General features: G+C 69.3%; 54 protein-coding genes, 2 tRNA genes, 1 other RNA gene and 1 pseudogene (1 of these 58 running past the window's edge). 40 read left to right on the forward strand and 18 right to left on the reverse strand.

Translation table 11 applies throughout. The annotated features are described in order from the left end of the window. The coding region (locus K338_RS0111370; RefSeq protein WP_027286747.1) for a transposase at positions 1-289 on the reverse strand (289 nt) is incomplete at its 3' end. Positions 290-744: 455 nt separating this feature from the next. On the opposite strand from K338_RS0111370, the gene K338_RS22135 reads away from it, so the two are divergent. The 6 genes from K338_RS22135 (at position 745) to K338_RS0111405 (ending at position 6,922) form a co-directional block, all read left to right on the forward strand. Beyond that, positions 745-1,821, forward strand: coding sequence for a LacI family DNA-binding transcriptional regulator (locus K338_RS22135; protein WP_084481098.1), 1,077 nt, complete (start codon positions 745-747; stop codon positions 1,819-1,821). Beyond that, positions 1,818-2,768, forward strand: coding sequence for a ribokinase (locus K338_RS22140; RefSeq protein ID WP_022918302.1), 951 nt, complete (start codon positions 1,818-1,820; stop codon positions 2,766-2,768). The genes K338_RS22135 and K338_RS22140 overlap by 4 nt, the downstream gene beginning before the upstream one ends. Positions 2,769-2,849: 81 nt before the next feature. Further along, positions 2,850-4,160: an ABC transporter substrate-binding protein gene (locus tag K338_RS0111390; RefSeq protein WP_084481056.1), complete on the forward strand. Its 1,311-nt coding sequence runs from the start codon at positions 2,850-2,852 to the stop codon at positions 4,158-4,160. Then, positions 4,157-5,065, forward strand: coding sequence for a carbohydrate ABC transporter permease (locus tag K338_RS0111395; RefSeq protein WP_022918304.1), 909 nt, complete (start codon positions 4,157-4,159; stop codon positions 5,063-5,065). Before K338_RS0111390 ends, K338_RS0111395 begins: the two co-directional genes overlap by 4 nt. 2 nt (positions 5,066-5,067) lie before the next feature. After that, complete coding sequence (locus K338_RS0111400) at positions 5,068-5,922, forward strand: carbohydrate ABC transporter permease (RefSeq protein WP_022918305.1); 855 nt, start codon at positions 5,068-5,070, stop codon at positions 5,920-5,922. 4 nt (positions 5,923-5,926) lie between these two features. Further along, positions 5,927-6,922 (forward strand): nucleoside hydrolase, encoded by a 996-nt coding sequence (locus K338_RS0111405; protein WP_022918306.1) that lies wholly within the window; start codon positions 5,927-5,929, stop codon positions 6,920-6,922. 167 nt (positions 6,923-7,089) lie between these two features. Here the strand turns inward: K338_RS0111405 and upp are convergent, their stop codons facing one another. Next, positions 7,090-7,728 (reverse strand): uracil phosphoribosyltransferase, encoded by a 639-nt coding sequence (gene upp / locus K338_RS0111410; RefSeq protein ID WP_027286749.1) that lies wholly within the window; start codon positions 7,726-7,728, stop codon positions 7,090-7,092. A gap of 142 nt (positions 7,729-7,870) precedes the next feature. Between upp and tadA the strand changes: the two genes are divergently transcribed. After that, complete coding sequence (tadA, locus tag K338_RS22145; protein WP_277050606.1) at positions 7,871-8,365, forward strand: tRNA adenosine(34) deaminase TadA; 495 nt, start codon at positions 7,871-7,873, stop codon at positions 8,363-8,365. On the opposite strand, the gene K338_RS22150 is transcribed toward tadA, so the two are convergent. After that, positions 8,357-9,193, reverse strand: a complete 837-nt coding sequence (locus K338_RS22150) for an NAD-dependent protein deacetylase (RefSeq protein ID WP_022918309.1) — start codon at positions 9,191-9,193, stop codon at positions 8,357-8,359. The genes tadA and K338_RS22150 overlap by 9 nt on opposite strands. 119 nt (positions 9,194-9,312) lie before the next feature. On the opposite strand from K338_RS22150, the gene K338_RS0111425 reads away from it, so the two are divergent. Then, positions 9,313-9,401: transfer RNA gene (locus K338_RS0111425), tRNA-Ser, on the forward strand. A 117-nt stretch (positions 9,402-9,518) separates the two neighbouring features. Here K338_RS0111425 and K338_RS22155 read toward each other — a convergent pair. Next, positions 9,519-10,505: an ATP-grasp fold amidoligase family protein gene (locus tag K338_RS22155; RefSeq protein ID WP_051154783.1), complete on the reverse strand. Its 987-nt coding sequence runs from the start codon at positions 10,503-10,505 to the stop codon at positions 9,519-9,521. A gap of 190 nt (positions 10,506-10,695) precedes the next feature. Here K338_RS22155 and K338_RS25835 point away from each other — a divergent pair, with 190 nt between their 5' ends. Further along, positions 10,696-10,860, forward strand: coding sequence for a hypothetical protein (locus tag K338_RS25835; protein ID WP_022918311.1), 165 nt, complete (start codon positions 10,696-10,698; stop codon positions 10,858-10,860). Here K338_RS25835 and K338_RS24505 read toward each other — a convergent pair. Then, the gene (locus tag K338_RS24505) at positions 10,829-11,779 is read right to left on the reverse strand and encodes a spermidine synthase (protein WP_022918312.1); all 951 of its coding nucleotides are present in this window, start codon (positions 11,777-11,779) and stop codon (positions 10,829-10,831) included. The genes K338_RS25835 and K338_RS24505 overlap by 32 nt on opposite strands. Before the next feature lie 96 nt (positions 11,780-11,875). Here K338_RS24505 and K338_RS22165 point away from each other — a divergent pair, with 96 nt between their 5' ends. From K338_RS22165 to K338_RS22175, 11 genes are all read left to right on the forward strand, one after another. After that, positions 11,876-13,546 carry an RDD family protein gene (locus tag K338_RS22165; RefSeq protein ID WP_022918313.1) on the forward strand — a complete coding sequence of 557 codons (1,671 nt, stop codon included), beginning with the start codon at positions 11,876-11,878 and terminating at the stop codon, positions 13,544-13,546. A gap of 48 nt (positions 13,547-13,594) precedes the next feature. Then, on the forward strand, positions 13,595-18,172 hold the full coding sequence (locus tag K338_RS22170; protein WP_022918314.1) for a type VII secretion EssC family protein: 4,578 nt from the start codon (positions 13,595-13,597) through the stop codon (positions 18,170-18,172). Between the two features lie 92 nt (positions 18,173-18,264). Then, complete coding sequence (locus K338_RS0111455; protein WP_022918315.1) at positions 18,265-18,549, forward strand: WXG100 family type VII secretion target; 285 nt, start codon at positions 18,265-18,267, stop codon at positions 18,547-18,549. 123 nt (positions 18,550-18,672) lie between these two features. After that, a complete protein-coding gene (locus tag K338_RS0111460; RefSeq protein WP_022918316.1) occupies positions 18,673-18,978 on the forward strand; it encodes a hypothetical protein in 306 nt (101 codons plus the stop codon). A gap of 43 nt (positions 18,979-19,021) precedes the next feature. Beyond that, positions 19,022-20,227 (forward strand): hypothetical protein, encoded by a 1,206-nt coding sequence (locus K338_RS0111465; protein ID WP_022918317.1) that lies wholly within the window; start codon positions 19,022-19,024, stop codon positions 20,225-20,227. 136 nt (positions 20,228-20,363) lie between these two features. After that, positions 20,364-20,900 carry a hypothetical protein gene (locus K338_RS0111470; RefSeq protein WP_022918318.1) on the forward strand — a complete coding sequence of 179 codons (537 nt, stop codon included), beginning with the start codon at positions 20,364-20,366 and terminating at the stop codon, positions 20,898-20,900. Continuing rightward, positions 20,897-21,514 carry a hypothetical protein gene (locus K338_RS0111475; RefSeq protein WP_022918319.1) on the forward strand — a complete coding sequence of 206 codons (618 nt, stop codon included), beginning with the start codon at positions 20,897-20,899 and terminating at the stop codon, positions 21,512-21,514. The genes K338_RS0111470 and K338_RS0111475 overlap by 4 nt, the downstream gene beginning before the upstream one ends. Before the next feature lie 181 nt (positions 21,515-21,695). Continuing rightward, positions 21,696-22,235, forward strand: coding sequence for a hypothetical protein (locus K338_RS0111480; RefSeq protein ID WP_157612370.1), 540 nt, complete (start codon positions 21,696-21,698; stop codon positions 22,233-22,235). A 287-nt stretch (positions 22,236-22,522) separates the two neighbouring features. Continuing rightward, positions 22,523-23,068 carry a hypothetical protein gene (locus tag K338_RS0111485; protein WP_157612371.1) on the forward strand — a complete coding sequence of 182 codons (546 nt, stop codon included), beginning with the start codon at positions 22,523-22,525 and terminating at the stop codon, positions 23,066-23,068. Positions 23,069-23,443: 375 nt separating this feature from the next. Next, positions 23,444-25,240, forward strand: coding sequence for a periplasmic substrate-binding domain-containing protein (locus tag K338_RS0111495; RefSeq protein ID WP_022918323.1), 1,797 nt, complete (start codon positions 23,444-23,446; stop codon positions 25,238-25,240). A gap of 187 nt (positions 25,241-25,427) precedes the next feature. Next, the gene (locus K338_RS22175; protein ID WP_084481060.1) at positions 25,428-26,180 is read left to right on the forward strand and encodes a TetR/AcrR family transcriptional regulator; all 753 of its coding nucleotides are present in this window, start codon (positions 25,428-25,430) and stop codon (positions 26,178-26,180) included. A gap of 86 nt (positions 26,181-26,266) precedes the next feature. On the opposite strand, the gene K338_RS0111505 is transcribed toward K338_RS22175, so the two are convergent. From K338_RS0111505 to K338_RS0111530, 6 genes are all read right to left on the reverse strand, one after another. Continuing rightward, complete coding sequence (locus tag K338_RS0111505; RefSeq protein WP_022918325.1) at positions 26,267-27,001, reverse strand: glutamine amidotransferase; 735 nt, start codon at positions 26,999-27,001, stop codon at positions 26,267-26,269. Between the two features lie 10 nt (positions 27,002-27,011). Further along, the gene (locus K338_RS22180) at positions 27,012-27,338 is read right to left on the reverse strand and encodes a DUF4190 domain-containing protein (RefSeq protein WP_022918326.1); all 327 of its coding nucleotides are present in this window, start codon (positions 27,336-27,338) and stop codon (positions 27,012-27,014) included. 1 nt (position 27,339) lies between these two features. After that, positions 27,340-27,951 (reverse strand): LytR C-terminal domain-containing protein, encoded by a 612-nt coding sequence (locus K338_RS0111515; RefSeq protein WP_022918327.1) that lies wholly within the window; start codon positions 27,949-27,951, stop codon positions 27,340-27,342. A gap of 34 nt (positions 27,952-27,985) precedes the next feature. Beyond that, on the reverse strand, positions 27,986-28,279 hold the full coding sequence (locus K338_RS0111520; protein WP_022918328.1) for a type II toxin-antitoxin system VapB family antitoxin: 294 nt from the start codon (positions 28,277-28,279) through the stop codon (positions 27,986-27,988). A gap of 36 nt (positions 28,280-28,315) precedes the next feature. Next, a complete protein-coding gene (locus K338_RS0111525) occupies positions 28,316-28,909 on the reverse strand; it encodes a DapH/DapD/GlmU-related protein (protein WP_022918329.1) in 594 nt (197 codons plus the stop codon). 64 nt (positions 28,910-28,973) lie between these two features. After that, positions 28,974-29,996, reverse strand: coding sequence for a zinc-dependent alcohol dehydrogenase family protein (locus K338_RS0111530; RefSeq protein WP_022918330.1), 1,023 nt, complete (start codon positions 29,994-29,996; stop codon positions 28,974-28,976). A 238-nt stretch (positions 29,997-30,234) separates the two neighbouring features. On the opposite strand from K338_RS0111530, the gene K338_RS0111535 reads away from it, so the two are divergent. Continuing rightward, positions 30,235-31,158 (forward strand): helix-turn-helix transcriptional regulator, encoded by a 924-nt coding sequence (locus K338_RS0111535; RefSeq protein ID WP_022918331.1) that lies wholly within the window; start codon positions 30,235-30,237, stop codon positions 31,156-31,158. Positions 31,159-31,282: 124 nt separating this feature from the next. Here the strand turns inward: K338_RS0111535 and K338_RS0111540 are convergent. Both K338_RS0111540 and K338_RS22185 read right to left on the reverse strand, forming a co-directional pair. Further along, positions 31,283-31,370, reverse strand: a tRNA-Ser gene (locus tag K338_RS0111540). 106 nt (positions 31,371-31,476) lie between these two features. After that, entirely contained in the window at positions 31,477-32,682 is a 1,206-nt protein-coding gene (locus tag K338_RS22185) for a cation:proton antiporter (protein ID WP_022918332.1), read from the reverse strand. 206 nt (positions 32,683-32,888) lie between these two features. Here K338_RS22185 and ffs point away from each other — a divergent pair. The 12 genes and pseudogenes from ffs to K338_RS24510 all read left to right on the forward strand — a co-directional run bounded on the left by ffs (position 32,889) and on the right by K338_RS24510 (position 43,353). Further along, an RNA gene (gene ffs / locus K338_RS25150) (signal recognition particle sRNA small type) lies at positions 32,889-32,985 on the forward strand. Between the two features lie 131 nt (positions 32,986-33,116). Continuing rightward, the gene (locus K338_RS22190) at positions 33,117-35,735 is read left to right on the forward strand and encodes a DNA polymerase III subunit gamma and tau (protein WP_040653760.1); all 2,619 of its coding nucleotides are present in this window, start codon (positions 33,117-33,119) and stop codon (positions 35,733-35,735) included. Then, entirely contained in the window at positions 35,732-36,337 is a 606-nt protein-coding gene (gene recR / locus K338_RS0111555) for a recombination mediator RecR (RefSeq protein ID WP_022918334.1), read from the forward strand. Before K338_RS22190 ends, recR begins: the two co-directional genes overlap by 4 nt. Next, positions 36,330-36,908 carry a DUF5063 domain-containing protein gene (locus K338_RS0111560; RefSeq protein ID WP_022918335.1) on the forward strand — a complete coding sequence of 193 codons (579 nt, stop codon included), beginning with the start codon at positions 36,330-36,332 and terminating at the stop codon, positions 36,906-36,908. The genes recR and K338_RS0111560 overlap by 8 nt, the downstream gene beginning before the upstream one ends. Positions 36,909-37,067: 159 nt before the next feature. Next, complete coding sequence (locus K338_RS0111565; protein ID WP_027286751.1) at positions 37,068-37,859, forward strand: TSUP family transporter; 792 nt, start codon at positions 37,068-37,070, stop codon at positions 37,857-37,859. Positions 37,860-38,040: 181 nt separating this feature from the next. Then, positions 38,041-38,232: pseudogene (locus K338_RS26610) on the forward strand (type IV toxin-antitoxin system AbiEi family antitoxin domain-containing protein); the annotation flags it as partial. Between the two features lie 72 nt (positions 38,233-38,304). Next, complete coding sequence (locus tag K338_RS0111570) at positions 38,305-38,919, forward strand: hypothetical protein (RefSeq protein ID WP_245542953.1); 615 nt, start codon at positions 38,305-38,307, stop codon at positions 38,917-38,919. Positions 38,920-38,928: 9 nt separating this feature from the next. After that, complete coding sequence (locus tag K338_RS25565; protein WP_022918338.1) at positions 38,929-39,084, forward strand: hypothetical protein; 156 nt, start codon at positions 38,929-38,931, stop codon at positions 39,082-39,084. A gap of 238 nt (positions 39,085-39,322) precedes the next feature. Beyond that, the gene (locus tag K338_RS0111580) at positions 39,323-40,591 is read left to right on the forward strand and encodes an aspartate kinase (RefSeq protein WP_022918339.1); all 1,269 of its coding nucleotides are present in this window, start codon (positions 39,323-39,325) and stop codon (positions 40,589-40,591) included. A 1-nt stretch (position 40,592) separates the two neighbouring features. Next, entirely contained in the window at positions 40,593-41,630 is a 1,038-nt protein-coding gene (locus K338_RS0111585; RefSeq protein ID WP_022918340.1) for an aspartate-semialdehyde dehydrogenase, read from the forward strand. A 1-nt stretch (position 41,631) separates the two neighbouring features. Beyond that, on the forward strand, positions 41,632-42,267 hold the full coding sequence (locus tag K338_RS22195; protein ID WP_022918341.1) for an IMPACT family protein: 636 nt from the start codon (positions 41,632-41,634) through the stop codon (positions 42,265-42,267). Between the two features lie 129 nt (positions 42,268-42,396). Further along, positions 42,397-43,353 (forward strand): type IV toxin-antitoxin system AbiEi family antitoxin domain-containing protein, encoded by a 957-nt coding sequence (locus tag K338_RS24510; protein WP_022918342.1) that lies wholly within the window; start codon positions 42,397-42,399, stop codon positions 43,351-43,353. A 78-nt stretch (positions 43,354-43,431) separates the two neighbouring features. Here K338_RS24510 and K338_RS0111600 read toward each other — a convergent pair whose 3' ends face one another. Both K338_RS0111600 and K338_RS22205 read right to left on the reverse strand, forming a co-directional pair. Beyond that, a complete protein-coding gene (locus K338_RS0111600; protein WP_022918343.1) occupies positions 43,432-45,234 on the reverse strand; it encodes a prolyl oligopeptidase family serine peptidase in 1,803 nt (600 codons plus the stop codon). Beyond that, the gene (locus tag K338_RS22205) at positions 45,231-45,944 is read right to left on the reverse strand and encodes a copper resistance CopC family protein (protein WP_022918344.1); all 714 of its coding nucleotides are present in this window, start codon (positions 45,942-45,944) and stop codon (positions 45,231-45,233) included. Before K338_RS22205 ends, K338_RS0111600 begins: the two co-directional genes overlap by 4 nt. A gap of 225 nt (positions 45,945-46,169) precedes the next feature. Between K338_RS22205 and K338_RS0111610 the strand changes: the two genes are divergently transcribed. The 7 genes from K338_RS0111610 to K338_RS0111640 all read left to right on the forward strand — a co-directional run bounded on the left by K338_RS0111610 (position 46,170) and on the right by K338_RS0111640 (position 53,384). Continuing rightward, positions 46,170-47,135 (forward strand): hypothetical protein, encoded by a 966-nt coding sequence (locus tag K338_RS0111610; RefSeq protein WP_022918345.1) that lies wholly within the window; start codon positions 46,170-46,172, stop codon positions 47,133-47,135. A gap of 110 nt (positions 47,136-47,245) precedes the next feature. Next, positions 47,246-48,763, forward strand: a complete 1,518-nt coding sequence (locus tag K338_RS0111615; protein WP_022918346.1) for an MmgE/PrpD family protein — start codon at positions 47,246-47,248, stop codon at positions 48,761-48,763. 46 nt (positions 48,764-48,809) lie between these two features. Continuing rightward, the gene (prpB, locus tag K338_RS0111620; RefSeq protein ID WP_022918347.1) at positions 48,810-49,724 is read left to right on the forward strand and encodes a methylisocitrate lyase; all 915 of its coding nucleotides are present in this window, start codon (positions 48,810-48,812) and stop codon (positions 49,722-49,724) included. 41 nt (positions 49,725-49,765) lie between these two features. Then, the gene (locus K338_RS0111625; RefSeq protein WP_022918348.1) at positions 49,766-50,899 is read left to right on the forward strand and encodes a bifunctional 2-methylcitrate synthase/citrate synthase; all 1,134 of its coding nucleotides are present in this window, start codon (positions 49,766-49,768) and stop codon (positions 50,897-50,899) included. Between the two features lie 295 nt (positions 50,900-51,194). Beyond that, positions 51,195-52,274 (forward strand): 3-deoxy-7-phosphoheptulonate synthase, encoded by a 1,080-nt coding sequence (locus K338_RS0111630; protein ID WP_022918349.1) that lies wholly within the window; start codon positions 51,195-51,197, stop codon positions 52,272-52,274. 163 nt (positions 52,275-52,437) lie between these two features. Beyond that, the gene (locus K338_RS25155) at positions 52,438-52,881 is read left to right on the forward strand and encodes a DUF4342 domain-containing protein (protein ID WP_022918350.1); all 444 of its coding nucleotides are present in this window, start codon (positions 52,438-52,440) and stop codon (positions 52,879-52,881) included. Positions 52,882-52,904: 23 nt separating this feature from the next. Then, positions 52,905-53,384 (forward strand): NUDIX hydrolase, encoded by a 480-nt coding sequence (locus tag K338_RS0111640; protein ID WP_022918351.1) that lies wholly within the window; start codon positions 52,905-52,907, stop codon positions 53,382-53,384. A 28-nt stretch (positions 53,385-53,412) separates the two neighbouring features. On the opposite strand, the gene K338_RS22215 is transcribed toward K338_RS0111640, so the two are convergent. The 3 genes from K338_RS22215 to K338_RS0111655 form a co-directional block, all read right to left on the reverse strand. Continuing rightward, positions 53,413-54,438 (reverse strand): LacI family DNA-binding transcriptional regulator, encoded by a 1,026-nt coding sequence (locus tag K338_RS22215; protein ID WP_022918352.1) that lies wholly within the window; start codon positions 54,436-54,438, stop codon positions 53,413-53,415. A gap of 70 nt (positions 54,439-54,508) precedes the next feature. Further along, a complete protein-coding gene (add, locus tag K338_RS0111650) occupies positions 54,509-55,513 on the reverse strand; it encodes an adenosine deaminase (protein ID WP_022918353.1) in 1,005 nt (334 codons plus the stop codon). 24 nt (positions 55,514-55,537) lie between these two features. Beyond that, on the reverse strand, positions 55,538-57,035 hold the 3' portion of the coding sequence (locus tag K338_RS0111655) for an adenine deaminase C-terminal domain-containing protein (RefSeq protein ID WP_022918354.1). Its footprint extends 266 nt past the window's final position; the window shows 1,498 of its 1,764 coding nt (coding positions 267-1,764); its start codon lies off the right edge, out of view; it ends in the stop codon at positions 55,538-55,540.

The following is a 57,035-nucleotide window of genomic DNA, read 5'->3' on the forward strand; positions in this document are numbered from 1 at the left end:
CGCCAGCATCAGCCTGAGCCATCAGTACCGCGTGGATCTCGTCCCACACTCCCAGCCGTGCGTAGAGGTAGTGGCGCTTCCACACCGTCTGCCAGGGTCCGAACCGCTCCCGGGGCAGATCCCGCCACGGAATACCGGTCCGAGCACGATAGATGATGCCCTCCACGATCATCCTGTTGTTCTCGAACGGATGCCCCTTACGACCCTCGTTCGAGGGCAGCAACGGCTCAATCCGCTCCCACTGCTCATCCGAAAGAGCCCGATCCCGGGACGCTGCAGTAGTAGCCATCCCTCAACCCTCAAGGCAAAACCCCCTCACATATGGGAGACACGCCCTAGCCGTGACCCGCTGTAGAACGGCCGCCTGGTGAGTCCCGGGCCGACGCTGGATCGACGTCTGTCGTGGATAGGGGCCAGCATCAGCGCCGGATCGAAGACCGCCCCAACCAGCTGCCGCAGCTCCATGTCGGCGCCGGAGAAAAGGCTCACCTCACGTCCTTACTCCGTGCTCCGGCGGGATGCGGTCGATTCCACCGTGCCCCGGCTCCCAGCGCAGGACAACAGGGGCCAAAGTGGACTCAGTTGACACCTTCCACGCCGCCGACAGTTGCGCGGCGATCAACCGGAGTTGAATCTGGGAACGCAAACCTCAGCGCCAGCGATTCTCTGGGCTCCCTTGTCTACCGACGGTTGATGTGACAAGGTCTCTCGAGATTTGATCAACTGGAGTTGATGGAGCCGAAGATGGTGAATCGCAACGACGTCGCTCGACTTGCCGGAGTTTCCCCGGCGGTCGTGAGCTACGTCATGAACGACGGGCCGAGGGGCGTAGCCCCTGCGACCAGGGAGCGCGTATTGCGTGCCATCGAGAAGCTCGGGTACCGGCCCAACCCGCTGGCGAACTCGTTGCGGACGAACCGGACGATGACGATCGGCCTGGTCGTGCCGGACAACACGAACATCTACTTCGCCGAGCTCGCTCGGGCGATCGAGGAGGCTGCCTTCCCTCTCGGGTACACGATGCTGCTGGGCAACGCCGCCGACAGCACGGAGCGCGAGAACGCCTACGTCCAGGCCTTCCTCGATCACCGGGTCGCTGGCGTGCTGCTCATACCGTCGCGGGACTCCACGGCGGCGGCCGCCAAGTTCGCGCACACGAACACGCCATGGGTCCTGATGGATCGTCTCACCGAGCTGGAGAACGTCCCCGCCCAGGTGCTGTCCGACAACCGCCAGGGTGGGCGTCTCGCGACCGAGCACCTCATCTGGCACGGACGTCGACGGATCGCCTGCATCTCCGGTCCGGTCGAGGTGGGGTACACGAGGGAGCGCGTGCGGGGGTGGCGCGACGCGCTCGCCGCGTCCCCGCTGGATCCCGACGCTGCACCATTGCGCGAAGTTGCCTTCGACCGCTTCGCAGGGTACCGGGCGGCGCGCGACATCCTGAGCAGGAACCCCGGGACGGACGCGATCTTCGTTGCGAGCGACGAGCAGGCGCTCGGCGTGATGCGCGCGATCGAGGAGCAGGGTCTCTCCTGCCCGGCGGACATCGCCATCATCTCCTTCGACGGCATCGCTGCCTCGCTGCTCACGGTGCCGAGCCTCGCCACGATCAAGCAGCCGGTGGGGCTGCTGGCGGAGCACGCGATAGAACAGCTCCTCGCCCAGGGCGACGCGACGCCGACGGACGGACGGCGCATCGTGCTGCCCGTGGAGTTGAGCACCGGCGGCAGCTGCGGGTGCCCCGACGTCGACTACGCCGCGCACAACCCCGGACGGCACGACGGGCCGCAGGACGAGGCGGAGAAGAGCGAACGATGACGAAGCACCGGATCGCCGTGGTCGGAAGCGTGAACCTCGACCTGGTCGTTGGGGTCGATCGGCTCCCGCAACCGGGGGAGACGGTCCTCGGGGGCGACGTCTCCTACCGCTCGGGGGGCAAGGGCGCCAACCAGGCCGTCGCCGCCGCTCGGTACGGTGCTGAAGTGGAGCTGCACGCCTGCATAGGCAGCGATGGATTCGGGGGCAGGCTGATCGATGAACTGGCGGGAGAGGGGCTCGACCTCGCTCGGGTGAAGCGTGTCGAGGCGCATCCCAGCGGGGTCGCGCTGATCGTCGTTGACGACGCGGGAAGCAACACGATCACCGTCGCCGCGGGGGCGAACGCCGCGCTGACGGGCGAGAGCTTCGGCGTCTCGAGCAGCGTCGAGAGTGCTCCAGATGCGTTACTACTGCAGCTGGAGATCCCGATGGCAGCCGCCACGAAGGCTGCGCGCCGCGCGGCCGGTCTCGGCATCCCGGTGACCCTCAACGCCTCGCCCCTGCTGACTGTGATTGGCGATGAGCTGCGCGAGCTCATCGCCCGCACCGATGTCCTGGTCGTCAACGAGAGCGAGGCCGCGACGCTGCACGCCGTCGGCGACGACTGGGAGCAGCGCGCGCGGAGCCTGCTTGAGGCGGGTCCGCGTGTGGTCGTCGTCACTCTCGGCGCGGACGGGGCCGTGGCAGTGAGCCGCGAGGAGACCGTGATCCAGGCGGGATTCCCCGTTGACCCGGTGGACACTACGGGGGCGGGCGACACCTTCTGCGGCGTACTGACCACCGAGCTCGTCTCCGGCACCGGCCTCACCGGGGCGATGCGCCGGGCGTGCGCTGCCGGAGCGGTCGCGACACTACGCATCGGCGCGAGGGAGGGGATGCCGACCGCCTCGGAGGTGGAACGGTTCCTGGCAGAGCGCGCAGTGCCCGAACAGAACGACCAGGACTGACCCGTCTCCGACAAGGACAGCCTGCCCGGAGTCGATCGTGCAGGCACGGACGGTCCGGCAGACCGAGGAAAGGAGTGAGAGATGAGAGGACCACGAACGCTCTCAGCGGCGATCGTTCTGGTCGCCGGAGTCGCCGTGACCGGATGTCAGGCGTCGGGTAGCGAGGAGGTGACGCTCACCTTCCTCAACCCGCACGCCGGCGCCTACGAGCCGGTTGCCGAGGCATTCGAGCAGGCGCACCCCGGGGTGAGCATCGAGCTGCAGAGCGTGCCCTTCGAGCAGATGGTCGAGCAGACGCAGGCACGGCTGAGCTCGGGCGACACGAGCATCGACATCGTCTCCGTCGATCCGCCACGACTAGCGAACATGGTGCAGCAGGGATTTCTCACCGAGGAGACCGACCACCTCCCGGAGATGGAGGCGAACGTCTCGCAGGCCGCGATCTCCTCAGTGACCGTCGACGACAGACAGTGGGCCTACCCGCTCTGGACGAGCGACAACTTCCTCTTCTACAACCGCACCCTCCTGGAGGAGGCGGGGCTTCCCGTTCCCGGGCCGACCTCGGCGGACCGGCTCACGTGGGAGGAGGTCGTCGACATGTCACGCAGCCTCGTCGACGCCGGAGACGCGCAGTACGGCATTGGCATGGATCAGGTCGACCGCTACTATGCGCTGCAGCCGTTGCTCGAGTCGATGGGCGCCGGGCCCGGGCTCGAAGGGCCGGACGGGCTCACCCCCGCTGTTGACACGGAGGAGTGGGAGCGGTTCGGCCAGTGGTATGGCGGGCTGTACGCTGACGGGCTGGCGCCCCGAGGCGTGGATCCGGCGCAGATGGTCGATCTGTTCCGTGCCGGCCACTCTGCGTTCCTGCTCGGCGGCGCCTCGGCGATTGGCCGGATTGCCGACGGCGACTTCCCCGGCGAGTGGGGAATCGCGCCGCACCCGTACTTCGCGGACGGTCCGATCGTCACCCCGACGGACTCGTGGGCGATCGGCGTCAGCGCAACGAGCGAGCATCAGGAGATCGCACGCGACTTCGTCCAGTTCGCGACGCTCGATCCGCAGGGCGCCCAGCTGGCATCCAGCGTGAACACGCTGCCGCCGGTGCAGCACGAGGCCTTCGACGAATATGTCGGCTACATCCAAGAGCTCGCCCCTGAGCAGACGGCGCACTTCGGAGAGCTGTTCCAGGAGGACACGGAGCACTACGCACGCCACCGTCCGACGAGCGCCGGATACGTGCAGTTCGAGAGTGAGATGAACAACGCCTTCAGCGACATCCGGAACGGCGCGGACCCGCGCCGCGTGCTCGGCAGTGCGCAGGAGGCGCTCGAGCGGCAGCTCGACCGGCTGCGCGAGCTCGCCGCCGAAGCAGAAGGGAACGAACGATGACGTCCGTCACCGCCCGCACCGAACGCGAGGTCACACGCGGCAGGACACGCCGATCGCTCGTCCGACGGGAGACGTGGATCAGTGCAGTCGTGCTGCTGCTCCCCGCCGTCGTGCTGCTGCTGCTCCTTCGAATCATCCCGACCGTCACCGCGATGGCCGAGGCTGTGCCGCTGGGAGGGGAGAGGTCACCGTGGTCGAACTTCGCGTACATCTTCTCCGACCCATCTTTCCTGAACTCGGTCTGGGTGACGCTGCTCTTCTCGGTCATCGTCAACCCCATCCAGATCGCGCTAGCCCTGGCCCTAGCGGTGCTGCTCACCAAGCACATCCCGGCGGTCGGCCTCTGGCGCACCTTCATCCTGCTCCCGATCGCCGTGCCTCAGGCGGTGTCGGCGATCATCTGGCTCGTGATGTTGCGACCGGACGGGCCGCTCAACGGCCTGGCGTCAGCCATCGGTCTACCGACAGTGCCGTGGTTGACCGAGCCGGGATGGGCGCTGATCTCGATCGTCATCGTCTGCTCGTGGGTGGGTGTCGGCTACTGGATGACCTTCCTGGTCACCGGGATCAAGGAGATCCCCTCCTCGCTGTACGAGGCGTCCGCCCTCGATGGCGCGAACGGGTGGCGGCAGTTCTGGAGCATCACACTTCCCGGCCTGCGCCGGCCGCTGCTGTTCGTGCTCGTCGCGGACACCGTCTCCAACTTCCTCGTGTTCGCGCCCGTGCGCATCTTGACCCAAGGCGGACCGCAAGGGGGAACGGATCTCCTCATGCACAACATCTCCGAGCGTGCCTACACCCTCGGAGACACCCAGGCGGCCTCCGCTGCGACCCTCGTCCTCGTGGCGATCGTCATCGTCGTAGTGACTATCCAGTTCCGGATGCTGCCGGGGAAGGAGGACTGATCGTGGTGAACCAATCTGCCACCCGCGGCGAGGCTAGGTCGGGCCGTCGCGCGCTGCTGCTTGCGGTGCCGGTCGCGATCGTCTCGATGGCGCCGCTCGTTTGGGCGGGGATCTCCTCGCTGCGCCCGGGCGAGGAGATCTTCCGATACCTCTCGCCATTCAGCTGGCGCACGCTGTTCCCGGAGTCCGTGAGCCTCGACAACTACCTGTCCGTGCTGCAGAGCCCATTCGCGCTGGCGCTTGTCAACTCGGTGAGCGTCGCCTTCTTCGGCGTCGCTCTCGGGCTTGTCGTCGCGGCCCTCGCGGGGTATGCGCTCGCCGTTCTGCCGTTCCCCGGCCGCACCGCGGTGTTTGCCTTCATGGTGGTGTGCTTCCTCGTTCCGTTCGAGGCGATCGCGATCCCGCTCTCCGCCTCCTTCCGCGAGATGGGTCTCGCCAACAGCTACGCGGGACTCATCCTCCCGGCCCTCGGCAACGGTCTGTCCATCTTCCTGCTGCGGCAGTTCTTCATGGGGATCCCCTCCTCGCTTGCAGAGGCAGGCCGTCTCGATGGCCTCTCCTGGTTCGGCGTTCTCCGCCGGATCTACCTGCCGCTGTCGCGAGGTCCGATGATCGGCGCTGGGCTCATCCTGTTCGTGTTCCAGTGGCAGTCGTTCCTCTGGCCGCTGCTCATCGCACCAGCCCCGGACGTCCGGGTCGCCCCGGTCGCGATCGCGGACTTCGCGCAGGAGACGGGCGTGGACTACGGCCAGATGTTCGCCGCCGCGATCCTCACGGCCGCGATCCCGCTCCTGCTGCTGCTGTTCTTCCAGCGGCACTTCACCGGTTCCACCGCAAGCTCAGGCACGAAGGAGTAACACCATGAGCGACACCCCCATCCGCCGAGTCATCCTCGACTGCGACCCGGGCAACGGCGTACCCGTGACCGACATCGACGACGGGCTCGCCCTCGGCTTCCTTCTCGAGGCTGAGGGGATCGAACTCGAGCTCGTCACGATCGTCACGGGCAACACCCACCGCGACACTGGATACCGCGTCGCGCGGACGATGCTCGACGACGTCGGAGTCGACGTCCCCGTGTGCCTCGGCGCGGCGACAGCGCTCCTCGAACCGCAGGATCCGTGGACCGACCGGCGTGAGCGAGCGCGGCGGGACGCGAAGTCGGCGCCCTTCTGGCAGGGAGTCGCCCCGCCCAGGGACTATCCCCTGCCAGAGAAGGCGGATGCGGCCGCAGAGATCGCCGCACGTGTCGCCGCAGCGCCGGGGAAGATCACGATCGCCGCGGTCGGGCCGCTCACAAACATCGCGCACGCGCTCTCGCTGCATCCCGGCTTGGCCGAGGATGTCGCTGAGATCATCGTCATGGGTGGAGCCTTCGACGTGCCCGGCTACTTCCAGGAGCTGAACTTCGGGGTGGACCCTGAGGCGGCGCGTCAGGTGATCGCTTCGGGCGCCCCTGTCACCCTGGTGCCGCTCGATGTGACCATCCGCACGGCGCTGCGTCTCCGCGACGTCGAGCGGCTCGGAACAGCGGGCACGAAGCTGGCCTCCTATCTCGCGAAGACGACCGAGCCGTGGGTGCGCCACGTGGAGCGCGCCAGGGGCCGCGAGGGATGTGCCCTCCACGACCCGCTCGCCGCAGCGCTACTCGTCGACCGAGGCATCGCCCGCATCGAGCGCTGTACAGTCGATGTCGAGCTGACGGGCCTCACCCGGGCACGCCCGTTGCGGTGGGACGCGGACGCCGTGCGGCTCGCGACCGGGGTGGACGTGCCCCGGCACCGACCGATCGATGTGGTCACTGATGTCGACAACGACGCCCTGGTGGAGCTGCTCCTCCGTACGCTCGGTGCCTGACGCCCGGGCGACCGGTCCGGGCGACCGTGCGGAGGTGCCGACCGGAGAATCAGCCGCGCTGTGCGCGTTCGACGGGCTTGCGCATCTCTGCGTGGGGAAGCCACGGCGTACGTGCGCCCAGAACAAGCGCCCTGCACACCATCGCCAGTCGGTCGGGGAGCCGGTGATCAGTCCACGACGCCGTAGAGGCGGTCGCCGGCGTCACCGAGCCCGGGGATGATGTACCCCTTCTCGTTCAGGCGCTCGTCCACAGAGGCGGTGACGATCTGCACATCAGCCCGGTCGCCGATCGAGTCCTGCACCAACCGCAGCCCCTCTGGTGCGGCGAGCAGGCAGACGGCGGTCACGTCCTGGGCGCCGCGCTCGAACAGGTACTCGATCGCCGCGACCAGGGTGCCGCCGGTGGCCAGCATCGGGTCGAGCACGTAGCACTGCCGGCCGGAGAGGGAGTCCGGGAGCCGGTTGGCGTAGGTGAACGCCTGCAGGGTCTCCTCGTTGCGCTGCAGTCCGAGGAACCCGACCTCGGCCGTGGGCAGCAGCCGCGTCATCCCCTCCAGCATGCCCAGCCCGGCCCGCAGGATCGGCACCACGATCGGGCGCGGCTCGGCCAGCGCCACACCGGTGGTACGAGCGATCGGGGTGTCGATCTCCACCTGCTCGGTGCGGATCTCCCGGGTGGCCTCGTAGGCGAGCAGGGTGACCAGCTCCTCGGTGAGCTGGCGGAACACCGGTGAAGGGGTGGTCACGTCGCGCAGGACGGTCAGCTTGTGGGCGATGAGCGGGTGGTCGGCGACGTGCAGGCGCATGGGCACAGTGTAGGAGCGCGCACCACCGCTCCCGACCTCGTTCACCGGTCTGGCCACGACTCCCACGAGATTGCTCGTCGAAATGGCCGCGCTCGGTGACCAGATCGACGAGCAAGTTCGTCGGGGCGGGCAGACTGGTGGTGTGAGCACTGATGAGGAGGCGATGCGCCTGGCCCTGGCGCAGGCACGCCAGGCAGGTGAGCGCGGCGACGTACCGGTGGGTGCGGTGCTGCTCTCTCCGGCCGGCGCGGTGCTGGCCCGAGCCGGTAACCGCCGTCAGGTCGACGGCGATCCCACAGCGCATGCCGAGATCCTCACCCTGCGTAGGGCGGGGGTGGAGCAGCGGGACTGGCGGCTGACCGGGTGCACGTTGGTGGTCACCCTGGAGCCGTGCACCATGTGCGCCGGGGCGATCGTCCTCGCGCGGGTGCAGCGGCTGGTGCTGGGAGCCTGGGACGAGAAGGCAGGGGCGTGCGGCTCCACCCGGGACGTGGTGCGCGACTCTCGGCTCAACCACCAGGTGCAGGTGACCGGCGGGGTGCTGGCGGGCGAGTCCACCCACCTGCTCACCGAGTTCTTCGCCGCGCGGCGACAGGCTGCTGGGCAGGCGCCGCCGGAACCAGCAGCCTCAGGGTAGGTCGGGCAGCTCGGCCTCGAGCGCCGTGAGGGCGGCGGAGGTGCCGGCCTCCAGGTGCACGTTCGCGACGTCGTCCCCGCGAGTGGCGCCCCGGTTGACGATGCCGACCGGCAGGCCGTTGCGGTGTGCGTGCCGCACGAACCTGAGTCCAGACAGCACCGCCAGAGAGGATCCGGCCACCAGCACGGCCTCGCTGGCGTCTACCAGGCGGTAGGCGGCGGCGACGCGGTCCTTGGGCACGTTCTCCCCGAAGTAGACGATGTTCGGCTTGAGGATGCCGCCGCAGCGCGGGCAGGGCTGCACCCGGAAACCCTCGGTGGAGGCGATGACGGCGTCCGCATCCGGCGCAATCTCCACATCGGCCACCGCTTCGGTGAACTCCGGGTTGAGGGCGGTCAGCATCTGGTCCAGCTGGCTGCGGGGGAGCATCAGGTGACACGACAGGCAGATCACCTCGTTGTAGTGACCGTGCAGGTCGATCACCTGCTGGGAGCCGGCGGCCTGGTGCAGCAGGTCCACGTTCTGGGTGATCACCCCGGTGACCAGACCTCGCTCCTCCAGCCGGACGACCGCCTGGTGCCCGGCGTTCGGCCGGCGGGTGCGCATGTGCCGCCAGCCGACGTGGTTGCGTGCCCAGTAGTGCCGCCGAAAGCCTTCGTCGGAGACGAACTGGTCGTAGGTCATCGGTGTGCGCGGTGGAGAGTCCGGGCCGCGATAGTCGGGGATACCCGAGTCCGTGGATATGCCCGCCCCGGTGAGCACGACGAAGCGGCGCCCGGTGAGCAACGCCGTGAGAGCCGAGACGTCAGGCTCGCTGGTGGATGGCACTGCTGCTCCCTCTGGTTCTGCTGCCCGGCTGAGCCTACGACGATGCGCTGCCGCCAGCGACGTCTCGACCCTGGCGGATTTTGGTCAGCGGTGCCGCTGCCAGTACTCTGGTCCGGCTAGGTAGCGTGTCCGAGCGGCCGAAGGTGCAGCACTCGAAATGCTGTGTGGTTCATAGCCACCGTGGGTTCAAATCCCACCGCTACCGCCATGTGATGAAGGCGCCACCCCGCAGTGAGTGGGTTGGCGCCTTCATCACGTCTACGGTTCGGGTGCTGGGCAGAGCACGTAGCAGGAACCGGGAGGTCCGTAGCACAAAGAGTTGGCGCTACGTCAGGAGGTTGGTGGCTTCGAGGAAGGGCTGGAACGACTTCCCGCACAGGAGATCGGCCATCAGCCTGGACTCTGCACGTACCCACGCTTCACCCAGAATGCGGTCCCAGTCGTCGTTGAACTCGTCGAAGTTGCCGGGGCGAGGTGTGAACTCGCCGACCACGAGACCGTCTTCGCTCTTCAGCATGTCGATCCGCGCATAGGGGTGCGGGATCTGCAGGCTGATGTCTGACACCAGGCTCGCCTCGTCCGGTGTGAACCCGAGGCGCGGGAAGTCGAAGTCCTGCGGGTGACCCATGTCGCGCTGCTGGGTATCGGCGTCCCAGTACGCGACCTTCGTCTCTGCGCCGGTCCGCACGGATTCGCGCACTATCACGACCTCGCCGTAGAAGGCGTAGAACTTCAGGTCGCGGGCCGGGATTCGGTTCGCTACGTCCTCGAGGATGAGTTCTTCCCACATCCAGTTGTCTCGGACCGGGTTTCTCTGTGCGTTCATCAGCTTGTGGGCGTGCTGGGTCATCTCGCCGATGGACTCAAAGGTCTGTCCGTCGCGCACGTGCACGATGTGGTCTTCGCTGTAGATCAGGTAGCAGCCACGCGAGCCCGTTGATCTGGTGGCTTTGAGGACACCGGGGGAGTCCTTGGGGGCGTCGGCGAGAGAGTATCGACTCTTGTCGGATCGGGGGCGCCGCACGCCGATGGCGTCGACGAAGTTGTAGGCACTGTTCTTGGTATCGAGGCGCCAGGTGGGTCGAAGGACGCCATCGAGGTATCGGGCCTCGGACATCTCGTGGACCTTGGCTCGGAAGGAGATAGAGCGCCTGATGCCGAGCCTGTTGCGTTCGAGGCGGCGCAGGACCCGGTGGCTGACGTGGTGTGGTGTGGCCTCGGCCCGCAGCGACTCCGTGCGGCGGGCGAGGGCTTGAGGGTCCATGCCCGCGATGAGGTTGGGGTGGAAGGTTCGCTCGACTGCGGCGCGCATGAGCCGGTCAGAGGTCTGGGCATTCGCTATAGATGCGAGTACGAGTTCGCGCCCTGGAGGTCGTTGCCTGTCTACCACCCGATCACCATATGCGAGCGTCCGGCTGTTGGCTGTTGACACGGCCAGCGACCGCCGGCACCAGCGACGTGCTCACCATGCGGTGCCACCGGCTGCGGCCTAGGCTCGGTCCATGGTCGGGTTCTTGGTGTTCTTGCTGATCGCGTGGCTCGTGCTGTCCGTGCTCGGCTTCGTGATCAAGGGACTGCTCTGGTTGGCGTTCCTCGGCATCGTGCTGTTCGTGGTGACCGCCATCTTCCTGTGGGTCAAGAGGAAGGCGACCGGCGCTGCTCGGTAGCTGCGGCTCGGGTCTCGTCGCGCAGCGCTTCGACCTGCTTCTTCATCGTCCGCACGGCATCGAGCGCCTTCAACGCGTCGTCGAACTTCGGCATCCGCGGTTCCGGCGACCACAGCTGGTCGGCATCGGTGACCGGGCTCGCTCCGTCGATGATCGGATCGAGGTCCGTGACCAACGCTGGACGTGACTCGTCCCCCTTCAGCCGGGCCCGGATCGCCTCGGTGTCCAACGGCACCTTCGAACCGACGAGGATCGCGTTCCCGAACCGTAGCCCGTGCAGGGACGAGCCCTGCACGATCATCGCCACGTGCGCGAACACCGCCTGCATGGTCGCCAGCTCGCGTCGGGTGAACTCCAGGTCGGGACCTGCCACCGAGTTGATCACCAGCCGTCCGCGGTCCGACAGCGCCGCGTACGCGGCGCGGAAGCACTCCACGGAGGTGAACTCCGGCGGTATCCGGTCCGCAGCGAAGATGTCGATGACGATGGTGTCCAGGTCGCGCCGAGAGGGGGACTCGAGCCAGGCGCGAGCATCCTCGCACCGGATGGTGACGCCGTCGGGCAGGCCGAAACGCGCCTCGGCAAGCGTGACCAGAGCCGGCTCCAGCTCGACCACTACCTGTTCGGCGCCGGGCCGGTCGTGCGCGATGGCACGTGGCAGGGTGAGCAGACCACCGCCTAGGTGAGCGCTCCGGGCAGGGAGGCGTGCGCCGAGTGCGGCGCGCATCCAACGCACCGCGGCCAGCGCTGGTGGTGCTCCAGCAGGGCCGAGGTGGGACTGCCGGGCACCGTTGATCTCCAGTGACCAGCCGCCCTCGCGCGGGACCAGCTGGGCCACGCGACCGCTGGACAGGACGACCTGTTCAGTCGGGTGCGGTTCAGCGGAGTCCTCGGAGGGGGGTGGGACGCAGGTCGACATCCGATTATCCTGCCACGCGAGGGAGGTCGCCGATGGGTCGGTACGGTGACCGGTGGCGGGAGCAGTGTTGGGTGCGCGGAAGGGAGGCCGACTCCGGTGACGATCTGGGAAGTCGGCGACGACGAGAAAGTCATCGAGGGTCTGGACGAGCTCGGGAAGCCGGACCCTGCCTACGCCGCTGCGCTCGGTCTGGTGCATGCGCCGATGCTGCGCCGCGCGCTGGCTGCGACGATCGACCTGGTCGTCTACCTGGTGCTGCAGGTGCCCTACTGGGTCTTCGCCCTGCCGCTCCTGCTCAAGCTCTACTTCGGTCGGATCAGTCTGTACGGCCTGGTGAACCACCCTGGTTTCATCCTTGCGATCGTGATGGCGAGCATCTCGTTCGTGCTCAGCCTGGCCTTCTGCATCGTGCAGCTCGTGCTGCACGGGCGGAAGGGCGTCACGATCGGCAAGGGGATCATGGGCATCCGCTCGGTGAACGTCAAGACGTTGGAGCGGCCCGGGTTCTGGCGCATGGTGCTGCGCGCCCTGGTGCTCATCGGATCCAGCGTGCTGGTGGTGGGTCCGATCCTGTTCTGCCTGTCGCCACTCTTCGATCGGGAGAAGCGGGGCCGCGGCTGGCACGACCTGGTGGGGCAGAACTGGTATGTCGACGTGCGCAAGGGGCTGCACCCCTATGACGAGAAGCGGATGCGGATCGCGCGCAAGATGGTGACCGCTGAACCTGTTGCCGGGCACAAGCCGCTGCCCTCGCTGGCTACGCCGTCCGTGCAGGGCGGAGACGGGGAGTACCGGCCAGGTGGTCGGGTGAGTGCTGGGGTGCTGGGCGTCGCCCGACCGCACGGTGCCGGACCGCGCCCGGAGGTGGGTCTCAGCGGTGCGGAGGAACCGACAGAGGCGCCGCTGCCGGCTGAGCCGACCCCCGGACGCCCGGTCTTCGGTGGCTACCGGCCGGCGACCCGGGGTGATGCGGCCAGCGCCGAGGACGCCCGGCCCGGGGCGGACTTGTCCACCGGGTCAGGCACGCCACCGGCAGCGTCATCGCCGCCGAAGCCGGCCTACACGCCCCCAGCACCTGCTGCACCGCAGATCCCTGCTCCGGTGCCCCGCACCGACGGCATGGTGACCGGTACCCCTTGGGGGGCGTCGCCACCCGCCGCGTCGACAGGTGAGGGTGGACCCGAGGCAGCAGCCGGCCAATCCGCGGGTGTAGCGGCAGGTGCGCCGCCTGAACCGGCGCCGCCCGCTGCACCAGCACCGCCGCCTGAATCGGCACGGCCGGCTGAACCGGCTTCGCCAGCTGCAGCGGCGGAGCTCGAGGCTGCTAGCCCGGCTGCCCCCGCGCCCCCGGCGCATGGGGACGGTCCGGCGGCAGCGGCGTCCGACGAGCCGGCGCCCGGTGCCGACGTGGTCGCGGCCGAGGTTGAGCAGACTCGGTTGTCCGTGCCCGGTTGCGTGCTCTACGTCGACGACGGAGGACAGATTCCGGTCACCGAAGCCCTGGTGCTCGGCCGCGACCCGTCATCGAACCATGCGTCCGGTCGACCCGTCCCGGTGGCTGACCAGACCCGTTCGGTGTCCAAGACCCACCTGGCCGTAGTCCCCACCGACGGCGGTATCGAGGTGACGGACCTGGGATCCACCAACGGCACCGCCGTCGTGCACGAGGGGGCGGAACGCAGGCTGGAACCTGGGGCTCCGCTTCTCGCTCTCCCGGGCGACACGGTACGGTTCGGGGAGCGTACAGCGGTGGTGGGGCACTCCTGACGGACGGTCCCGCCGGTGGAGGACGAGCGTGAGGATGGGGCGTAGCGCGTGAAGGTCAAGCTGACACTGCATCGGCACGGTGTTGCCCCCACAGACGTCGTGGTCACCGCTGACTCGACCGCGACAGCCGGTGATGTGGCCCGCCACATCGCCGAGGCCGACCCGGCACGCACGATCGTCGCCGGTGAGGAGGATGTGCTCACCCTCGCGGTGGCACCGCCGACCGCCGAGCGGATGGAACCGCTCCAGCCGGACGCGCACATGGGTGAGGCCGCGATCGGTTCTGGCTTCGCCGCGTCCGTGGTCAACCTCGGCCCGCGCACCTCGTTGTCCCCGTCTGCCGCCGCGCGGGATGCGGTCGGGGTGCTCCGCGCGACCGACGGGCCGCTGCGGGGCAAGGAGTTTCCCCTCACCATGGGGCACGCCACCATCGGCCGGGACCCGTCGAACGACATCGTGCTTGCTGACCCGTTGGTCTCCAAGAAGCATGCCCGGATCGAGGTCGGCGGGTACGTGGAGCTGGTCGACCTGAACTCCGCCAACGGGGTCATCGTGGACGGCACTCCGGTGCAGCGCGCTCGTTTGGTGCCTGGGCAGACGTTCGTGATCGGCGGCACCACGCTGGTGCTCTACCTCGCTGGTGACTTTGACGGCTCCGCCCAGGACCCCATCCTGGAGCGCGGTGGCGGGCTGTTGTTCAACCGCAGTCCGCGGGTGGATGTCCGGTACCCGGGGGTGGAGCATCCGCCGCCCCGGATGCCCACCGAGATGGTGCAGAAGCTCTTCCCGTGGACGATGCTGGTGGCGCCGATCATCATGGCCGGCGCCATCTACGCGATCACCGGCCGGGAACGTGCGCTGCTGCTGATCATCATGACGCCGATGATGGCGCTCGGGAACTACATCAACCAGAAGCGCCAAGCCGGGAACAAGCAGAACTACGAGATGGAGCTCTTCGAGCGGCAGTTCGAAGAGCTGGAGGAGACGCTCTACCGGGCGAAACCCGAGGAGGAACGCGCCCGCAACGAGGAGGTGCCGCCGGTCGCCGAGGTGTTCGAGCATGCCACGCGGCTCGGGCCCATGCTGTGGACCAGGCGGCCGGAGCACTGGAACTTCCTCGCGCTGCGGCTCGGTACCGGACGTGCACCCTCACGGAACTCGATCGCCCACCGCGACGCCGAGGACGGGCTGCCGGAATACGTGGAGCGCGTCGACCGGCTCAAGGAGCGCTACCGGTATGTGGACAACGTCCCTGTGCTGGAGTCGCTGTCGGCCGTGGGATCGATCGGGATCGCTGGTCCCACCGGGCCTGCCGCGGACACCTTGCGTGGTCTGGCGATGCAGCTCTTCGGGCTGCACGCGCCGAACGAGGTGGTCACGGTCGCCTTCACCGACTCGGAGTGGGCCGGCGAGCTGGAGTGGGTGAAGTGGCTCCCGCACACCACCAGCGAGACCAGCCCGTTCAAGTCGCTCCCGCTCGCGGATTCCGCGCCTGCGGCCACAGCGCTGCTCAGTGCGCTGGAGGAGTACGTCCTGCGCGCCGGGAAGAACCCGGATCCCCGCGGGCCGTTCTCCGAGACCTGGAACCCGATGCAGTACGGCACGGACGTCAACAAGGCAGCCCAGGAGACGAAGTCTCGGGCGAAGATCTCGGTGATCGTCCTGGTCACCAACGACGCGCCGGTGGACCGGGCACGGCTGACTCAGGTGCTCGAACGGGGTGCAGACGTGAGCGTGCACGCCCTGTTCGTCTCACCCACTGTGGAGTCCCTGCCGGCGGTGTGCCGCAGCTTCGTCGATGTCACCAACGGCCTGGAGGACGCGACGATCGGGCTGGTGCGGAACGGAGATCTGCACCAGCACATCCGGGTGGAGGGTGTTTCGAACGCGTACATGGAGACGTTCGCCAAGCGGCTCGCCCCGGTCGTGGACGCCAGCACGGTGGTCCATGACGAGTCCGACATCCCGAACGCGGTGATGTTCCTGTCCCTGGTGGGGCACGAGATCGCTGAGGACCCGAACGCGGTGGTGGACCGGTGGCGGCAGAACAACACCATCATCGACCGCTCGGACGCGCCACGGCCGCGGCTGAAGAAGGCCGGGAACCTGCGGGCGATCATCGGACAGGGCGCCAGCGACGCGATGACCCTGGACCTGCGCAGCCAAGGGCCGCACGCCCTGGTCGGCGGCACCACCGGTGCGGGCAAGTCGGAGTTCCTGCAGGCGTGGGTGCTGGGTATCGCCTCAGCGCACAGCCCGGACCGGGTGACGTTCCTGTTCGTGGACTACAAGGGCGGATCAGCGTTCGCCGACTGTGTGGACCTGCCGCACTGCGTGGGCCTGGTCACTGATCTGAGCCCGCACCTGGTGCGTCGTGCGCTGACCAGCCTGCGGGCCGAGCTGCACTACCGGGAGCACCTGTTCAACCGGAAGAAGGCCAAGGACCTGCTGGAGCTGGAGAAGCGGCAGGACCCGGAGTGCCCACCCGCGCTGGTGCTGGTGATCGACGAGTTCGCCGCACTGGCAGGTGAGGTGCCGGAGTTCGTCGACGGCGTGGTCGACATCGCCCAGCGTGGCCGTTCCCTCGGCATCCACCTGATCATGGCCACCCAGCGTCCGGCCGGGGTGATCAAGGACAACCTGCGCGCGAACACGAACCTGCGCGTCGCGCTACGGATGGCAGATGAGGCCGACTCCCGTGACGTCGTCGACGATACGATTGCCGCGTCCTTCCCACCCTCGATCCCAGGACGTGGGATCGCGAAGACCGGCCCTGGCCGCCTCACCCCGTTCCAGTCTGCGTACGCTGGCGGCTGGACCAGCCAGGACCAGGTCGTGACGGCAGAGGTCAAGGTGGCCGAGCTGCGGTTCGGGTCGGTCACCGAGTGGGAGCCGGAACGCCCCCCGGAGTCAGACTCCCACGACGAGGACCTCGGCCCGAACGACCAGAAGCGGATCGTGAACACGCTCATCCGGGCGGCCGACGTGGCGCAGCTGATGGTGCCCCGCCGACCGTGGCTGGACGACCTGGCACCGGTGGTCGAGCTGGCTGACCTGCCCGCAGAGGGCGACAGCCAGGTGCTCCTTGGCCTCGCCGACATCCCAGAACGCCAGGAGCAAAAGGCCACGTACTTCGTGCCGGACCGGGAGGGGTCGATCCTGTTCCTCGGCACCTCCGGAGCCGGCAAGTCCACGGCGCTGAAGTCGCTGGCCACGGCGGCAGGTATGCGCCCTGACCTTGGCAACGCTCAGGTGTACGGCCTGGACTTCGCATCCGGCGCCTTGGGCGTGCTGGAGCGTCTGCCGCACGTAGGGTCGATCATCGACGGTGACGACGCCGAACGCGTGCAGCGCCTGATGCGCACCCTCGGCGCGGAGCTCGACCGCCGCGCTGCTGCGTTCTCGAAGGTGAATGCTGCCAACCTCAGCGAGTATCGGGAGCTGGCCGATCCCACCACAGCACGCATCTTCCTGCTCATCGACAACTACCCGGACTTCAAGAAGGAGTGGGAGATCTCCTCCCAGCGGGCGCCGTTCTACCAGGTGTTCATGCGGGTTCTCGGTGAGGGACGCCCACTTGGAGTGCACGCGGCGATCGCTGCCGACCGTGGCGGCGCAGTGCCCACCGCAGTCTCTGCGAACATCTCCCGCAAGATCGTCATGCGTCTGTCTGACCCGAACCAGTACTCGCTGCTCGGCGTGGACAAGGATATCCTCGACGACCAGTCCGCACCAGGACGCGCGGTGATCGAGAAGAACGAGGCGCAGGTTGCGGTGCTTGGGGGCACGACCAACGTGGCTGAGCAGACCAAGGCGCTGGACCAGCTGGCGGAGAAGTTGCGCGAGCAGGGGATGCCGGAGGCTCCGGAGATCCGTTCGCTACCCACCCGGATCAGCGTCCGGGAGATGCCCGACGTGGTCGAGGGCATGCCGGTCTTCGGCATTGCCGACGATACGCTCGCGCCGCGTGGCTTCGACCCTGTGGGGTCGTTCACCATCGTCGGACCACCGCAGTCCGGCAAGACGAACACGCTGCGGTCGCTGGTTGTGGCGATGGAACGCTTCGACCCGAATATCAAGCTGTTCCACTTCGGGAACCGCCGTGCCCAGCTCGCAGACTTCCGACCCTGGGTGCGCAGCGCGGTGCGCCCGGACGAGGAGAAGGAGCTGGCCTCCGAGCTGATCGACATCGTCTCCGACGAGTCCGTGACCGATCGGATCCTGATAGTGGTCGAGGAGATCCCGCACCTGGCCGATGGCCCCGCGGACCGAACTATGCGCGGCCTGCTGCAGGCGATCAACAACAGCGACCACCTCCTCATCGGCGAGTCGGACGTGAGCCGTGCCGGCGGCGGATCCGGTGTGCTCGGCGAGTGGAAGTCCGCCCGCCAGGGGATCGCCCTGAAACCGGACACCTACGACGGCGACACCCTGTTCAAGGTGCCGTTCGGGCGGGTCAAGCGCACCGACTTCCCGGACGGACGGGGCATCTTCGTACAGGCGGGCCGGGCCGTGACGATGCATGTGCCGTTCGTCTCCCCCGACGACGTCGGACCGACCTCCGGCAACGGAGTCGCCAGCGCCGAAGCCACCGCGCCGGTGGCACCTGCAGGCGTGGGTGGGTAGTGGTCCCCATTGCCCGGTGAGCAGAGTTCCATACAGTAGGTGTAGGTGGTCCAGGAGGGGCACCATCCGAGAACATCAGGAAGGTAGTTTTCATGACCGACTTCGGTGCAACATACGACGAGATGGAGTCCTGCGCTGGCAAGCTGGACGACGGCAAGGAGAGCATCGACGACGCGCTCACCGAGTGCCAGGGTTACGTCGATGAGCTCGTCGAGGACGGCTTCAAGACCGAGAAGGCGTCCGGCAAGTTCAAGGACGGCTACGACGACCTGACCAGTGGTCTGAAGGACGCCTCTGAGGGTGTCGCCGAGATGGCGCAGGCACTTCGCGACATGGCTCAGGCCATCCGCGACCTGGACGACCAGCTCGCTGGCTGATCGAGTCCCAAGATGCGGGCTGTGGGGTCGGCCCCGGGAGGGCCGACCCCACAGCCCGTCTGATCGGCGCACTTGGGTGCGTCACGCCAATGTTCGACGTAAGCAAACCAGGGGCCGGGAGCCATGGCAGGCGAAGACATATACATCAAGCTGAGTGAGCTCGAGACGGTCAAGACGCAGCTTGATGCGATCATCGAAGAATTCGGGAACGCGACGGAAAACTCTGAGAACCTGGAAGCTGCGATCGGTACCCCGTATGGCCGAGGGGAGCTCCAGTCCAAGGCGAGGGACTTCGAGGAACGCTGGGACGACAAGCGCACTCAGCTCAAGGATGGGCTTGAGGGTGTCCGCGACCACGTCGGCGGCGTCATCGATGAGATCCAGAAGTGGGATACCGAGACCGCCATCCAGCTTGAGCCGGAGAAGTAGGCCCGGCGGGGCGCAGAGAGGGAATCTGTAGTCAATGATACCGATGCCGTTGTCCCCGAAGGGGCGAGAGATCAAGTATGTCGAGGGCAGTCCGAGCGAGATCGAGAGCCGGGGTGCGACGATCAAGTCGCTCGGCGACCAGATGATCGAGAGCGCCGAGCTGTTGGAGAAGGTCAAGTCTCGAGCTCTGGACGGTGAGAGCCAGAAGGGCAAGGCGATCGAGAAGCTGAGGGAGTCGATCGGGGACTCCCACGAGATCCTCAAGCAGGCCGGTGAGCTCTATCAGCCTGTGGGGCCCGTGATCGAGACGTATGGCAACAAACTCGCGGTCGCTCAGATCTTGATCGAGGTCTATGTTGACCAGGCGGAGAGCCGCTGGGAGACGTTTGCCAGCCTGCCGGGCTACGTCGATCCCCGTGGCACCGGCGGCATCTTCCAGCCCGAGGAGGGGAGCGAGGAAGCCGAGCAGAACGCCGAAGAGGATGCTGCCAAGAAGGCCGCTTACGAAGAGTGGGAAGAAAGCGCCGAGAACTTCGACCGCTGGTATGGGGACCCTGGCAACGAAGACTCGTGGGAAGTCATCTTCGAAGAGGCCGTCGACGGCATCACCGAAGAGATGGCAGACAAGATCAAAGACAGCTTCTGGGATGCGATCGGTGACTTTCTGAGCATCGCGGCACTGGTTCTGGGAGTTGTCGCGCTCTTCGTCGGCGGCTGGGTGATCGCTGCCATCGCCCTGGCCGTCGCTGTCGCCTACCTGGCCGTGACCATCATCCAGTACAACCTCGGCGAGAAGTCGGGGATGGACATCTTCTTCGCAGCCCTAGGGGTATTACCCGTAGGCAAGCTCAGCAACATGACGAAGCTGCTGCACGGGTCACGTGGACTCAAGGCGTTCGGGAATGGCGCGCTGGGGAAATTTGCCGACCTCAAGCGCGCGAACGGCCTCCAGAAGCTGGACGGCAAGTTCTTCAAGGAAAAGGCCTTCACCTTCAACGGTAAAGGCGGCTTCAAGAAGGCGGCTATGGGATCGGAAGGGCCGAAGGCTGTGCACCGCGAGCACATGAAGCTGTACTTCGGCCCGGGCGGACGGGAAGCCTTCATCGGTGGCCAGAACGCTATTCGCAACCTCTCCCGGGTGGATTTCGGCCTCCAGTTCGCTGGCAATATCTCCACCTGGTCTGGACGCGTGGGTTCCGTCACTGACTGGAACGACCCGTCGCCAAAGTGGATGGGCGCGTTGCTGTGAGGTTTAGAGCGTGACGGCCGAATCAGGCATCACATCTGCATCGTCGAGCTGGACGCTCGGGCTGGCAGAACAGATCGATATCCCCGGGTGGTTCGCGATCCCGGAGTCTGCGACGCCGGAAGCGCAGGATACCTGGGTGTCACAGAACGCCCACCAGCTGCGCTCATTGGTCGGTTCGAATCGCTGGGACGGCCAGCCCACCACGGAGAAGGACATCGAAGACGTCCTGCGCTCGGCGTTCGCCGAGCGTGCGTCGACCGACTCGGATGTCTTGCTGCAGGTCTGGCCAGTCCCGTACCCCGCAACTATCCTGTGCCACCTGGACCTCGTGACAAGTGCGACACTGCCGCACTGGCCGGACGTGGATGGGATCGTGCACCCGGTCGAAGCGCCGTACTTGGGGCAGGGAATCCAGGTCTCCACCCGCGGGGTCGAGGACGGCATCGAGCTCGCCTCGGTCCACCTGATCTTCGACAACGGTGAGGTTGCCCTGGTGATGAGCATCGAAGAGGCACCTGCGATGCTCGTCTCGCGAGTCCTGCCGGAGTTCATGATGCTGTCCGAAGCGTTACGTATCGACGGTCCGGACCGGGAACCGTTGGTGGGTGTTCTACCTGTAGGGCAGATCCCGGAGGAAGCGCCGTGGGACTTCGAGGAGACTGGAACAGCATGACGGGGATACGGGAAGCGGTCGGTCTGCAGCCTGAACCTGAGTTCGATCTGCAGCTACCAGTTGGGTGGACGCGTCAGCAGGCGGGCGACCAGGCTCGGGATGCGATGCTGGCTGTCGTCAAGCAGCGGTTCATGGAGCAGCACCGTCCCGATCTGTATGCCGAGACGAAGCGACTGGTGAGTCAGAGCTTCGAGGAGATGGAACGCAACGGCGTGTTCGCGTTCTTTGCGCCGACCGAGCCGGGTGACGAGACGCTGGCGATCCCTGCCTCCATCCACGCCTCGATCCGCCGTGCTGCCCCTGGCGAGACGCTGGACGACCTGGCCCGGACGCTGATCCACGGGAAGGGGGCGACACCGCTTCGAGGAGACAGCCGAACGCTTCGATTCGAGGAGGAGAGACACGTTCGCTTGGGGACGCAGACGGTTGTCGCGCAGTCGGTGATCTACCTGACGCCCATACCGCGCGCCAAGCGCCGGCGGGCGCTCCAGCTGGTCGCCGGGTTCGGCCGCACGGTCGACACACCAGCGGATCATCCCACGATCGACGCGATGAAATTCCTCTTCGACACGTGCGTCTCGACGTTGGCCTGGCGGGAGCCAGCCAGGGCCTAGCTACGATGTGACGATCGGACGTCCATCGAAGGAGACTGGGGTGGGAAGAGCGAGCCAAACACCGGAGGAGTGGGCGCGAACCGTCGACCTCGCTCCTCCGGTTCACTGGGGGGACGTCGAGGATGAGATTCTGCGTCGCGAGCCGGTGGTGGAGAAGTCTACGGCGGATACCGTCGTGCGGGTGATCGGTTTCGTGGTGGTGGCGATCCTGGCGATCCCGAGCTTCGGGTCGTCCGTGCTCGGGCTCGTCCTGTTCCTGCTAGGGGTGAACCCGGTCATCCTCCGAGTGCTGTTCGCGTTGGCGATCGGAACTGCCGTCGTGATGCTGATCTTCTGGTGGGAGGACCGGGACAGGAGCCCGGTGAAGCTTCTCGTCGCCGGCGGCTCTGGTGTTGTCTCACTGGGGACCTACCTGCTGATGCGGGGAGCCCCGGAGGCACAAGGAGACGCTTGGGCCGCACTGCTCATGATCCTCGCAGCTGTTGTCGGGTTGGGTGGTGTGGTCGTGATGCTGCTTGGCGCCAAATCTCAGCAGGGACGCCCGCGGCGGCGTTGGAGCCTCAGTCCCGGCAGGGACGCAGCCTATGTCCGGGCCCGTCGGCGCGCACTGGAGATCCTGGTCGAACGTGGTGTGGTGCACGTGGACGAGGACCGCCGGCGGCAGCTGGCGGAGATGCCTCTGGGTACCTGGCACACCATGGACGCAGCCTCACAACGGTGAGTCGGCCCAGCCGGTCCGCCCTGGTGCAGTCACGTGTCCTAGGAGGCTCGGACGGTCTGCCCTTTCGTACCCTGCCTCCTCACTACGCTCGTCGACATCCACGGCCGCTGGGGAGGTAGAGGGTGGCGCCCGAGGAAGAACGACCCATCGAACGATGGGCCCGCTCTCGGATGGCGGTGGGCATCCCGTCTGAGATCGAGCGACGCGTCCTCCTCGAGAGTCCGCGAGCCATGCAGCCGGATTCGCGCGAAAGATTCTGGCGCAGTGGATTGGGTGTCTTGGTCCGTATGGTTCTGATCGTCTCGGCCACTTTCGGCGCAGCGGCGGTCCTGTCCAGCCCCGAGCTGGGTTTCATGCGCCGCGGATTCGACCCGGAAGTCGCGATCCGGGTCTCTGCAGTGTGCTTCGCACTATCGGTCGTCTTTGTTCTCGCGCTGCTCGCCGAATGGTGGCAGACAGGTCGCGAACGGCCACGCGGTGCATTCGGTGTTGCCCTGATCGTCCTCCTACCAGCGGCGGTGACCCTGCTGGTGGTGCATCGCCAGACGGCGGTCGTCCCGTGGGCGTGGATGGCACCCGCTTGGCTGGCAGCGATTCTCTCTGTCGTGCTGCTCCTGGTTCTCGTCGTAGCGTCGCATCCTGTTGTCGAGGCCGCCGATGCTCCCGTGCTTGACGTCGCCACGTTGACACCGGGTGAGATCGAGGAGCTGTTGGCGATCCGGGAACAGACGTTACGCTTCTTGGCGGACCGGGAAAGGCTCGCCCCTGGTGTCGTTGAGCAGGCACGGCACGTTCCGCTGGGGCAACTGGACACGTTGGACGCCCGACAGTGACTGGATGGAGAAGATGGGCAGGAAGGTCCTGGTTCGTCTGACGGCCGTCAGACGAACCGACCTGATGGTTCTCCTGGCGGTGACCACTGAGGATCCGAACGTCGCTGCCACGTGCCACGGTATGACGCAGATCGCCTTTGTGGTCGCCCTGGCCGTGCCGTTGACGGTGCGGGCAGCGTGGGCTCAGACCACGTCAAGCGCGGTCTCGGGGACGAGAAGGACATAGACACGGTGGAGATGACCACGATGCCGCTGGGGACATGGGGCGACCTGGACCAGTGCCCCGAGGGCTGAGAACGCGTCGAGTGCCACCGGACCGCTATCTGGCTCGTAGACTCACACCTGGTTGCAGCGATCGGCGAGGAGAGGTTGACCGTGCCACGACGGGGGCGCCGGGCGGGACTGCTCGGCTGCGCACTGGCCACGATGCTGACGCTCGCCGCTTGCGCCACGCCGCTGCCGAACTCTGTGGTTGCCGGGTCGAGCACCACCATCGGCTGGACCCACCGGCTCACGTCCACGAACGCGGCCAGCACCGAGGGAGCGACCGACGGCAACCTGGGCGTCGCAGCCCTCACCCGCGGCCACTTCGCTGTGGCAGTGGACGGGGCCGCAGTGATCGACGAGAGCTTCGGTACCGCCACCGTTACCAACCCGGAGACGTTCACAGTCCGCTACGACCTGGCCGAGCCGACCTGGTCCGACGGCATCCCGGTCGATGCGGCCGACCTGATGCTCGCCTGGGCCGCCGGTTCCAACGCACTCACCGAGAGGCAGGAGGGCGCAGCTGACAAGGGTACCGATGATGTCGACAACGCTGACGACGATCCGGCACCGCGGTTCGAGTCCGTGCCGACTGGACTGCGCGACAGCGAGCAGATCAGCGACTACGACGAGTTCGGCCGGTGGATCGACGTCCGCTTCGCCCACCCGGTGATCGACTGGCAGACCGCACTGGACGTGGCCGTCCCTGCGCACGTGGCCGGCGAGCTCGCGTTCGGCATCGAGGACCCGATGGAGGCCAAGCAAGCGATCATCGATGCGATCACAGAGCGCGACACCGAGGCGCTAGCCGCGCTCGCCGAGGCCTGGAACACCGGCTTCGTGCTGCCTTCAGGGGACGGCAGCAACATCCCGGAGGACCTGCTGCTGTCCAACGGCCCGTACCGGATCACCCAGGTGGACCAACGACGCACCGATGCTCAGGTGGTCACCTTGGAGGTGAACCGGGAGTTCACCGGCCACGCCCAGCCCGAGGTGGAACGGGTCGACCTGGCCGAGACGCCGGCGGGCGACCTGCTCACCCAGGTGGGAACCTCACTGAACGCGGTCGCGGTCGCCCCGACAGCGGACAACCGGACCCGGGTCCGCGATCTGGAGCGGATTGACTACGGCGTCAGCAACGCCCATGACGGGACGATGTGGGCACTGATCCTGCGGAGCGACCGTGGTGAGCTGTCCTGGCACAATGCCCGCCAGGCCTTCCTGCGGGCGGTGCCGCGGGACGAGGTGTTGACGGCAGCGGCTGGTCAGTGGCGCGGCGTCTACCCCTCCACCGACGCGATGCTGTTCCCACCCGGGGGAGAGGGGTACGACATCGCGCGGGAGGATGCAGGTCTGCGGACGCTGCTGGACGGCGGTCCCGGTGATGCTGCCGAGGAACGAGAAGCCATCGGTGTGGACGAGGGCGCGCAGGTGTGCGTGCTGTACGACACCACCGACCCGTTCGCCTCCGCGGTCTACTCGGGGCTGCGCACCGGGGTGGCTGAGGCTGGCTGGGAGGTCTGCGACTGCGGCACGGACGACGTCTCTGCTGCTATCGAGGAAGACACTCGTTGGCAGGCGATCATCACCCGCGTGCCGATCCCGCAGACGCCGGCGCAGATCCGCTGGCAGTGGGGCAGCGACGGACGGGCCAACCTCAGCGTCGCTCAGAACAGCGACCGGGATGCGCTGATCGAGGACCTGGCCCGCGCCGCCGACCAGTACGAGGCGCGCGACCTGCGGGTCCAGATCGAGGCCACGATCGTCGAGGATGCGGTGGCGCTGCCGCTGGCCACCCAGCCGGTGCTCGCCATCAGCGACCGGTCGATCGACGGGGTGGAGCTGCGGCCCGGCGGGGTGGCCTCACTGACCTCCGGTGTGCCGGACTGGACGGTCGCCGAGGGCTGAACAAGCGTTGAGGAGCGCGAGGATCTCGCCGCGAGGTCTCGAGCTGGTCACGATGAGATTTCATTGCGATCACAACGAGATCACGCTTTGGTATCGACGATCGGTCATGGAGAGCTGATGGGTAGTTCTCCCCATCGGACACCTCCCAAGGGGTGATTCCCAGAAAACGGCAGTAGTCTCGGGCTTCATGGGCAGGCATGAGACCGACCGCGGACGCTTGTACGGCGCCGCCGTCCAGAGCCAGATGTTGACCGCTACAGCGCCAGGTGGCCCCGTCACCGCACCTGGTGCTGCCGACAATGCGCGCGACCGGATCCGGGATGCTGCGATCGAGTCGTTCGCCTACGAAGGATTCGATGTGGGTATGCGGGCGATTGCCGCTCGCGCCGGTGTCACCGCCGGGCTCATCACGCACTACTACCGGTCCAAGGCGCGCCTGCGCCAGGAGTGCGACGAGTACATGCTGCAGTACTCCGCCTCCCGTCTGCCGAGCAGCCTTGAGAAGACCAGCGTGGAGGAGACGCTCACCGGTGACCTGGAGCTCCTCACCCAAGCCGTGCACTACACCATCCGCAGCCTGCGTGAGGGTGGGCTGTACTGCGACACCTTCCTGAAGTTCACCCTGGAGAACACCCGGGAGCGGATCGACGCCGGGATCGCTGCCGGCACCCTGCAGCCCAGCGACGACGAGGACGCCCGGGCCCGCGTGGTGCTGCGGCACTGCCTCGGTGCTGCGCTGATCGACTTCGCCCTGGACGCGCCCCGTAGCCCGGAGGAGACGGTGACCTTCCTCCGTGAGTTCTGGGGCCATCTGATGGAGCCGATGCTGCAGCTGACCAACGGCCGGTCCTTCCGGACCGTCTCCGGTGCCGGTGGATTCCTCCAGCGCGCCGGGTTTTGCCTCCCAGAGCTGATCCGCACTACCCGCCCGACGGCGTAGCACCCCCTGGTGCTGCGCCGTCGCCGTGCGTGGGGGGGATGGCCAGGTGAGGCGATCTCGTCCCGGGGAGTGCCGCCGTCGTGCAGTCAGAGGCGGGCGAAGCGCTGCACGAACGTGCGCAGCACCCCGGGCGCGTGCGAGACGTCGGCCCGGCGTGCGTCCGAGGCGACCGCCTCGGCCTGCTCCGGCGGGAAGTAGCCGTGCCGGTCGTAGACCCCGATCCGGGTGATCAGGCCATCGGCGTCCAGCTCGGGGTGGAACTGGGTGGCGTACACGTTCTGGCCCACCCGGAACATCTGCACCGGGCAGCGGGCGGAGGTGGCCAGCAGCACCGCATCCTCGGGCAGCACCCGGCAGGCCTCCTTGTGCCCCACGAAGGCGTGGAAGGTCTCCGGCAGCCCCGCCAGCAGCGGGTCCGCTCGCCCGGCATCCGTCTGCTCGATCAGCACAGCCCCGACCGGTTCACCGTAGGTGGTGTCGATGATCCCGCCCCGGTGTGCTCCCAGGGAAGCGATCCCGTAGCAGGCGCCGAGGAACGGGAAGTCCCGGTGCACGATCTGGTCCAGCAGCGCGGTCAGCTCATTCTCCACGCGCCGCTGCACCGGCGACTTCGACTCCACCGGGTCGCTGGAGTTGAACGGGCTACCGCCCACGATCACCCCGGAGTAGTCCGCCAGCGTGAGCTCCGGCAGCGGGCCGGCCTCCATCCGCACCCGCTGCAGCTGGCCCTCGGTCAGCCCGCCGTACCGCAGGAATGCCTCGTACTCGGTGTCGGCCGCAGCGTCCTCGGCGCGGCTGGCCAGCAGCAGGAACGGCTTCACGATCGCCGGTTCAGCTAATCCAGAACACGGCTGCGAACATCGCCGACCAGCCCAGCAGCGTGATTCCCCCGATCGCCACCGCCGCTTCCGCCAGGCCGCGGCCACGCAGCCGGTGGTTCGCGGTCTGGCGCAGGGCGACGATGCCCAGGACCACCGCCGCCAGAGCCGGGACGAACGTGATCACCCCGAGCAGCGCGCACACCAGGGCGATGGTGGCTGCGGCGCTGGAGCGCGGCGCCGGGGTGAAGTACCCGGGACCGGCGAACGTCACCGCAGGATCTGGCATCGGTAGCGTGTAGGAGTTGTCGTACGGGGAGCGGCCGGCCGGGTGGCTCACCTCAGCCCTCCTCGGCGCTCGGGCTGGCGGTGGACAGCGGGGTGCAGTCCGTGGCTGCCGGGATGGGGGCCTCGGGGTCGATCGAGATCTCGTCGCTGGAGCGGAGCGCCTCGAAGTTCGCACCGAGGACCACGTCCAGCGTGGCCCCGCCTCGGGAGTCGGTCTGGATCGTCGCGTTGTCGAACAGCTCGGCGATGGTGAACGCGGCCGGCAGACCGTCCGCACCGGTCACGATCTCCACGGTGCCCGCATAGGGGGCCTCCGAGTTGGACTGCTCCGCCACGGTCACCCCGTGGTTGGTGAGCGCATCGGAGGTGGACGCGGCCAGGCCGACGCGGCTGGTGCCGTTGAGGACGTTCACCGTGATGTCCTCCAACGCCACGAACGTGGCATCCTCTGGCGGGCACGGGACAGTGGCTTCCGAGGCGGTCGGTTCCGGGGAGTTGATCGGCACGCTGAACGGGCTGGGCAGGATGCCCACCCACATCGCCCCGGAGGCCAGGCCGACCACCAGCATCGCCGCGATCAGGGTGCCGAAGATGACCGTCTGGCGTTGCTGGAGGTGCCGGCGCCGGGCTGCGCGGGCACGGGCGCGGGACTGCTGCGTGCTCACGTGCTGAACCTACACGTCTGGTGTTGCGGGAAGGTCACAGCTCGAGCACCCGCGCGTGCAGCAGGTTGCGCTGCTGCAGAGCTGCGCGCAGTGCGCGGTGCAGCCCGTCCTCCAGGTAGAGATGACCACGCCAGGCGACCACGTGCGCGAACAGGTCGCCGTAGAAGGTGGAGTCCTCCGACAGCAGGCTGCGCAGGTCCAACGTGGACTTGGTGGTGACCAGCTCGTCCAGGCGCACCTGGCGTGGCGGCACCTCTGCCCACTGCTTGGGGGTGCGCAGCCCGTGGTCGGGGTAGGGACGCCCATCGCCCACGGACTTGAAGATCACGCAGTCGATCCTAGGTGAGAACAAGGGCGCGCGGCGTCATCCTCGCGGGGGACTTGCCGGTGACGGGACCTCTCTGACCACCCGGGCCGGCGAACCCATCACCACGGCACCCGCGGGGACGTCCTTGGTGACCACCGACGCCGCCGCAACCACCGCATCGTCACCGATCCTCACCCCGGGCAGGATGGTCACGTTCGCCCCGACCCAGACGTTGCGGCCCAGCACGATGGCTGCCGGCAGCAGGTCGGCGCGCCGGGTGGGGTCCAGGTGATGGTTCAGCGTGGCGAAGACCGTGTTGTGGCCGATCAGACAGTCGTCACCGATCCGCACCCCGCCCTGGTCCTGGAACCGGCACCCGGAGTTGATGAACACCCGCTGACCGATCCGGAGGTTCCTGCCGAAGTCGGAGGTCAGGGGCGGGAACACGGTGACCGACTCCGCGATGGTGGTGCCCGTCAGCTGTGCGAGCAGGTCGCGGACCTGGGCCTGGTCGTGGTAGCCGCCGTTGAGCTCGCCGGTGAGGCGCAGCGCGTCCTGGCTGACCCGGTGCATCACCTCGTGCAGCGGGGAACCGCCAGGAATGGTCTGGCCGTCGTCGAGGGCGGTGAGGAGATCGTGCAGGTCTGGCATCGGTGCCTCCGTTCGGTCGGTCAGGGCTGTGCGTGCGGTCGGTCAGGGCTGGAGGTTCGGCCGATCAGGGCTGGAGGAGGACCTTGATGGCCTGGCGCTGGTCCATGGCTGCGTACGCCTCGGCCGCCTGTTCCAGCGGCAGGGTGCGGTCGAAGACCTTGCCCGGCTCGATCGTGCGGTCCCAGATCAGGTCGATGAGCTCCGGCAGGAACCGCCGCACCGGCGCGGGGCCACCGTGCAGGTGGACCAGGGAGAAGAACAGCTCGCCGCCCGGCAGCTGTACGTCGTGCGAGACGCCGACGTACCCCACGTGACCACCCGGACGGGTGGAGCGGATCGCCTGCATCATCGACTCCTGGGTCGCGACCGCCTCGATCACGCTGTGCGCGCCGAGCCCGCCGGTCAGCTCCTTCACCTTCGCGACGCCGGCCTCGCCACGCTCGGTGACGATGTGCGTGGCGCCGAACTCTCGCGCGAGCCGTTGCCGGTCCTGGTGGCGGCTCATCGCGATGATGGTCTCGGCACCCAGCTGCCGGGCGGCCAGCACACCCATCAGTCCGACGGCGCCGTCACCCACCACTGCGACCGTCTTGCCGGGGCCTGCCTCGGCGGCGACCGCGGCGAACCAGCCGGTGCCCAGCACGTCGGACGCGGCGAGCAGGGAGGGGACCAGGTCCGGGTCGGGGACCCCCGGGGTGCGCACCAGGGTGCCGTCAGCGTGCGGGATCCGGGCGTACTCGGCTTGTGTGCCGATCGCACCATCGACAAAGACGGCGTTCACGCACCGGGACTGGTAGCCGGCGGCGCAGATCTCGCAGGTGTTGTCGGAGATCACGAAGGAGCCGACCACCCAGTCACCGGGAGCGACAGTCGTGACCTGCTCGCCCACCTGCTCCACCACACCGACGTACTCGTGACCCATCAGCTGGCCATCCGGGGTGTCCGTGCCACGATAGGGCCACAGGTCGGAGCCGCAGACGCAGGCGGCCACGACCCGGATCACCGCATCGGTCGGGTCCTCGATCCGCGGATCCTCCCGCTCCTCGACCCGCACATCACCGGGAGCATGCATCACAACACCGCGCATCGGTCTTCCTCTCCTGGGTTGGTGGCTGCGCTCGCAGCCTGGGCGGCGGTCCGGGGGACAGCCACCTGCCGCCGCGTTCCATGATGCTCGGGTGGTCGGCGGCGTGGGAGAGCCTGATGATGGGGGTACCGGGAGGGACTCCCTCGCGCGCGGGCCCCAGACCTAGCCTGAGCAGCGAGCAAAACGCCACCGGCCGAGTACGCCGGACTGCGGAGCAGGGCCGGACCGAGGAGGAGCGATGGACAACCGGGCAGAGGTCCGCGAGTTCCTGACCTCGCGGCGTGCTCGGATCACGCCGGGCCAGGTGGGGCTGCCGCAGGGAGGCAACCGCCGTGTTGCGGGGCTGCGGCGCAGCGAGGTCGCCACCTTGGCTGGTGTGAGTGTGGAGTACTACACCAAGCTGGAACGTGGATCGATCCGCGGTGCCTCGCCGGAGGTGCTGGATGCGGTAGCCCGGGCGCTGCACCTGGACGAGGCCGAACGTGCGCACCTGTTCGACCTCGCCCACGCTGCCTCTCCGGTGGCGCGACCACCTCGCCGACGCAGCCCGCGGTCCTGGCAGCCGCACCGGAGCCTGCAGTGGACCCTCGACGCCGTCACGTCCGGCCCGGCCTTCGTGCGCAACGGCCGCATGGACCTGCTGGCCACCAACAGCCTGGCCCGGGCGTTCTACTGCGACACCTTCGACATGCCTGGCCAGCCGCCCAACATCGCCCGGTTCACCTTCCTGGACGAACGTGCTGATCAGTTCTATCCGGACTGGGAGAAGTTCGCCGATGTCACCGTGGCGATCCTGCGCACGGAGGCCGGTCGGGACCCGCACAACAAGGACCTGCACGACCTGATCGGGGAGCTGTCCACCCGCAGCGCCGAGTTCCGCAGACGCTGGGGAGCCCACGACGTGCGCCACCACGGCACCGGGTTCAAGACCTTCCACCACCCGGTCGTCGGTGAGCTGACACTGGCCTACGAGGGGTTGGCGATGGACGCGGAACCCGGGCTCACGCTCACCATCTACGCTGCCGAACCGGCCTCGCCGTCGGCTGAGCGGATGCAGCTGCTCGCCTCCTGGGCGGCCAGCGAGTACGGCCAGGACCGGCTGTCCGAGGAAGCTCAGGGAGCGGGACGCGAAGCGCGCTCAGGCCGTGAGGGGCTTCCTTGAGGGTGCCGTGCCCGAGGTCGCTGCGATGTTCCGTCCGCTGCCTGCCGAACGGTGCGGATCACCAGGCGAAGAGGCGGCACGACCTCGCGTGATCTGCCTGGTCGCACGAGGTCATGCGCCCGACTGGCGGAGGATGGGGGATTCGAACCCCCGAGGGCTTGCACCCAACACGCTTTCCAAGCGTGCGCCATAGGCCACTAGGCGAATCCTCCTGTGCTCGATGTGAGCAGTGAACAGGGTACCCGACGTCCAGGCCGCGGAGCGAACCGCCCGTGCCAGGAGCGGGCCTGAGCATGAGCGCGCAGTTGCGCCGTCGCCTCATCGACCTGCGCGGTGACTGGCCAGCCGCGAGGCGATGAACGGAAACACCAGCACAGTGACGGCGCCGCCGGTGACCATCGTGGCGGCTGTCGTGGTGGTGATGAGCGCCGAGGATGCGGCGATCTGGGTGACCGCCACGATGATCGGCAGACCGGTCGCCGAGTACAGGCCCAGGGCTACCTCCTGCCGTCTGTCGACCAGACCAGAGCCCGTCTGCGTGCCCAGCTCGGCCACGGTGACCGGCAGTCCGCGCACCAGGGTGATCATCATGACGAAGCCGACCAGCACTGGCCACTGGGCGAGCACGGCAGCGACGTCGATGCCCATCCCGCTGGTGACGAAGAACACGGGGATCAGCAGGCTGAACCCCACGATCTCGACCTTGTGCATGGTCTCCGCGGCCTGTCCAGCCGAGATTGCCTGGAGCATCGAGTTCAGCAGCAGGCCAGCAGTGAAGGCGCCCAGCGCCACGTCCAGCTCGAGCACGGCGGTGAGCAGCATCAGGGTGATCAGCACCCACACGCTGACCCGCAGCGTGGTCTGCATCGTGGAGTTCGCTGCCGCCCCGAACGCTCGTCCCAGCAGCGGGATCCGCCGGTAGATCCGGGCCGGGATGGCGACGGTGACCACCGCTGCGATCGCGAAGAGCACCAGCACGAGGGCTGCCTGCCAGGTGCCGCGAGTGGACAGCAGCAAGGACATCGCCACGATCGGCAGCAGCTCGCCACAGGCGCCGTGGACCATGGTGGCCCGGCCCAGCGGAGTGGTCATGATGCCCGCATCCTTGAGGATCGGCAGCAGCGTGCCGAGCGCAGTCGAGGTCGAGGCGATGCCCAGCACCACGGCCACCTGCCAGTCACCCTGGACCAGCAGGAAGCCCGCCCCCGTGCCCAACAGCGCGCAGACCAGCCACGTCCGTGCGGCCCGCCGTCCCTGCTGGCCACGCAGGTCTGCAGTGTTCACCTCGAACCCGGCGAGAAGGAAGAGGAAGCCCATCCCCAGCTCGCGGAGGAATCCGACCGGTTCGGTCTGCTCGGCAAGCCCGAGCGCATGGGGACCGATGAGAGCACCGAGTGCGAGCAGCCAGACGACATCGGGGATCGTGCGCCTGGTCGCAAGCGCCAGCACCGGGGCAAGCAGCGCCGCCAGGGCGATCCACCACATGGACAGCAGGCTTTCGACGAGAAGCTGCGCTTCCACCATGGCCCTCCTCCAGCCGTCCGGCGCCCGGCGTTACGTCCTGCCAGCAGGCCTGTCGTCTGCCCGCCTCGCGTCCTCACCCCAGCGGCCCAGAGTCTAGAGCGCAGGCGTCGTGCCGGCCGCCGGCGGGCAGCACCGGCCGCCGCTGCCGGACTTCCGGGCCGGCGACGCTCGTGGCCAGCACCGCGGCAGGGCAGGTAGACTCTTCGGCAGACCCCTCGTGCGGCGTCAACTCACTGAACTCCCCCAGGGCCGGAAGGCAGCAAGGGCAGGTGGGCTCTGGCGGGTGCGCGAGGGGTCGTCTCGTTGCCGGCGGTGCGTGCTCCCGGGACTGGCCCTGGTCCTGGGCGACGAGCGGGTGCACGATCCGAGTGCGGGCTGTCGCGATGCCCACAGGTGGCTGCGCGATGTCAGCGGCGCCGCCTATTGTGGACGGGGTGAGCACCGCCCTGTATCGCCGCTACCGGCCAGAGACGTTCGCCGACGTGATCGGCCAGGAACACGTCACCGGACCGCTGATGGCCGCACTGGACAACGGACGGGTCACCCACGCGTACCTGTTCTCCGGACCGCGCGGCTGCGGCAAGACCACCTCCGCCCGGATCTTCGCCCGCTGCCTGAACTGCGCGCAGGGCCCGACCTCCACCCCGTGCGGCACCTGCGACAGCTGTGTGGAGCTGGCCCGCGGCGGGGCCGGTTCGATCGACGTGGTGGAGATGGACGCCGCCTCCCACGGCGGCGTGGACGATGCCCGAGAGCTGCGCGAGCGGGCGGCGTTCGCCCCCGCTCGGGACCGGTACAAGGTATTCATCATCGACGAGGCGCACATGGTCTCCACGCAGGGCTTCAACGCGCTGCTGAAGCTCGTGGAAGAACCCCCGCCGCACGTGAAGTTCGTCTTCGCCACCACGGAGCCGGAGAAGGTCATCGGCACCATCCGCTCCCGCACCCACCACTACCCGTTCCGCCTCGTGCCGCCCGAGCAGCTCACCGAGTACCTCTCCTCCCTCGCCGAGGCCGAAGGCATCCAGGTGGCCTCCGGTGTGCTGCCGCTGGTGGTGCGCGCCGGTGGGGGATCGGTGCGCGACAGCCTCTCCGTGCTCGACCAGCTCATCGCGGGCACCGACGACGGATCGCTGGGCTACGAACGAGCCGTCGCTCTCCTCGGGTTCACCCACGACAGCCTGCTGGACGACACTGTCGATGCCCTGGCCGCTCGCGACGGTGCGAGCCTGTTCCAGGTCGTCGACCGGGTGATCGAGTCCGGGCACGCTCCGCGGCGGTTCGTCGAGGACCTGCTCGAGCGGCTCCGGGACCTGATCGTCGTGCGAGCTGCCGGTGAGCAGGCGGCCAGCGTGCTGCGGGCGGTGCCCGTCGACCAGCTGCAGCGGATGCAGACGCAGGCCTCGCACCTGTCGCCGGCCACGCTGTCCCGCGCGGCCGACCTCGTGAACGAGGCGCTCACCGAGATGGCCGGCGCCACCTCACCGCGGTTGCAGCTGGAGCTGCTCTGCGCACGGTTGCTCCTTCCATCCGCCGACGACGGCGCAGGCGGTCTTGCTGCACGGCTCGAGTGGCTCGAGGGTGCTGTGGGCTCGGGCCAGGTTGGTAGTGGGCCGGCAGGCGCGTCCGACTCACCCGCCCAGGGCCGCCCAGCGCGGCCGGGGGCCGCGCCGACCACGCCGGACCCGTCGGGAGCCGCCCCACCGGCTGCGCCGGCGACGGGCGGCGAGACCGCCGGTCGGTCGCCGCAGCCCGCTGGCCCCGGTCCGCAGGAGGATCCGGGCCGGACGGCGGCCGGTGCTGGCACTGCCTCCGCGGCCCCGGACAGCCCGGCCGGGCAGCAACCGGAGCCGCGCTCGGAGCCGACCAGGCAGGAAGCACCGGCCCACCCACCGGCAGCTGCGCCGCCGCCCGCCGACCCGGCGACCACCGCCCAGGCCGCGGTACCGGATGCCGGGGCGCTGTCCGCGGCCGAGGTGCGGCGCCGCTGGCCCGAGGTGCTGGACACGCTGGCCCGGATCAAGCGCACCACGTGGGCGCTGATCTCCCAGGACGCCCAGATCGTGGACCTGGATGCCGCGACCTTGCGTCTGGGCTTCTCCACCTCAGGTCTGGCCTCGGCGTTCCGCACCGGTCAGCATGCCGAGTTCCTGCAGCGTGCGCTGGTGGAGACCCTCGGGCTGGATGTGCGCATCGAGCCGATCGTCGCCGACGGATCGGCCGGTGGTGGCCCGGCTGCACCCGGTGGCCCGGGCCCTGCCGGCCCCGGTGGGCCGGGCAGCGGACCGGGAACAGGTGGCCCTGGCCCAGGTGGCCCTGGGTGGAGTGGACCGCCAGCCACAGACCCACCCGGCTCCACAGGGGGCGGCGCGGCAGCAGACCCCGGGTGGGGACCGGCCGGTGGGTCGCCAGCCGCCAGCTCAGCGTGGGACGCCCCCGGTGCGGCCGCTGCCGGGAGCGCAGATCCCGAGGCTCCGCCGTCGGCTACCACGCCCGCTGCCACGCCTGCTCCGGGGAGCCCGCCGCCACCGTCCCCGACAAGCACCGCTCCCAGCGCGTCGAGCCCACCACCGTGGGACGTCGAAGAACCCGTGCCTGCCGACCCGGTCGAGGACGGTGTACCGCAGGGCTCGGCAGACGAGCACCCTCCCGCTCAGCCCACCCCGTCACCGGCGCCCAGCGCGCCCTCCCCGAGCGCGGAGCCGCCAGCATCGGTTGCCGCCCAGGCGCCCGCCCCACCCACAGCACCCCAGAGCCCGGGGACGCCCCCCGGGCCAGGCGCGCCTCCGCCGTCGAGCGCTGCCCCAGGCACCACCTCGCCACGCGAGCAGGCGCTGGCCGCCGCACGGGAGGCCCGTCGCGCCTCGCTCAGCCAGGGCACCACCATCTCCGCCCCGGAGGCCACACCAGAAGCTGAGCCGGACCTCGACCTGGACCCCAGCGACCCGGACATCGAGTCGACCGGGCTCTCCGGCGCCCCTCTGGTGGCCCGGCTGCTCGGCGGTACCGTGATCGACGAGATCCTCGAGTCCGATCAAGGGGGTGACCGGTGAACGCCTACGACGGCGTCGTCCAGGAGCTGATCGACGAACTGGGTCAGCTCCCCGGCGTCGGCCCGAAGAGTGCTCAGCGGATCGCGTTCTACATCCTCGGAGCCGACCCGGCGCAGGTCCAACGGCTGGCCACCGCTCTCACCGAGGTCAAGGCCCGGGTGCGGTTCTGCGAGACGTGCGGCAACGTCTCCGAAGAGGACCAGTGCCGGATCTGCCGCGACCCCCGTCGGGACGCCTCGCTGCTGTGTGTCGTGGAGGAACCCAAAGATGTGGTGGCCATCGAGCGCACCCGGGAGTTCCGCGGCCGCTACCACGTGCTCGGCGGCGCCATCAACCCGATCGACGGTGTCGGTCCGGACGACCTGCGCATCCGTGAGCTGATGACCCGCCTGGCGGACGGTTCGGTCACCGAGATCATCATCGCCACCGACCCGAACGTGGAGGGCGAGGCTACCGCCACCTACCTGGCCCGGATGCTCCACCCGATGGGCCTGACGGTCTCTCGTCTCGCCTCCGGGCTCCCGGTCGGGGGAGACTTGGAGTACGCAGACGAGATCACCCTCGGCCGGGCGTTCGAAGGACGGAGGAGCATCGATGCCTGACACCCCCGAGCTGGACAACGACCTGCTCGCCCTCGGGGCCGCCCTGGCTGCCGCCTCCGAGCAGTACCTGGAGACCGTCCGCAAGGTCGCCTCCGGGGACGCACCGGATGCCGCCATCCCGCTGCTGCTGCTCGCCGCCTCCGACCTCAGCGCCGCCGGTGCCCGCCTCGGTGCGATCGTCGACGTCGTGCCTGCCGAACGGTTCGAACCGGACGACGGGCCCGACGTGGACATGGAACCGCTGCGGGTCTCGCTGGCGAACGTGCTCGAAGGCATCGACGAGTACCACGAGGTGGACGACCCGCTGGTCGGGCCGCAGGTGAGCACCGAGTCGCTGAGCAACGACCTGGCCGACATCGCCCAGGCGCTCGCCGAAGGGTTGCGTCACCACCGCGCCGGGCACGCCTCCGAAGCGCTCTGGTGGTGGCAGTTCTCCTACCTTTCCGACTGGGGGGAGTCCGCCGCCAGCGCTACCCGGGTGCTGCTCGGCCTCATCGCCCACCTGCGGCTGGACGTGGACGACGAGGTCGCCGCCGAGGCCGAGTTCGACGCGCTGCACTCCGCCGACTGAGCCTGCGGTCTGCTGGGCGGCCAAGGCCTGCCGCACCGTCGTGGCCTGTTCGTGCGCCTGGGACCTGCGGCACGGCCGTACCGTTCGGCGCCGCTGTGCCTGAGGTGGTAGTACTGCGCTGTGCCCGACCCCACCCTGCTCGCCGAGCACACCCTCGCGCTGCCGGCCTCCGCCGGTCTTGAGGTCAGTGTCTGGACCCTGGTGCTGCTCGCCCTGGCGGGCCTGACGGCTGGGTTCGTGGACGCCGTGGTCGGCGGCGGCGGGCTGATCCAGCTGCCGACCCTGCTGCTCGTGCCCGGCATCAGCCCCGTGCAGGCGCTGGCCACGAACAAGCTCGGCTCGATCCTGGGCACCTCTACCAGCTCCCTGACCTACTACCGACGCATCCAGCCGGACCTGCGGACCGCGGCGCCGATGGCTCTGGTGGCACTCCTCGCTGCGATCGGTGGCGCCGCGCTGGCCTCCTCGCTGCCGGCCTCCGCGCTGCAGCCGATCATCATCACGGCCCTGGTGCTGGTGGCGGTGTACGTGCTGGTCAAGCCGAAGGTCGGGGCGACCACGGAGCTGCGCTGGCGCGGGAACCGGCACTACGGCACCGCGACGGCGCTCGGTGCGGTGATCGGTCTCTACGACGGGCTGCTCGGCCCGGGTACCGGCAGCTTCCTGGTGATCGCGCTGGTGAGCGTGCTCGGGTATGCGTTCCTGCCGGCCTCGGCGCTGGCGAAGATCGTGAACTTCGCCACCAACCTGGGCGCCCTGGTGTTCTTCGTGCCGCACGGGGCGGTGCTGTGGGGGATCGGGCTCGTGCTCGGGCTGGCGAACATCGCCGGCGCCTACCTCGGCGCCCGCACGGCAGTGGCCCGCGGCAGCCGGTTCGTGCGGGTGGCGTTCGTGCTGGTGGTGAGCGTGCTCATCGTCCGGCTGGTCGGGGACGTGCTGCGGGGCGGGTGAACAGCCGGCTCTCGCGTTGAGCGGGTGTCTGCAGCGCGAACCGGCATCTGCATTGCTGCTGGCCGTGCTGCGGATTCCGATTCGTGCTGCAGACGGGCGCACAGAGGCCCGGTTGCGCTGCTGTCCACAACCCGGGGGTGCCTCTCGTGCCTCGGCGCGGTGGGTGTGGTCCGCTGACGTGATGGCAGCTCCGAATCCTGATCCGGCTCGATCCACCCTCCTGACCCCGAGCCAGAGACCGGCCGATCCGGACCCCCTGCTGCCCAGCGACCGGCACGGCCTGATCACCAGCGCCGATGCTGCCCGCGCTGGACGGAGCGGCACGTTGAAGGCGCTCTACCGGTCCGGCGACCTCGAGAGGGTGTGGCCAGGGGTGTATCGGAGGACGTCGGCGGGTGGTGCCAGCTCACCGGCGCGACAAGCTGCCGCCGCCTATCGAGATCGCGTGCTGGCCGCGTCCCGACGACTGCGCAGGCCCGTGTTCACCTCCTGGTCGGCGGCCGCGATCCTGGGCCTGCCCATCATCGGAGACTGGCCCAGGGAGGTGTTCGTACTCTCCCGGCGGCGGTCCGGTGCGCGTGCGGGCAATGTGGTCTATGTCGCCAGCGGGGATGCGGTCCCGCAGATCTGTGTCGAGGGCATCACCGTGACCTCGGTGGAGTACACGCTGATCCAGCTGGCCCGGCACGCGCGGCTCGGTGCGGCTGTGGTGGCGGCGGACGCGGCACTGCGCCAGATGCCGTTCCCGGGTCAGCTGCCACCGATGACTTCTCTGGAGGCGATACGGGGCTGCCACGAACAGCTCCTGCCCTACCACCGCTCCAGCCGCGTGCAGGCGATGCTGCTTCGGGCGACGCACCTCTCCGGTAGCCCGCTGGAGACGGTGAGCAGACTGACGATGGAAGAGCTGGGCTTCGTGCTGCCGCGCCTCCAGGTGCGCATCCACCTCCGTGAGAGCGGCGAGAACGCCTACCTCGACTTCCACTGGGACGGGGCGATCGGGGGCGAGGCGGACGGTGATAGCAAGTACCTCGAGGACGCTGACACTGCCGAGACCTGAGCCCGCCTGGTGGCTGAGAAGAAGCGGGAGGATGAGATCCGGCGTGAGCTGCGTGCCTTTACCCGCTGGGGGTGGCGCGAAGCATGGGTGGCCGCACGGCTGGAGCGGCGGCTGCTGGCGATCGGTGTACCGCGCGACCGGCCCGCCGGCGCCCGGTTCTGGTGAAGAGTGGCAGTGGGCCCTGCCCGTCCGTCTGCACCACGATCCGCTCTCTGCTGCACGCCGAGATGTGCTGCGCATGCCGAACCAGGCAGCAGACGACCGTCTGCGCAGGTGCTGCACCGCTGTGCTCGCCGCCGCTACCTCCTCCGCCTAGTTCCCGGATCGCGGACGCCGAAGAGTCCACCCCTTGGGCCCCCTTAGAATCGAGTGTCTGATTCTCTATCCCCTACCCGGAGCGCCCGTGGCACTCATCGTCCAGAAGTTCGGTGGATCCTCTGTCGCCGATGCCGAGAGCATCAAGCGCGTCGCCAGACGGATCGCACACACCAAGGCGGAGGGAAACGACGTCGTCGTGGTCGTCTCGGCGATGGGCGACACCACCGACGAGCTGCTCGACCTCGCCGGTGACATCACTGCGACCCCGCCGCAGCGGGAGATGGACATCCTGCTCACCGCCGGCGAGCGGATCTCGATGGCTCTGCTGTCGATGGCGATCCACGAGCTGGACGTGGACGCGCAGGCGTTCACCGGTCAGCAGGCGGGGGTGATCACCGACACCTCCTACGGCAACGCCAGGATCATCGACGTCACCCCCAGCCGCATCCAGCGGACCCTGGACGACGGTGCGGTCGCGATCGTCGCCGGCTTCCAGGGCGTCACCCAGTTCACCAACGACGTCACCACGCTGGGCCGCGGCGGCTCGGACACCACCGCCGTGGCGCTCGCAGCCGGGCTCGGTGCCGCGGTCTGCGAGATCTACACCGACGTCGACGGTCTGTTCACCGCCGACCCGCGGATCGTGCCCAGCGCACAGCGCATCGACCGCATCTCTACCGAGGAGACCCTGGAGCTGGCCGCGCACGGGGCGAAGATCCTGCACCTGCGCGCTGTCGAGTACGCCCGCCGCTACCAGGTGCCCATCCACGTGCGCAGCTCGTTCTCTGACAACGAGGGCACGCTCGTGATCGACAACGACGAAGAAGGACCTATGGAACACCCGCTCATCTCCGGTGTGGCGCACGACAGCTCCCAGGCCAAGATCACCGTCGTCGGCGTCCCGGACGTCCCCGGCAGCGCCGCTCAGCTCTTCGAGGCCGTGGCCGCAGCCGGGGTGAACATCGACATGATCGTGCAGAACGTGTCGGTGCACCACTCCGGCGTCACGGACATCTCCTTCACCTTGCCGCACGAGCAGGGCGCTGCTGCCCGCACCGCACTGGAGGCGATGGCCGCCAAGCACGGCTACGCCGAGGTCAAGTACGACGACGGCGTGGGCAAGGTCTCCCTGGTCGGCGCCGGGATGCGGTCGCACCCAGGTGTGTCCGCCCGGCTGTTCTCCGCACTGTACGAGGCGGGCATCAACATCGAGATGATCTCCACCTCCGAGATCCGGATCTCCGTGGTCACCCGCAGCGAGGACCTGCCCGAGGCGGTGCGGGCCATCCACACGGCGTTCGAGCTGGACGCCACCGAGGTAGAAGCCGTGGTCTACGGCGGGACGGGGCGCTGACATGGGACTCACACTCGCCGTCGTCGGCGCCACCGGGCAGGTCGGCAAGGTGCTGCGCGACCTGCTCGCCGAGCGCGACTTCCCGCTGGAGACCATCCGCTACTTCGCCTCCGCCCGCTCCGCCGGCAAGACCCTGGACTGGCGCGGCGAGCCGGTGGTGGTCGAGGACGTGGCCACCGCCGACCTGACCGGTATCGACATCGCGCTGTTCTCCGCCGGTGGCGCTACCTCGCGGGCTCAGGCCGAGCGGTTCGCCGCGGCCGGTGCCACCGTGGTGGACAACTCTTCGGCCTGGCGGATGGACCCGGACGTGCCGCTGGTGGTCGCCGAGGTGAACCCGGAGGCGATCGGCGCGGCCCGCAAGGGCATCATCGCCAACCCGAACTGCACCACGATGGCCGCGATGCCGGCGCTGAAGGTGCTGGACGCCGAGGCCGGCCTGCAGCGGCTGATCGTCTCCACCTACCAGGCCGTCTCCGGCAGCGGGCTGGCCGGGGTGCGCGAGCTGGAGGGCCAGCTGCGGGCGGCGGTGGACCAGGACCTGACCGCGCTGGTGCGCGACGGGTCGGCTGTGTCCGTGCCGGAGCCGGAGACCTATGTGGCGCCGATCGCGAACAACGTGGTGGCCCTGGCCGGCAAGCTGGTCGACGACGGGTCCGGTGAGACCGACGAGGACCAGAAGCTGCGCAACGAGTCCCGCAAGATCCTCGGCCTGCCCGACCTGCTGGTCTCCGGCACCTGTGTACGGGTGCCGGTGTTCACCGGGCATGCGCTGAGCATCAACGCCGAGTTCGCTCGCCCGATCGACCCGGAACGGGCCCGCACGCTGCTGGAGGAGGCCCCAGGTGTGGAGCTGGCGGATGTGCCCACCCCGCTGATGGCCGCCGGTGCGGACGCCACGTTCGTGGGCCGGCTGCGGCAGGACCCGGGCGTGCCGGACGGTCGCGGCCTGGCGATGTTCGTGGTCGGCGACAACCTGCGCAAGGGTGCCGCCCTGAACACGATCCAGATCGCTGAGCTGGTGGCCGCCCAGCGTTGACGTGACCGCGGCCTACCGCACGATCTCTGGTGAGTCTGACGCCGTCGCCGAGATCGAGGTGAAGCGCTCGGTGTTCCGGGCCACGCTCGCTCGCGCCGGTTCCGAGGAGGCGGCGCGGGCGGTGATCGAGCGGGTGCGTGCGGCCGGGCCGGACGCCCGGCACCACTGCACGGCCATGGTGATCGGCCCGGAGGGGCGTCTGCAGCGCACCAACGACGACGGCGAGCCACCTGGGACTGCCGGCTCACCCATGCTCGAGGTGCTCTGCGGAGAAGGCCTCTCCGACGTGGTCGCGGTGGTCACCCGCTGGTTCGGCGGCACCTTGCTGGGCACCGGGGGACTGGTGCGCGCCTACTCCGAGGCGGTCCGGGCTGCGGTCGCTGCCGCGCGGCTGGTGCGACGTGAACCGGTGCAGTTCTTCGAGCTGTCGGTGCCGCACGCCCAGGCCGGCCGGGTGGAGCACGAGCTGCGCTCGCGCGGGCTAGAGATGCAGGTGGACTACGCCGAGCAGGCCGTGCTCCGGTTCGCAGTGGGCGTGGCTGAGGTCGACGGCGTCGACGCCCTGGTCGCCCAGGTCACCGGGGGTGCCGGGACAGCTGAGCGGGTGGAGACCGGCTGGATCGACCGCCCCCTCTAGGTTCGCCAACGCCCTGGTTCGCGGCGCCCGCCCGGCGTGTCGCCGCGAACCAGGGCATTCGCGACTAGGGGGGGTGGAGTTGTCCACAGGGGGTCTGCACCGGGCCTTCCGATGGTGTGTGCTCGAGAGATGACTTCCGACGACCTTCTCGCGGCCGCGCGGGCCACTGCTGTCGACCAGCGCGGCCTGATCAGTGCGCAGCAGTGCGCTCAGCTCGGCCTGTCCAGCGACTGGCTCACCAGCCTGGTGCGCCGAGGACAGTGGCAGCGTGTCACCCGCGGGGTCTATGACACGACGCCCGGGCAGGTGGACCGGGTAGTCGACCCGACCGCCTGGCGGTTGCGATCGGTATGGCTGAGCCTGCTCGCCTACGGACCGGACGCGATCGCCGTCGGGGGCTGCGCACTGGCGATGCATGGGGTCTGGGGACTGCCCATCGACCTCACCCCGGAAGCTGCGCTGCCACGCGCTCACTATGCGCGGTGCCGGGACGGCATCCGGCTCCGGCGCTTTGACAACGGCATGACCACGACCGTCGTCGACGGGCGCCGCGTAGCCACGATGGACTACGCGTTGGCGCAAGCGATCCCCGAGATGGCGCGGGAGACCGCCATCTGCGTGCTCGACTCCGCGCTGCACCTGGGACTGCTGCGGCGCTCCGAGCTGCGTAGGGTGCGCCACCTGGTGCGCGGGCGGCGGGGCGCCAAGCGCACCCACCCCTGGTGGGCTCTGGTCGACGGGCGGGCGCAGTCGCCGATCGAGACACGCGCCCGGCTGATCTACCACGACGTCGGGCTCCCACCGGACACGCTGCAGCTGCCGCTCCTGGGCGCCCGCGGTCAGATCGTCGGCTACGGCGACCTGGCCTGGCGGCGCCCATGGGGCGGCTGGTTGGTGGTGGAGATGGACGGCTCGGAGTATCACAGCGGCCCGGCGGCGCTGTTCCGGGACCGTGCGCGGCAGAACGAGGCTGTTGCCACGGGGGAGGTGACGATGATCCGGTACACGGGCAGCGACCTGTGGCGACCCGAGGAGATGGTCTCGACTGTACGCAGCCTGCTGCGAGCAGGTCCCCTCGCCGCCTAGTCCTCATTCGCGAACGCCCCGGTTCGCGGCGACACGCCGGGCGCGGGTCGCGAAGCAGAGCGTTCGCGGACCGGGTGGTCAGGTGTTGAGGTGGCGGGCAGCGAAGTCGAGCTCGAGGGCCATCTGCCGGACCCGCTCGTCGTCGACCATCGAGGAGTGCCCCGCCTCGTAGGTGTCCAGCTCCACGGTGCCGCCGTGCTCGCGCAGCATGCCCACGTAGTTCTCGATCTGCCGGAGCGGGCAGCGTGGATCGTTCACGCCAGCGAGGATCAGCACCGGGGCACACACCTGGCCCACATAGCTCAGCGGGGAGGACCGCCGGTAGGCGTCGGGCACCTGCGCCGGCGACCCACCGAACAAGGACCGGTCGAACGCCTTCAGCGACTCGGTCTCATCGGCGTAGGCAGCTTCGTAGTCGGCCACCGGCACCCGAGCCAAGCCCAAGGACCAGCGGTCCGGTTGGATGCCCAACCCGAGCAGCACCAGGTATCCGCCCCAGGAGGCACCGGCCAGGATCGACCGTTCCCGGTCGAGCACCCCGTCGGCGCACAGCGCCTCGTGCACAGCGGCGATGTCGGCGAGCTCGGTGTGCCCCACGTCCCCGGTGAGCGCGTCCCGCCAGGCGCTGCCGTACCCGGTCGAACCCCGATAGTTCACGCTCAGCACGGCATACCCGTGGTCCACCCACGCGGCCGCGTAGGGCGAGAAGGAGTCCGAGTCGTGCGCGCTCGGCCCACCGTGTACGTGCACCACCACCGGGTAGGGCGCACTACCGGTGGTCGGCCGGCGCAGCAGCGCATGGATGTGTCCACCGGGGCCGTCGGCCCACACGTCCTCCACCCCGACCGAGGGCGGCACCCAGTTCCCACTGAGCTGGATCAGCGGTTCACCGGTGCGCACGCTGACCACCTCCCGCGGCTCGGCCGCCGAGGAGCGCGCCACCCACACGTCCCCGTCCGGACGCGGTGTGGCACCGGAGACCGTGCCGATGGCCGACCCCACCTGCCGCACCGACCCGTCGCCCAGGTCGTAGCGATACAGCAGCGTACGCGCCTCGTAGTCGATCGCCACCAAGATCGCCCGGCAGTCTGGGTACCAGCTGGCGTCGGCCACGTCCCCGGGCAGCCCGAGGTCCAGCGGACGCAGCAGCGCGGTGGCCACGTCCCAGATCAGCAGGCGGGCGAAGCCGGTGCGCTCGTGGGTGACGAGCAACCGGGTGTCCCCGGGACGCGGTGCGAAAGCGAGCGCCCACAGACCCAGGCCAGGACCGTCGTCGAGCTCTGCCACGGGCATGCCGGTGTCGACCCGCAGCACCCGCAACGCGGGGTGGATGGAGTCGCCGAGCTCGGAGTGCTCGATCGCCACCAGGTTGCCGTCCTGGCTGAGCGCCGCGGCCTCGGCATCCTGAGGGTGCGCATACAGCAGCCGCGGATCGGTGCCGGCCGAGACCGGCCCCACGTACAGCGCATGGATCTGCGTGCCGTAGCTCTCGTCGCTGCGTCCGATGACGGCGGTGCCGTCGGCGCCGAGGAGCAGGCCCGCGTCGTAGGCGGCCGGCAGGTCGATCGGTCGCTGGGTGCGGCTGCTGGTCGGGGAGTCGAACGGCTGGCGCCGCCACACGCCGTGCTCGTTACCGTCGGTGTCGTCGAACCACCACACCCAGTCCCCGCGCGGGTCGATGAGTGCCTCGGTGGTCCCGGCAGGCCGGTCGGTGGCACGCACCATCCGCTGCTCCGAGGCGGTCCAGGAGTGCACCTGCTGCACACCGCCAGCAGTCGCGACCACTGCGGCACGGTCCGGGTTCAGGGTCGCCCAGTCGGGCAGCCCGACCCGGCGCGCCCGGAACCGGCGCTCCCAGTCCGGTGGCGGCCAGCTGGTCACTGCTGCCTGCGCATCCGCACGATCAGTGCGGTCACGCCACCGATCACGGCCAGGCCGATCACCACGAACAGAGCGATCTGCCCGCCGGAGGTGCCGTCGTCCTGGCTCGCGCCCGGATCAGCCTCGGCATCGCCCGCGTCGGAGGCGTCCGCATCAGCCTGGTCGCCTTCGGAGCCGTCAGTGCCGTTCTGGCCACTATCGGTGGAGTCCTCGGCGGCGGCCGACTCCGAGGCGCTGGCATCGTCGGTCGCCTCGTTGGTGGACTCGTCGGCGTCATCGCCGGTCCCGGCGCCCTCCAGCACAGTGAACGTGGACTCACCGTCGATCGGGTGACCGTCGGCGGACACCGCGCGCCAGCTGATGGTGTACTCCCCGGCCGTCAGGTCGGCGGCCAGTGCCCGGGAGACCTCCGGGCCTTCGATCTGGGTCTCCCCGTCGGTGGCGTCCTCCCCGTCCGGACCGGTCACCACGATGTCGGTGCCCAGGTCGGTGATGTCCTCGTTGAAGGTGAGCACGACGGCGTCGGGCACCTCCTCCAGCTCGGCGCCGTCTTCCGGGGTCGCCGAGAGCAGGGTGGAGTGCGCAGAGGCCGGGAGGGTGGTCAGCGCGGCCAGGAGCAGGGTGCCGAAGGCGGCCAGCGCGAGCAGGGGGAAGAGCCGGGCTGCCGACTTCCGGCCGCGCGTGGCAGCGGGGGAGGAGTGGGGGGCCATATGGCCAGCCTACGACCGAGCCGGCCCCCGGAGAGCCACAGCACGGGCCGCCCGCTCACCGCCCAGCCTCGTGGTGGAACACCCTTGGCGCATTCGAACCAGGTTCTAGGCGAGCTCGAATGCGCTCAGGGTGTTCCCATGCGGCTGGCGAAACAGATGCCCCGCTATCCACAGCCCCCGTCGCATCGGTCACACCGATCGCAGGGAGCGCGGTGACATAGGCCGATGACTGCATCGCTACCGACAGACGCGAACGGGCTCGTCTCGCACGCGGATGCCGTGTCGCTGGGTCGAGCGGCCGAGCTGCTGCGCCAACAGCGCACCGGGGAGGTGCGTCGGATCGGGCGCGGCGTGTACACCAGAGCGCAGCTGGAGCACGGGGCCCGGGGAGCTGCCCAGCGGTATCGCGAACGAGTGCTGGCGGCCGGCCGGCGGATGCGCGACCCGGTGTTCACCTCGTACTCGGCTGCCGCGCTGCACCGACTCCCGCTCGTGGGCAGGTGGCCGGAGGAGATCTACGTGATGTCCGACGGCCCGCACGGCCGGCGCCGGGGGGACGTCGTCAGTGTGGCCCGGCGTGCACCCCTCGGCGCAGTGCGGGTTGCCGGTCAGCGCGCCACGCCCCCGGCGTTCACCCTGGTCCAGCTGGCTCGGCATGCGCAGCTTGTGCAGGCGCTCGTAGCGGCGGATGCGGCGGCGATGGTGCCGCGGTCGCAGGGCAGGCGAGCGCTGATCACACCTGAGCAGCTCGTGGCCGAGTACGAGCGCCTGCGACCGTTTCATGGCTCCCGTCGGGTGCGTCCGGTCCTCGATCGCGTGACCACCTTGGCCGAGACCCCGCTGGAGACGCTCAGCCGGTTGGTGATCGAGCAGCTCGGGTTCGCCATGCCGGTGCTGCAGCAGCACTTCTGGCTGCCGGCTCTGGGCCGCGATGCTTACGTCGACTTCTACTGGCCGGACGTCGGGGTGATCGGTGAAGCCGATGGTCATGGCAAGTACCTCGGCGCAGGGTCTGCTGACGGTGCTGCCCAGCGCGTGATCGAGGAGAAGCAGCGCGAGGACGAGCTCCGGGAGCAGTCGAACGGATTCGCACGGTGGGGGTGGAGCGATGCCTGGCATCCTGCCCGGCTCGAGGCCATCCTGCTGCGCGCGGGCGTCCCACGCCCAGGTCCGCGGCGCGTGCTCGTCTGACCCGCAGGCCCGCCCGCCGTTGGAACACACTTAGCGCATTCGAACCCGGGTACAGGGTGGTTCGAATGCGCTAAGCGTGTTCCAATGCGGATCAAGAGAAGGGAACCACTATGCCGACCACCTTTGAGGTGCGCACTCGCCCCAGCTCTGCTGACCTGCCGCGCAGCCAGCAGCTCGCGTGGCACCTGGCCGAGCTGGCCACCACCGAGGCGCCGGTCCCCGAGGCGGTCACGGACATGGTGGTCAACCGGGTGATCGACAACGCTGCTGTGGCTACCGCCTCGCTGCTGCGGGAACCGGTGGTCGCCGCCCGCGCGCAGGCCGTCGCCCACCCCTACGCCCCAGGTGCGACGGTGTTCGGCCGCAGCAGCGACCTGCGGGTCAGCCCGGAGTGGGCCGCCTGGGCGAACGGGGTGGCGGTGCGGGAGCTGGACTTCCACGACACCTACCTGGCCGCCGACTACTCCCACCCGGGGGACAACATCCCCGCGCTGCTGGCCGTCGCCCAGCACACCGGCGCCACCGGCGCCCAGCTGGTGCGCGCGATCGCCACGGCCTACGAGGTGCAGGTGGCCCTGGTGGATGCGATCAGCCTGCACCAGCACAAGATCGACCACGTCGCCCACCTCGGCCCGAGCGCCGCCGCCGGCCTGGGCACGCTGCTCGGTCTGGACACCGAGACCACGTTCGCTGCGATCGGGCAGGCGCTGCACACCACCACCGCTACCCGGCAGTCCCGCAAGGGTCGCATCTCCACCTGGAAGGCCTACGCCCCCGCGTTCGCCGGCAAGGTCGCCATCGAAGCCGTGGACCGGGCGATGCGCGGGCAGAGCTCGCCCGAACCGATCTACGAAGGTGAGGACGGGGTGATCGCCTGGCTGCTCGGCGGTCCGGAGGCCCGTTACCAGGTGACCCTGCCCGACCCGGGCGAACCGCACGAGGGCATCCTGCGCACCTACACCAAGGAGCACTCCGCCGAGTACCAGTCGCAGGCGCTGATCGACCTGGCCCGCCGGTTGCACCGCACCCACCCGGAGCTGGCCGACCCGGCCAACGTCGCCTCGATCGTGATCCACACCAGCCACCACACCCACTACGTGATCGGCTCCGGAGCCAACGATCCACAGAAGTACGACCCGCACGCCACCCGGGAGACCCTGGATCACTCCATCCCCTACATCGTCGCGGTGGCGCTGCAGGACGGCGCCTGGCACCACGAGCGCTCCTACGCCCCCCAGCGCGCCCAGCGGCCGGACACCGTGGACCTGTGGCACAAGATCACCACCGCCGAGGACCCGGCCTGGACCCGCCGCTACCACAGCGAGGACCCAGCCGAGAAGGCGTTCGGCGGTCGGATGGAGATCACCCTGACCGACGGGCGCGCCCTGAGCGAGGAGATCGCGATGGCCGATGCCCACCCGCTGGGGGCTCGTCCGTTTGCGCGGGAGCAGTACGTGGCGAAGTTCCACTCGCTGGCCGACGGCGTTGCTGAGCCTGCGGAGGTCGCTCGCTTCCTCGAGGTGGTCGCCCGGCTAGGCGAGCTGGCCCCGGACGAGCTGTTCGGTCTCACGGTCACCGCTGCACCCGGTCTGCTCGGCCGGGTGCCCAGCCCGAAGGGGTTGTTCTGATGCGCGCCCGCCCCGTGGGCGCCCCAGCCGGGAAGGAGGCGCACTGATGCTGCACGCCACCACCTCCGACGCGGCCAAGCGGCACCACCTGCGCGAGGCACTCGCCACCGGGGAGCTGCTGCGGTTCCCGGGTGCGCTGAACCCGCTGTCCGCACGGCTGATCGCCGAGCACGGCTTCGAGGGGGTGTACGTCTCCGGGGCGGTGCTCTCGGCCGACCTGGGCCTGCCGGACATCGGGTTGACCACGCTGCCCGAGGTCGCCACCCGGGCCGGGCAGATCGCCCGGATGAGCGACCTGCCCACGATCGTCGATGCCGACACCGGGTTCGGGGAGCCGATGAACGTGGCCCGCACTGTGCAGATGCTCGAGGACGCCGGGCTGGCCGGCTGCCACATCGAGGACCAGGTGAACCCGAAGCGCTGCGGGCACCTGGAGGGCAAGCAGGTGGTGGACGCTGCCACCGCAGTGCGCCGCATCCGGGCCGCCGTGGCCGCCCGCCGGGACGAGAACTTCCTCGTCATGGCCCGCACCGACGTGCGCGCCATGGAGGGGCTGGACGCGATGATCGACCGGGCCAAGGCGTATGTGGCCGCCGGAGCGGACGCGATCTTCCCAGAAGCCCTGCGGGACGTGCGCGAGTTCGAGCAGGTGACCTCCGCCGTCGACGTGCCGGTGCTGGCGAACATGACCGAGTTCGGCAAGTCCGAGCTGCTCACCACCGCCCAGCTCGCGGGCGCCGGTGTGCAGATCGTGATCTACCCGGTGACTCTGTTCCGGCTCGCCATGGGTGCCGCCGAGGCCGGGCTCGCCGAGATCGCCGCCGAAGGCACCCAACGCGCCCTGGTGCCGCAGATGCAGACCCGCAAGCGGCTGTATGAGCTGGTGGACTACGCCGGCTACGCCGCATTCGACACTGACATCTTCACCTCCACCGACCCCGACCACGCCGACTGGTCCTGACCACAGGCCGCCGGCCCACCCCGATGCGAAGGAGCAGACCGATGAGCCAGACACCCGAGATCCACAAGGGCTTGAACGGGGTGGTGGTGGACGCCACCGCCATCTCCAAGGTCAACCCGGAGACCAACTCGCTGCTCTACCGCGGCTACCCGGTGCAGGACCTGGCCGCCCGCTGCAGCTTCGAGGAGGTGGCGCACCTGCTGCTGCGCGGGGAGCTGCCCAGTGCAGACGAGCTCGGCGGATTCCAGCAGCAGGAACGTTCCCTGCGCGCCCTGGACGAACGCACCAAGACGCTGATCGACAGCCTGCCGACCAGTGCCCACCCGATGGACGTGGTGCGCACCGCGGTCAGCCAGCTCGGCACCTTCGACCACACCCTGCTCGAGGCCGACGGGCTCACCGATCCGCAGCTGAACGACGGCAGGGCGATGTACCTGTTCGCCCAGCTGCCGGCGATCGTGGCCTACGACCAGCGCCGCCGCCACGGGCAGGAGCTGGTGGAGCCGCGGGCGGACCTCGGCTACTCGGCGAACTTCCTGCACATGACCTTCGGCGAGGAGCCCAGCGAGGTGGTCGAGCGCGCCTTCGACGTCTCGATGATCCTGTACGCCGAGCACTCCTTCAACGCCTCCACGTTCACCGCCCGGGTGATCACCTCCACGCTGGCGGACATGTACTCGGCGGTCACCGGAGCGATCGGGGCGCTGAAGGGGCCCCTGCACGGCGGGGCGAACGAGGCGGTGATGGCCACGTTCGCCGAGATCGGCTCGGCGGACGGGGTGCAGGCGTGGTTGGCGGACGCGCTGGCGAACAAGAAGAAGATCATGGGCTTCGGGCACCGGGTGTACAAGAACGGCGACTCCCGGGTGCCGACGATGAAGGGTGTGCTCGACGACCTGGTTGCGCACTTCGACCGGCCCGACCTCGGCGAGCTGTACACCGCGCTGGAGACGGAGATGGGCGAGCGGAAGAACATCAAACCCAACCTGGACTATCCGGCCGGCCCCGCCTACCACCTGATGGGCTTCGACACTCAGACGTTCACTCCGCTGTTCGTGGCCTCCCGGGTGACCGGCTGGTGCGCGCACATCATGGAACAGCTCGCCTCGAATGCGCTGATCCGCCCGCTGAGCGAGTACACCGGCCCGGAGCAGCGGGAGGTCCCGGGCCACTAGACCCGGCACGTCCCCTCTCGCGAACGCCCTGGTTTGCGGCTCGGCGGCCGATTTTGCCGCAGAGCAGGGCGTTCGCGGTTGGTGGGGCGGGGGCCCCGGGCGTGTATGCTCGTGCCATGCACACCGTTCGTTGGTATTGGCGCTTTGCGTCGGCTCCGGCCGCCGCGAGCACCTGCTGACGCGCGCGACCGGAGCCGACCAGGCGTGGACCCCACGGGTCCGCGCCTTCGCCATTTCCAGGCGGGCGCTCCGAGAACCAGCGGTGGGTCCGCCGTCACGAGACGAAGGACCACAGATGACCGCTTCCGCCCCTGCTGCAGCACCCACCCACGACCTGCGGGTGCTGCGGATGGATCCGCTGCCCACCCCCGGTGAGGTGATCGCCGACCTGCCGCTGCCCGGCCGGTCCGCCGACCTGGTCGCCGGAGCCCGGCAGCAGGCCGCCGACGTGCTCGCCGGTCGTGACGACCGGCTGCTGGTGGTGGTCGGCCCGTGCAGCGTGCACGACCCGGAGGCGGCGATCGAGTACGCCCAGCGGCTCGCCGCGGCGGCCGACCGGCTGGCCGAGGACCTGCTGGTGGTGATGCGGGTGTACTTCGAGAAGCCGCGCACCACCACCGGCTGGAAGGGGCTGATCAACGACCCCGGTCTGGACGGCAGCTACGACATCCCCCGCGGGCTGCGGCTGGGCCGGCAGGTGCTGCTGGACGTGCTCGAGGCCGGGGTGCCGGCAGGGTGTGAGTTCCTGGAGACCACCTCTCCGCAGTACATCGCCGACACCGTCTCCTACGGGGCGATCGGGGCGCGCACCGTGGAGTCGCAGGTGCACCGCCAGCTCGCCTCGGGCCTGTCCATGCCGATCGGGTTCAAGAACTCCTCCGACGGCGATGTGCAGGTGGCGATCGACGGTTGCCGGGCTGCCTCGGCCGCCCAGGCGTTCCTCGGGGTCGACGCCGAGGGTCGGGCCGCGCTGGTGGAGACCGCCGGCAACCCGGACACGCACGTGATCCTTCGCGGCGGGCGCGGTGGCCCCAACTACGGGGCCGAGCACGTGCACGCTGCTGCGGAGGGGCTCACCGCGGCCGGTCGGGCACCCCGGCTGGTGGTGGACGCCAGCCACGGCAACTCCGGCAAGGACCACCTGCGTCAGGCGATCGTGGCCGACGAGGTCGCCGACCAGGTCGCTGCCGGTTCCCGGGCCGTGGCCGGAGTGATGCTGGAGAGCTTCTTGGTGGCCGGCCGCCAGGAGCCGGCACCGACCGGGCTGGTCTACGGCCAGTCCGTCACCGACGCCTGCATGTCCTGGGAGGTGACCGAGCAGGTGCTGGAGAACCTCGCCCGGGCGAGCCACCGCCGTCGGACCGGAGAGCAGTGAGGCGCACGCCGGCTGCACCGCCCCGCTCAGCCTGGCCGGGTGCGGACGGCGCGGTGAACCACGTGGAGCCCTCGCCGCCGGGGAGCAGTTCTGCGATGCTGAGGTCCTGCGGCGCGAGCGGCGCCGCCAGGAGCGGCACCTGTGGTGCCCCGAGGAGGAAGCGATGAACCAGTCCACACCGGGCGGTCCCGGCAGCAGCGGCCCCGGCAGCGGCGGTGCGCAGAGCGGCACCTCTGGCGGCCAGGGATCGACGTGGTACGAGGAGTTCAAGGTCTCCGGCGACAACCTGGTGGCCAAGGTGCGCGAGCTGATCCGTGAGGGCAACGTGCGCCGGGTGTTCATCAAGAACGAGTCCGGCCAGACCCTGCTGGAGATCCCGCTCACCGCTGGGGTGGCGGTCACCGTGCTCACCGCGGCGGTCGCACCGGTGCTGGTGGCCGTGGGGGCCGTGGCAGCACTGCTCACCCAGGTCACCGTGGGCGTGGAGCGGCGCACGGGCGGGGAGGGCCAGGCACCCGGCACGGAGAGTGCGGGTGGGGCTGGTGGGCACGGCGAGCCACCGGCACCTCCGGAGATCTCCGCCGGACCGGGACCCGCCGGCCACTGAGCGGCGTCTGCGACGATGGGCTGATGCCTGTCCCGGAGTTCATCACCGCCCTGCGCCGCCACGTCGGCACCGACCTGCTCTGGCTCTCCGGCGTCAGCGCCGTGGTGCTCGACGCCGACGGACGCCTCCTGCTCGGCCGCCGCACCGACACCGGCCGGTGGGCGGTGATCAGCGGCATCCTGGAACCGGGGGAGCAGCCGGCGCCCGCGCTGCTGCGCGAAGTGCTCGAGGAGACCGGTGTGCACGCCGAGGTAGAGGCGCTGGTCAGCGTGTTCTCCGGCGAGGAGATGCGTTACCCGAACGGCGACCGCGCCCAGTACCTGGACCTGACGTTCCGGTGCCGGTACACCGGCGGCCAGGCTGCCGTGGGCGACGACGAGTCCCTCGAGGTGGGCTGGTTCGCACCCGAGGCGCTGCCCGAACCGCTCACCGACTCCTCCCGACAGCGGATCGCCGACGCCCTGGCTCATGACCCCGCCGCGGGACCCCGCTTCGCCCGCTGAACCACCCGCACTCCTGCCGCAGCGTCAATCAAAGTAGGGCACTGGTGCCCGGTCCTTCGTGACCATACGCACGTGCGGGCAGCACTGTGGCTGGCACCAGCCGCAGCTCCGGACGCACCGGGCGCCCCTCGACGGCGTCCACGAGCAGGGCGACCCCGTTGCGGCCCTGCTGCTGCGGACTGACCGTCGCCCGGGTGATCGGCGGCAGGTCCGCCGGCCAGCTGTCCGTCTCGGTGAAGCAGCCGAGCGCCAGGTCCATCGGCGTCAGCCCGGCCCGCTGGGCCTCCTCCGCCAGGATCGGGGCGTGGTAGTCCTCCAGGCCGATGACGGCGTCCGGTCGCCCCGCCGCGGTGAGCATCGCCCGCACCAGGGCGCGGGTCTCGTCCAGGTCCTTGCTGCCCCGGACGGTGATCGGCGCCTTGCCGTGCTGCTCGCACCAGCGCTCGTACCCGGCTCGGCAGGCGGCGGTGTAGCTGTCCTCACCGTCGGAGGTGAGCAGCACCGGGGACCGGTCCCGCGCGGCGACCAGGTGGTCGCACAGCGCCGACACGGCTGCTGCGTGGTCGAAGTCGATCCATGGCTGCTGGGCGGAGGGTGCGTTCGCCCGGTCGGCGACCACGGGCACACCTCGGCGCCGGGCCGCTGCCACGATCGGGTCGGCGGTGAGCGGGTCGAGCACGAGGAGTCCGTCCAGTGGGAAGGACAGCACGGCCTCGGAGCCGAGCTCGGCCGGCAGCACGGTCATCGCGTACCCGCGGTCCAGGGCGGCGCTGACAGCGGCGTCGATGGCAGCGGCGAAGTACGGCAACCGGGTGAAGGTCCAAGCGGTCTGCCCGTACTTGGTGACCAGCAGACCCAGCAGCCGGGTCCGCCCGGCGCGCAGGCTGCGCGCCAACGAGCTCGGCCGGTAGCCGAGCTCCTGGGCCACCTGGTGCACTCGCTCCCGGGTGCGCTGACTGATCCGGCCCTTGCCGTTCAGCGCGTCCGAGACGGTGGTGACCGAGACCCCGGCGGCTGCCGCGACCTCGCGGATCCCGGGGGCGGACGTGCTCATGGGGGAATCGTGGCACAGAGGAAGGTGCGCGGGCGGCGAGGAGGGGCCGCGCCGCCCGCGCACTGCCCCCTCAGCGCAGGGTGTCCAGCTTTGCCCGGAAGTCGTCCTTCACCTGGGGTGGGGCCCAGGAGATGTCGATCGCGTTGCGCTGCAGGGTGATCAGGTCCTGCTCGGTGAGCTGCGCCTCCTCGGCCAGCACCTGCAGGTTCTCCTGCACGTACCCACCGAAGTAGGCCGGGTCATCGGAGTTGACGGTGATCTTCACCCCGCGGCGGAGCAGCTCGGTGATCTCGGTCGCCTTCGTGCCGTCGCTGACCCACCGGTTGGAGATCGGGCAGGAGGTGAGCCCGATGCCGCGCTCGATCAGTTCGGCGACCAGCGTCTCGTCCTCGAGCACGTTCGTGCCGTGGTCGATGCGCTCCACACCGATCTCGTGCAGCACCTGGCGGATGTGCTCGATCGAGTTCTCCTGGTCCACGTCGCAGTGCATCGTGAGCCGGTACCCCTCGGCGCGGGCGCGGGCGAACACGGCGGCGAACTTGCTCGGCGGGTTGCCCCGCTCGTCGGAGTCGAGGCCGACACCGGTGATCCACTCCCGGTAGGGCAGAGACTCCAGCAGCGTGGCCATCGCGAACTCCGCCTGGAAGTCGCGCAGGAAGCACATGATCAGTGCGCTGCGGATGCCGAGGCGGTTCTGCGCGTCCTGCTGGGCACGGCGCAGCCCTCGGATCACCACGTCGAACGGTACGCCGCGGGCGGTGTGCGCCTGCGGGTCGAAGAAGAGCTCCACATAGGTCAGGTTCTGCGCGGCCACCCGCTCGAAGTAAGTGCGGGCCAGGTCGAAGAAGTCCGGCTCGGTACGCAGCACCTCCATACCGGCGTAGTAGCTGGCCAGGAACGAGCTGAGGTCGTCGAACTGGTAGGAGGCACGTACCTCCTCGGTGCTCGCGTACTCCAGCTGGATGCCGTTGCGTGCGGCGAGCTGGAACCGCAGCTCCGGCTCCAGGGTGCCCTCGATGTGCAGGTGCAGCTCGCACTTGGGCAGTGCGGTGAGGAACTCGGCGGTCACGGTCATGGTCGTCGTCTCCTTCGTCTCGGGTCAGGCCTGGGCCGGCTCGACGATGGGGCTGACCGGCTCCAGCACGCGGCAGTCGATCAGGCCGAGGTCGGTGATCGCGTAGTCCGGGATGGCAGTGATGGACAGGAACATCAGGTACCAGAAGGCCGAGGGCAGGCGGCTGCCCAGCTCGCGGGCCCGGTCGTCCAGCGCCCGCTCCCGCTCGGCCATCTCCTCTGGCTGCAGGTCAGCGACGATCCCGCCCACGGGCAGCGGCAGCAGGTCCAGCACCTGCCCGTCGGCCACCACGACCTGGCCGCCGCCGGCGCGTCCCAGCTCGTTGATCGCCAGTGCCATGTCCTCCCGGTTGGTGCCCACGCAGACCACGTTGTTGTCGTCCGGGGAGGCGGAGGTGGCGATCGCACCGCGACGCAGCCCGAAACCGTGCACGAACGCGACCGGCAGGTTGCTGGTCTTGCCGTACCGCTCGGCGACGGTCACATACAGCACGTCCTGCTCGGTGTCAGCGCAGACCGCGCCGTCCTGCACCGGGAGGGTCGCGTCCTTGCGGGTGCGTACGAACGCGACGTCCTCGCTCAGCGACATCGCGAGCACCTGGACGCTCGGGCCCTCGGCGGGCACGCGCAGGTCGTCGGCGGCCACCGGTGGGCGCTTCATCGACTCCAGCAGCGCTGCCGAGCGAGGCGGTGCCACCGCCCGCTGCACCGGCTGGCCGTCCTGGGCCACCAGCCGACCACCGGCGATCACCCGCTGGGCGCGGAAGTCCGCCAGGTCGTCCACCAGCAGCACATCGGCGAACCGGCCCGGCGCCAGGGAGCCGACGTGCTCATCGATCCGGTACATGGTCGCACAGTTGATCGTGGCCATCTGGATCGCGGTCATCGGCGGCAGCCCGATCTCGATCGCCTGGCGCACCAGGGCGTCCAGGTGGCCGTGGCCGAGGATCTCGCTGGCGGACACGTCGTCGGTGCAGAACGCCACCCGGCCCGGCTGGGCGCCGAGCTCGGTGATGACCCGGATGTTCTCCGCCAGGAACGGGGCGGCGGTGGACTGCCGGATGATCACGTTGATGCCGTTGCGCAGCTTCTCCAGCATCTCCTCGGCCGAGTAGGACTCGTGGTCCAGGGCGATGCCCGCAGCGGCCTGACCGGCGATCCGGCGGGCATCGGCCAGCGGTGCGCAGCCGAACGGGCGGAGCCGGTTCTTGCGGCCCATGTCGATCGCGGTGAGCACCTCGGGGTCGCCGTGCTCGATGAACTCCTGCACGGTCTCCCAGAGGCCGTAGCACTCCTCCCAGGTCTGGGCGATCTCGTGCTCCTGCGGACCGAACCGGTGCCCCACGTTCGACTCCGGCACGGTGTAGGGCGCTTTGGCCGGGGCGCCCCAGAACACCCGGAACCCGGAGTCGCGGGCCTCGTCGAGGAACTCGCGCACACCGTCCAGACCGGCGACCACGAGCACCTGGTCCAGGCCGGAGAGCGCACTGGTGGTGCCGTACCGGGAGACCAGGGAGCCGAAC

The sequence above is a fragment of the Ruania albidiflava DSM 18029 genome (assembly GCF_000421225.1).
Taxonomy (GTDB): domain Bacteria; phylum Actinomycetota; class Actinomycetes; order Actinomycetales; family Beutenbergiaceae; genus Ruania; species Ruania albidiflava.

Excerpts from the sequence above, each read along its gene's own strand:
- K338_RS22135 (WP_084481098.1), top strand. The coding sequence starts at position 745 with ATGGTGAATCGCAACGACGTCGCTCGACTTGCCGGAGTTTCCCCGGCG.
- K338_RS22140 (WP_022918302.1), top strand. The coding sequence starts at position 1,818 with ATGACGAAGCACCGGATCGCCGTGGTCGGAAGCGTGAACCTCGACCTG.
- K338_RS0111390 (WP_084481056.1), top strand. The coding sequence starts at position 2,850 with ATGAGAGGACCACGAACGCTCTCAGCGGCGATCGTTCTGGTCGCCGGA.
- K338_RS0111395 (WP_022918304.1), top strand. The coding sequence starts at position 4,157 with ATGACGTCCGTCACCGCCCGCACCGAACGCGAGGTCACACGCGGCAGG.
- K338_RS0111405 (WP_022918306.1), top strand. The coding sequence starts at position 5,927 with ATGAGCGACACCCCCATCCGCCGAGTCATCCTCGACTGCGACCCGGGC.
- upp (WP_027286749.1), bottom strand. The coding sequence starts at position 7,728 with ATGCGCCTGCACGTCGCCGACCACCCGCTCATCGCCCACAAGCTGACC.
- K338_RS22155 (WP_051154783.1), bottom strand. The coding sequence starts at position 10,505 with ATGCGCGCCGCAGTCGAGCGAACCTTCCACCCCAACCTCATCGCGGGC.
- K338_RS25835 (WP_022918311.1), top strand. The coding sequence starts at position 10,696 with ATGGTCGGGTTCTTGGTGTTCTTGCTGATCGCGTGGCTCGTGCTGTCC.
- K338_RS24505 (WP_022918312.1), bottom strand. The coding sequence starts at position 11,779 with ATGTCGACCTGCGTCCCACCCCCCTCCGAGGACTCCGCTGAACCGCAC.
- K338_RS0111455 (WP_022918315.1), top strand. The coding sequence starts at position 18,265 with ATGACCGACTTCGGTGCAACATACGACGAGATGGAGTCCTGCGCTGGC.
- K338_RS0111460 (WP_022918316.1), top strand. The coding sequence starts at position 18,673 with ATGGCAGGCGAAGACATATACATCAAGCTGAGTGAGCTCGAGACGGTC.
- K338_RS0111465 (WP_022918317.1), top strand. The coding sequence starts at position 19,022 with ATGCCGTTGTCCCCGAAGGGGCGAGAGATCAAGTATGTCGAGGGCAGT.
- K338_RS0111475 (WP_022918319.1), top strand. The coding sequence starts at position 20,897 with ATGACGGGGATACGGGAAGCGGTCGGTCTGCAGCCTGAACCTGAGTTC.
- K338_RS0111485 (WP_157612371.1), top strand. The coding sequence starts at position 22,523 with ATGGTTCTGATCGTCTCGGCCACTTTCGGCGCAGCGGCGGTCCTGTCC.
- K338_RS22175 (WP_084481060.1), top strand. The coding sequence starts at position 25,428 with ATGGGCAGGCATGAGACCGACCGCGGACGCTTGTACGGCGCCGCCGTC.
- K338_RS0111525 (WP_022918329.1), bottom strand. The coding sequence starts at position 28,909 with ATGCCAGACCTGCACGATCTCCTCACCGCCCTCGACGACGGCCAGACC.
- K338_RS0111530 (WP_022918330.1), bottom strand. The coding sequence starts at position 29,996 with ATGCGCGGTGTTGTGATGCATGCTCCCGGTGATGTGCGGGTCGAGGAG.
- K338_RS0111535 (WP_022918331.1), top strand. The coding sequence starts at position 30,235 with ATGGACAACCGGGCAGAGGTCCGCGAGTTCCTGACCTCGCGGCGTGCT.
- K338_RS22185 (WP_022918332.1), bottom strand. The coding sequence starts at position 32,682 with ATGGTGGAAGCGCAGCTTCTCGTCGAAAGCCTGCTGTCCATGTGGTGG.
- K338_RS0111560 (WP_022918335.1), top strand. The coding sequence starts at position 36,330 with ATGCCTGACACCCCCGAGCTGGACAACGACCTGCTCGCCCTCGGGGCC.
- K338_RS0111585 (WP_022918340.1), top strand. The coding sequence starts at position 40,593 with ATGGGACTCACACTCGCCGTCGTCGGCGCCACCGGGCAGGTCGGCAAG.
- K338_RS24510 (WP_022918342.1), top strand. The coding sequence starts at position 42,397 with ATGACTTCCGACGACCTTCTCGCGGCCGCGCGGGCCACTGCTGTCGAC.
- K338_RS22205 (WP_022918344.1), bottom strand. The coding sequence starts at position 45,944 with ATGGCCCCCCACTCCTCCCCCGCTGCCACGCGCGGCCGGAAGTCGGCA.
- K338_RS0111610 (WP_022918345.1), top strand. The coding sequence starts at position 46,170 with ATGACTGCATCGCTACCGACAGACGCGAACGGGCTCGTCTCGCACGCG.
- K338_RS0111615 (WP_022918346.1), top strand. The coding sequence starts at position 47,246 with ATGCCGACCACCTTTGAGGTGCGCACTCGCCCCAGCTCTGCTGACCTG.
- prpB (WP_022918347.1), top strand. The coding sequence starts at position 48,810 with ATGCTGCACGCCACCACCTCCGACGCGGCCAAGCGGCACCACCTGCGC.
- K338_RS0111625 (WP_022918348.1), top strand. The coding sequence starts at position 49,766 with ATGAGCCAGACACCCGAGATCCACAAGGGCTTGAACGGGGTGGTGGTG.
- K338_RS0111630 (WP_022918349.1), top strand. The coding sequence starts at position 51,195 with ATGACCGCTTCCGCCCCTGCTGCAGCACCCACCCACGACCTGCGGGTG.
- K338_RS25155 (WP_022918350.1), top strand. The coding sequence starts at position 52,438 with ATGAACCAGTCCACACCGGGCGGTCCCGGCAGCAGCGGCCCCGGCAGC.
- K338_RS0111640 (WP_022918351.1), top strand. The coding sequence starts at position 52,905 with ATGCCTGTCCCGGAGTTCATCACCGCCCTGCGCCGCCACGTCGGCACC.
- K338_RS22215 (WP_022918352.1), bottom strand. The coding sequence starts at position 54,438 with ATGAGCACGTCCGCCCCCGGGATCCGCGAGGTCGCGGCAGCCGCCGGG.
- add (WP_022918353.1), bottom strand. The coding sequence starts at position 55,513 with ATGACCGTGACCGCCGAGTTCCTCACCGCACTGCCCAAGTGCGAGCTG.